General features: G+C 50.1%; 48 protein-coding genes (2 of these 48 running past the window's edge). 24 read left to right on the top strand and 24 right to left on the bottom strand.

What is annotated here, in order from left to right:
• Nucleotides 1-626, top strand: partial view of a glycoside hydrolase domain-containing protein gene (locus tag BOC67_RS04460; protein ID WP_291907797.1) — the 3' end only. Its footprint begins 1,126 nt before the window's first position; 626 of the gene's 1,752 nt are visible here — the last part of the coding sequence; the start codon falls outside the window, past its left edge; it ends in the stop codon at nt 624-626.
• 240 nt (nt 627-866) lie between these two features.
• Here the strand turns inward: BOC67_RS04460 and ftsZ are convergent, their stop codons facing one another.
• The 13 genes from ftsZ to mraZ all read right to left on the bottom strand — a co-directional run bounded on the left by ftsZ (nt 867) and on the right by mraZ (nt 17,566).
• On the bottom strand, nt 867-2,672 hold the full coding sequence (gene ftsZ, locus BOC67_RS04455; protein ID WP_291907795.1) for a cell division protein FtsZ: 1,806 nt from the start codon (nt 2,670-2,672) through the stop codon (nt 867-869).
• Between the two features lie 195 nt (nt 2,673-2,867).
• On the bottom strand, nt 2,868-4,271 hold the full coding sequence (ftsA, locus tag BOC67_RS04450) for a cell division protein FtsA (RefSeq protein ID WP_291907793.1): 1,404 nt from the start codon (nt 4,269-4,271) through the stop codon (nt 2,868-2,870).
• Nucleotides 4,268-5,371, bottom strand: coding sequence for a hypothetical protein (locus BOC67_RS04445; RefSeq protein ID WP_291907792.1), 1,104 nt, complete (start codon nt 5,369-5,371; stop codon nt 4,268-4,270). Before BOC67_RS04445 ends, ftsA begins: the two co-directional genes overlap by 4 nt.
• 7 nt (nt 5,372-5,378) lie before the next feature.
• A complete protein-coding gene (gene murC / locus BOC67_RS04440; protein WP_291907790.1) occupies nt 5,379-6,728 on the bottom strand; it encodes a UDP-N-acetylmuramate--L-alanine ligase in 1,350 nt (449 codons plus the stop codon).
• Between the two features lie 116 nt (nt 6,729-6,844).
• Nucleotides 6,845-7,945 (bottom strand): undecaprenyldiphospho-muramoylpentapeptide beta-N-acetylglucosaminyltransferase, encoded by a 1,101-nt coding sequence (gene murG, locus BOC67_RS04435; RefSeq protein ID WP_291907788.1) that lies wholly within the window; start codon nt 7,943-7,945, stop codon nt 6,845-6,847.
• Nucleotides 7,946-7,977: 32 nt separating this feature from the next.
• On the bottom strand, nt 7,978-9,174 hold the full coding sequence (locus BOC67_RS04430; RefSeq protein WP_291907787.1) for an FtsW/RodA/SpoVE family cell cycle protein: 1,197 nt from the start codon (nt 9,172-9,174) through the stop codon (nt 7,978-7,980).
• Between the two features lie 42 nt (nt 9,175-9,216).
• A complete protein-coding gene (gene murD / locus BOC67_RS04425; RefSeq protein ID WP_291907785.1) occupies nt 9,217-10,557 on the bottom strand; it encodes a UDP-N-acetylmuramoyl-L-alanine--D-glutamate ligase in 1,341 nt (446 codons plus the stop codon).
• Nucleotides 10,558-10,599: 42 nt separating this feature from the next.
• The gene (gene mraY / locus BOC67_RS04420) at nt 10,600-11,859 is read right to left on the bottom strand and encodes a phospho-N-acetylmuramoyl-pentapeptide-transferase (RefSeq protein WP_291907784.1); all 1,260 of its coding nucleotides are present in this window, start codon (nt 11,857-11,859) and stop codon (nt 10,600-10,602) included.
• A gap of 97 nt (nt 11,860-11,956) precedes the next feature.
• Complete coding sequence (locus tag BOC67_RS04415; protein ID WP_291907783.1) at nt 11,957-13,423, bottom strand: UDP-N-acetylmuramoyl-L-alanyl-D-glutamate--2,6-diaminopimelate ligase; 1,467 nt, start codon at nt 13,421-13,423, stop codon at nt 11,957-11,959.
• Nucleotides 13,423-15,528, bottom strand: coding sequence for a penicillin-binding protein (locus BOC67_RS04410; RefSeq protein WP_291907782.1), 2,106 nt, complete (start codon nt 15,526-15,528; stop codon nt 13,423-13,425). The genes BOC67_RS04415 and BOC67_RS04410 overlap by 1 nt, the downstream gene beginning before the upstream one ends.
• Nucleotides 15,529-15,680: 152 nt before the next feature.
• Nucleotides 15,681-16,064 carry an FtsL-like putative cell division protein gene (locus tag BOC67_RS04405; protein WP_291907781.1) on the bottom strand — a complete coding sequence of 128 codons (384 nt, stop codon included), beginning with the start codon at nt 16,062-16,064 and terminating at the stop codon, nt 15,681-15,683.
• A 111-nt stretch (nt 16,065-16,175) separates the two neighbouring features.
• Nucleotides 16,176-17,087, bottom strand: a complete 912-nt coding sequence (rsmH, locus tag BOC67_RS04400) for a 16S rRNA (cytosine(1402)-N(4))-methyltransferase RsmH (RefSeq protein ID WP_291907778.1) — start codon at nt 17,085-17,087, stop codon at nt 16,176-16,178.
• Nucleotides 17,088-17,098: 11 nt separating this feature from the next.
• Nucleotides 17,099-17,566 carry a division/cell wall cluster transcriptional repressor MraZ gene (gene mraZ / locus BOC67_RS04395; protein WP_291907776.1) on the bottom strand — a complete coding sequence of 156 codons (468 nt, stop codon included), beginning with the start codon at nt 17,564-17,566 and terminating at the stop codon, nt 17,099-17,101.
• Between the two features lie 490 nt (nt 17,567-18,056).
• Between mraZ and BOC67_RS04390 the strand changes: the two genes are divergently transcribed.
• The 10 genes from BOC67_RS04390 to BOC67_RS04345 all read left to right on the top strand — a co-directional run bounded on the left by BOC67_RS04390 (nt 18,057) and on the right by BOC67_RS04345 (nt 27,123).
• Nucleotides 18,057-18,893, top strand: coding sequence for an outer membrane protein assembly factor BamD (locus BOC67_RS04390; RefSeq protein ID WP_291907774.1), 837 nt, complete (start codon nt 18,057-18,059; stop codon nt 18,891-18,893).
• The gene (locus BOC67_RS04385; protein ID WP_073077665.1) at nt 18,862-19,203 is read left to right on the top strand and encodes a DNA-directed RNA polymerase subunit omega; all 342 of its coding nucleotides are present in this window, start codon (nt 18,862-18,864) and stop codon (nt 19,201-19,203) included. The genes BOC67_RS04390 and BOC67_RS04385 overlap by 32 nt, the downstream gene beginning before the upstream one ends.
• A 78-nt stretch (nt 19,204-19,281) precedes the next feature.
• On the top strand, nt 19,282-20,502 hold the full coding sequence (gene coaBC / locus BOC67_RS04380) for a bifunctional phosphopantothenoylcysteine decarboxylase/phosphopantothenate--cysteine ligase CoaBC (protein ID WP_291907770.1): 1,221 nt from the start codon (nt 19,282-19,284) through the stop codon (nt 20,500-20,502).
• Complete coding sequence (locus BOC67_RS04375; RefSeq protein WP_291907769.1) at nt 20,495-21,409, top strand: DUF4835 family protein; 915 nt, start codon at nt 20,495-20,497, stop codon at nt 21,407-21,409. Before coaBC ends, BOC67_RS04375 begins: the two co-directional genes overlap by 8 nt.
• Nucleotides 21,410-21,486: 77 nt before the next feature.
• Entirely contained in the window at nt 21,487-21,972 is a 486-nt protein-coding gene (locus tag BOC67_RS04370) for a DUF4296 domain-containing protein (RefSeq protein ID WP_291907768.1), read from the top strand.
• Nucleotides 21,973-21,988: 16 nt separating this feature from the next.
• Nucleotides 21,989-22,681: a CoA transferase subunit A gene (locus tag BOC67_RS04365; RefSeq protein ID WP_291907766.1), complete on the top strand. Its 693-nt coding sequence runs from the start codon at nt 21,989-21,991 to the stop codon at nt 22,679-22,681.
• 3 nt (nt 22,682-22,684) lie between these two features.
• Nucleotides 22,685-23,341 (top strand): 3-oxoacid CoA-transferase subunit B, encoded by a 657-nt coding sequence (locus BOC67_RS04360; RefSeq protein ID WP_291907765.1) that lies wholly within the window; start codon nt 22,685-22,687, stop codon nt 23,339-23,341.
• Between the two features lie 137 nt (nt 23,342-23,478).
• Complete coding sequence (locus BOC67_RS04355) at nt 23,479-24,852, top strand: DUF5723 family protein (RefSeq protein ID WP_291907764.1); 1,374 nt, start codon at nt 23,479-23,481, stop codon at nt 24,850-24,852.
• Between the two features lie 126 nt (nt 24,853-24,978).
• Entirely contained in the window at nt 24,979-25,818 is an 840-nt protein-coding gene (locus tag BOC67_RS04350; RefSeq protein ID WP_291907762.1) for an aminotransferase class IV, read from the top strand.
• Nucleotides 25,819-27,123 (top strand): deoxyribodipyrimidine photo-lyase, encoded by a 1,305-nt coding sequence (locus tag BOC67_RS04345; RefSeq protein WP_291907759.1) that lies wholly within the window; start codon nt 25,819-25,821, stop codon nt 27,121-27,123.
• A gap of 91 nt (nt 27,124-27,214) precedes the next feature.
• On the opposite strand, the gene BOC67_RS04340 is transcribed toward BOC67_RS04345, so the two are convergent.
• Both BOC67_RS04340 and mqnB read right to left on the bottom strand, forming a co-directional pair.
• Nucleotides 27,215-28,003 (bottom strand): 1,4-dihydroxy-6-naphthoate synthase, encoded by a 789-nt coding sequence (locus tag BOC67_RS04340; protein ID WP_291907756.1) that lies wholly within the window; start codon nt 28,001-28,003, stop codon nt 27,215-27,217.
• 1 nt (nt 28,004) lies between these two features.
• Nucleotides 28,005-28,712, bottom strand: a complete 708-nt coding sequence (gene mqnB / locus BOC67_RS04335; RefSeq protein ID WP_291907753.1) for a futalosine hydrolase — start codon at nt 28,710-28,712, stop codon at nt 28,005-28,007.
• A gap of 114 nt (nt 28,713-28,826) precedes the next feature.
• On the opposite strand from mqnB, the gene BOC67_RS04330 reads away from it, so the two are divergent.
• The 3 genes from BOC67_RS04330 to fabD all read left to right on the top strand — a co-directional run bounded on the left by BOC67_RS04330 (nt 28,827) and on the right by fabD (nt 30,964).
• Nucleotides 28,827-29,240, top strand: a complete 414-nt coding sequence (locus BOC67_RS04330; RefSeq protein ID WP_291907751.1) for a 6-carboxytetrahydropterin synthase — start codon at nt 28,827-28,829, stop codon at nt 29,238-29,240.
• A gap of 100 nt (nt 29,241-29,340) precedes the next feature.
• Nucleotides 29,341-29,877: a GTP cyclohydrolase I FolE gene (gene folE, locus BOC67_RS04325; protein ID WP_291908083.1), complete on the top strand. Its 537-nt coding sequence runs from the start codon at nt 29,341-29,343 to the stop codon at nt 29,875-29,877.
• Nucleotides 29,878-30,067: 190 nt separating this feature from the next.
• A complete protein-coding gene (gene fabD / locus BOC67_RS04320) occupies nt 30,068-30,964 on the top strand; it encodes an ACP S-malonyltransferase (protein WP_291907749.1) in 897 nt (298 codons plus the stop codon).
• 76 nt (nt 30,965-31,040) lie between these two features.
• Here the strand turns inward: fabD and BOC67_RS04315 are convergent, their stop codons facing one another.
• Both BOC67_RS04315 and BOC67_RS04310 read right to left on the bottom strand, forming a co-directional pair.
• Nucleotides 31,041-31,889, bottom strand: coding sequence for a GNAT family N-acetyltransferase (locus BOC67_RS04315; protein ID WP_291907747.1), 849 nt, complete (start codon nt 31,887-31,889; stop codon nt 31,041-31,043).
• 72 nt (nt 31,890-31,961) lie between these two features.
• Nucleotides 31,962-32,417 (bottom strand): GNAT family N-acetyltransferase, encoded by a 456-nt coding sequence (locus tag BOC67_RS04310; RefSeq protein ID WP_291907745.1) that lies wholly within the window; start codon nt 32,415-32,417, stop codon nt 31,962-31,964.
• 99 nt (nt 32,418-32,516) lie between these two features.
• Between BOC67_RS04310 and BOC67_RS04305 the strand changes: the two genes are divergently transcribed.
• The 5 genes from BOC67_RS04305 (at nt 32,517) to BOC67_RS04285 (ending at nt 37,384) form a co-directional block, all read left to right on the top strand.
• The gene (locus tag BOC67_RS04305) at nt 32,517-33,008 is read left to right on the top strand and encodes a DinB family protein (protein WP_291907743.1); all 492 of its coding nucleotides are present in this window, start codon (nt 32,517-32,519) and stop codon (nt 33,006-33,008) included.
• Between the two features lie 53 nt (nt 33,009-33,061).
• Nucleotides 33,062-33,757 (top strand): NUDIX domain-containing protein, encoded by a 696-nt coding sequence (locus BOC67_RS04300; protein ID WP_291907740.1) that lies wholly within the window; start codon nt 33,062-33,064, stop codon nt 33,755-33,757.
• 233 nt (nt 33,758-33,990) lie between these two features.
• Entirely contained in the window at nt 33,991-35,841 is a 1,851-nt protein-coding gene (locus BOC67_RS04295) for a HAMP domain-containing sensor histidine kinase (protein ID WP_291907738.1), read from the top strand.
• Nucleotides 35,819-36,892, top strand: a complete 1,074-nt coding sequence (locus BOC67_RS04290; protein WP_291907737.1) for a hypothetical protein — start codon at nt 35,819-35,821, stop codon at nt 36,890-36,892. The genes BOC67_RS04295 and BOC67_RS04290 overlap by 23 nt, the downstream gene beginning before the upstream one ends.
• Nucleotides 36,893-36,958: 66 nt before the next feature.
• On the top strand, nt 36,959-37,384 hold the full coding sequence (locus tag BOC67_RS04285; RefSeq protein ID WP_291907733.1) for a hypothetical protein: 426 nt from the start codon (nt 36,959-36,961) through the stop codon (nt 37,382-37,384).
• 83 nt (nt 37,385-37,467) lie between these two features.
• Here BOC67_RS04285 and BOC67_RS04280 read toward each other — a convergent pair whose 3' ends face one another.
• Entirely contained in the window at nt 37,468-38,475 is a 1,008-nt protein-coding gene (locus BOC67_RS04280) for a beta-ketoacyl-ACP synthase III (RefSeq protein ID WP_291907731.1), read from the bottom strand.
• Between the two features lie 192 nt (nt 38,476-38,667).
• Between BOC67_RS04280 and ruvA the strand changes: the two genes are divergently transcribed.
• The 5 genes from ruvA to BOC67_RS04255 all read left to right on the top strand — a co-directional run bounded on the left by ruvA (nt 38,668) and on the right by BOC67_RS04255 (nt 50,619).
• Complete coding sequence (gene ruvA, locus BOC67_RS04275) at nt 38,668-39,255, top strand: Holliday junction branch migration protein RuvA (RefSeq protein ID WP_291907728.1); 588 nt, start codon at nt 38,668-38,670, stop codon at nt 39,253-39,255.
• Nucleotides 39,256-39,287: 32 nt separating this feature from the next.
• Entirely contained in the window at nt 39,288-46,574 is a 7,287-nt protein-coding gene (gene sprA, locus BOC67_RS04270; protein ID WP_291907726.1) for a cell surface protein SprA, read from the top strand.
• Between the two features lie 112 nt (nt 46,575-46,686).
• Nucleotides 46,687-47,058: a hypothetical protein gene (locus BOC67_RS04265; protein ID WP_291907724.1), complete on the top strand. Its 372-nt coding sequence runs from the start codon at nt 46,687-46,689 to the stop codon at nt 47,056-47,058.
• A 77-nt stretch (nt 47,059-47,135) separates the two neighbouring features.
• Nucleotides 47,136-49,415 carry a TonB-dependent receptor gene (locus tag BOC67_RS04260; RefSeq protein WP_291907721.1) on the top strand — a complete coding sequence of 760 codons (2,280 nt, stop codon included), beginning with the start codon at nt 47,136-47,138 and terminating at the stop codon, nt 49,413-49,415.
• Nucleotides 49,416-49,419: 4 nt separating this feature from the next.
• Nucleotides 49,420-50,619, top strand: coding sequence for a sialidase family protein (locus BOC67_RS04255; RefSeq protein WP_291907719.1), 1,200 nt, complete (start codon nt 49,420-49,422; stop codon nt 50,617-50,619).
• Nucleotides 50,620-50,725: 106 nt separating this feature from the next.
• Here BOC67_RS04255 and BOC67_RS04250 read toward each other — a convergent pair whose 3' ends face one another.
• The 6 genes from BOC67_RS04250 to lnt form a co-directional block, all read right to left on the bottom strand.
• Nucleotides 50,726-50,887 (bottom strand): hypothetical protein, encoded by a 162-nt coding sequence (locus BOC67_RS04250; protein WP_291907717.1) that lies wholly within the window; start codon nt 50,885-50,887, stop codon nt 50,726-50,728.
• Between the two features lie 149 nt (nt 50,888-51,036).
• On the bottom strand, nt 51,037-51,792 hold the full coding sequence (locus BOC67_RS04245; RefSeq protein ID WP_291907714.1) for an SDR family NAD(P)-dependent oxidoreductase: 756 nt from the start codon (nt 51,790-51,792) through the stop codon (nt 51,037-51,039).
• Nucleotides 51,793-51,848: 56 nt separating this feature from the next.
• Nucleotides 51,849-53,774 (bottom strand): gliding motility-associated C-terminal domain-containing protein, encoded by a 1,926-nt coding sequence (locus BOC67_RS04240; protein ID WP_291907711.1) that lies wholly within the window; start codon nt 53,772-53,774, stop codon nt 51,849-51,851.
• A gap of 62 nt (nt 53,775-53,836) precedes the next feature.
• Nucleotides 53,837-56,473: a PKD domain-containing protein gene (locus tag BOC67_RS04235; protein WP_291907708.1), complete on the bottom strand. Its 2,637-nt coding sequence runs from the start codon at nt 56,471-56,473 to the stop codon at nt 53,837-53,839.
• A gap of 29 nt (nt 56,474-56,502) precedes the next feature.
• Entirely contained in the window at nt 56,503-57,294 is a 792-nt protein-coding gene (locus BOC67_RS04230; RefSeq protein WP_291907706.1) for an alpha/beta hydrolase, read from the bottom strand.
• Nucleotides 57,275-57,671 carry the end of an apolipoprotein N-acyltransferase gene (gene lnt, locus BOC67_RS04225; RefSeq protein WP_291907705.1) on the bottom strand. 1,217 nt of this gene lie beyond the right edge of the window, so 397 of the gene's 1,614 nt are visible here — the last part of the coding sequence; the start codon falls outside the window, past its right edge — the gene reads right to left on this strand; the stop codon is at nt 57,275-57,277. Before lnt ends, BOC67_RS04230 begins: the two co-directional genes overlap by 20 nt.

The raw sequence follows: 57,671 nt of genomic DNA, 5'->3' as shown, positions 1-57,671 counted from the left end.
CTACCATCGCTATGGACGAGCGCCCGATGAAGGACATGCAGGAGGCGCTGAAGATCATCCGCCAGGCCGATAAGGACCTGAAATTATCGCTTGCGGGCAGCCATCACGGGCCGCTTGTAAATGAAATTTATGATTATTGTATCGCTTCCGGGGAGTCGTTCACCAAAGAAGAAATGGCCGCCCGCCAGGCAAAAGGCTGGCCGACCACCTTCTACACCTGCTGTACGGAAGGTTATCCCAATACCTTTACTTTCTCCCCGCCGGCGGAATCCACCTTTATGGGCTGGTATGCAGCGGCAAAAGGTTATTCCGGTTATTTACGCTGGGCGTATAACTGCTGGGTGAAAGATCCGCTGACGGATAGCCGTTTCAGGGCATGGGCTGCCGGCGATACCTATTTCGTATATCCGGGACCGAGATCCTCCATTCGCTTTGAGAGATTGATAGAAGGTATCCAGGATTTTGAGAAAATCCGGACTTTAAGGGCAGAATTTGAAAAAAATGGGGATAAAGCTAAGCTGCAACAGTTGGAAGATATCCTGAAGACGATAGCAATTCCGGCTTTAAAAACCACCCCGGCGGCAGATGTGATTAATGCTGCCAAAGCCAAATTGAATACTTTATAAAGTAATAAAGACTTTTATTTTCGGGTGCTATCCAGGTTTTAGGCGTGGGTAGCACCCGCAATTTTTTAGGCCCTGTTGTACGTTTCCGGTGGCCTTTATGCATACATTTTTCGTGGCCCTTTATACATACATTTTCGGTGCCCCTTTATACATTAAAAAATCCTCCGGGGAACCGGAGGATTTTCTTAACACAACTAAAAAACAATCAAATATTTACCGGAAAAGACAAATGTTAATTTATCAATCTGGTTTTTTCCCATCTAAAAAAGTATTTATAGTATTTATTTCAGTTGGATTATTCTGTCCCGGTTCAACGCTAACGGTGTAATTGGAGTAGAATTGTTCCGCAGAACCTGCGCCATTGTCCAGAGATACGTTACGACGGAGGTAGGCAGGAACGTTTTCAATTTCAGCGTTGTTATCCATGTTTTTCACATTGAAGCTGATGCTGCGGAGTTTTGCAACTCTTTCGGCCTGTTTGCGTTTCTGCTCTTCCAGGTCTTCATAAGTGCTGTGCATAGGCACTTCCGGTGGCATTGGCGTATGGTTGTTATCTTCTTCCTTGTACACCATTTTCATTTCCTGTGAAGGAGTGGTGCCTGGTTCTACGTATATATGGGCTGGTCTGCTCGTATATGCGCCGGCGTTACCTGCTTGCGGCTGAATTACGTTGACGTTGTTCAGAGCAGCATTGGCGGCAGGCGCTTGCACAGGCTGCTGCATCTGCTGTACCGGTTGCTGCATTTGCTGTACCGGCTGTTGCGTTTGGGCAACCGGCTGCACCGGCTCAGCAACAGGCTGAACAGGCGTTTGCTGGATGTTCAGCACGTAGTTCTGACGGGAAGGAGCTATCGGCGCCTGCTGGCTGGCAGGTTGTACGGATGGCTGTGAATAGGGGCTTACCGGCTCAGGGTGATCCATGAGGCGGGGCGCCATGAGGTCCTGTGGTTCCTGGAACAACACGCCCTGGCTCTGCTGCATATTCATTTTTTTCTCGTCGCCGTCTTTACCCAGTTGCATTACGATCTTAGGCTCTACTCTTTCAGGGTTGGAGGGAGTCATTTTCTGTTGCTGGATGGGTTTCTGTTCGAAACCGGTAGCAATGATGGTAACGCCCAGGTTCCTGTCGAGCGACTGATCGTAGCCCACACCGAGGATAACGTCGCAATCCTCACCGGCCTGGCTTTGTACGTAAGCCTGGATGATATCCATTTCATCGAGGGTGTGTTCGAATTCACCTTCGGAAGAAGAGATATTGATAAGGATCCATTTAGCGCCGCGGATATCGTTATCGTTCAGCAATGGAGAGGTCAGCGCATCTTCGATAGCGCGCTGTGCACGGTTTTCACCTTCTGCCAATGCGGAGCCGAGTATCGCCACACCGCCGTTACGCATTACGGTACACACATCGGCGAAATCGACGTTGATCTGGCCGGTGGAGTTGATAACATCCGTAATACATTTTGCAGCGGTAGCGAGTACGTTATCTGCTTTTTCAAAAGCGGCCTTGAATTTCAGGTCGCCGAATTTCTGACGCAGTTTATCATTTGAAATGATCAGCAGGGTATCCACATACTCTTTCAAGCGGGAGATACCTTCGTCTGCCTGTGCCATTCTTTTCTTTCCTTCGTAAGAAAATGGGGTTGTAACAATACCAACGGTCAGGATACCCAGTTCTTTACAAATACGCGCGATAATCGGAGCGCCACCGGTACCGGTGCCACCTCCCATACCAGCGGTAATGAAAGCCATCTTGGTATTCACCTCCAGTATTTTTTTGATTTCTTCAAAGGACTCTTCTGTTGCCTGTTTGCCGATTTCGGGGTTAGCGCCGGCTCCAAGACCCTGCGTGAGATGGGGACCCAGCTGGATCTTGTTTGGGACAGGACTGTTTGCAATAGCCTGTGCATCGGTATTGCAGATAATAAAATTCACGCCATCAATGCGCTGGCTATACATATGATTCACCGCATTGCTTCCGCCACCACCAATACCGATCACCTTGATGATAGAAGATTTTTCCTTAGGAAGATCAAAATGTATCATGACTCTGTCTCTTTTATGGGTTAGTACGATTTGTTAATAATGAACTATTAAGAATTAAGTCTGCTTTTACTATGTTGTTACTATGGTTCATTTGCCTAATCATTATTAACGATCGTTCTTAATTCTTATTTGTTTTGTTTTAGTCAGCGCAATTGTTGCCGGAAGGCTTTTAATAACAACAATTGCGCCATCTCTTTATAGTTTAGCGTCTTCTTCTTCGGTGAACATGTCGATGATCTTTGTTTTCATCTTGTCGAGGAAATTTTTCAAAGATGCATTTCTTTCTTTGGCTTTCCTATCCTGGATTTCCTGGCTGCTCGGCGCACTTTCTTCCACCCAGGTATCCTGTTCTGCCATGGATTGAGCTGCCTGTTCTTTTGCGAGATAGCTCGTATTAATTTTTACGTAGTTTTCTTCCAGCGCCTTACGATCATTTTCATAATCGTTGTAGCCTTTGAGGATCAATCCTACGCAGGTAGCATACATCGGCTTGGTCAGCTCGTCTATATGTCCGCTGGCCAGGTGTTCGTTCGGGAAGCCAATGCGCGCGCTTACGCCGGTGGTATATTCCGTCAGCTGGATCAGGTGTTTCAGCTGGGAACCTCCTCCTGTCAGTATAATGCCGCCATTGAGCATTTTATTGTCCATACCGATTTGTTTGAGATGATATACTACGAAATCGAGTATTTCACTCATACGGGCCTGGATGATATGGGCCAGGTTTTTCACAGAGATCTCTTTCGGGCTCTGTCCGCGTAAACCGGGTATAGTAATGTATGCGTTACTTTTCGCTTCGTCTGCCAGGGCGTAGCCGAATTGCACTTTCATCTGTTCAGCCTGGGTTTTCAGTACACCCAAACCATTTTTGATGTCGTTGGTAATGTTTTCACCACCATAAGGGATCACTGCAGTGTGCTTCAGGATACCCTCATAGAATACGGCGAGGTCAGTGGTACCACCACCGATATCCACGATGGCTACCCCTGCTTCGAAGTCCATATCGCACATTACCGCGGCAGCGGAGGCCAGTGGCTGCAATACCAGGTCGCGTATTTTCAGACCTGATTTTTCCACGCTGCGGTTGATGTTGCGGATGGCGTTCTTATCGCCGGTGATGATATGGAAGTTTGCACCCACCTTCACCCCCGACATACCAATGGGGTAGGTGATGTTCTGCAGACTATCCACAATATATTGCTGCGGGATCACATCGATGATCTGATCGCTGGCAGGAATAACGGTTTTGTACTGATCATTGATTAACTGATCAATATCTTTCTGGGATATTTCCGCTTCCACATCATTGCGTACTATATCTCCGCGGGTTTGCAAACTTTTGATGTGATGTCCGGCAATGCCTACATACACTTCGTTAATCTCCAGGTTGGGGTTGGATGCATAACAATTTTCCAGGGCCTGCCTGATCGCCTTTATGGTTTGATCGATATTCAGCACCATACCATGCTGAACGCCGAACGATGTGGCTTTACCGAATCCCAGGATTTCCAGTTTCCCGAATTCATTCTTCCTTCCTGCTATGGCAGCAATCTTCGTAGTGCCTATGTCGAGACCTACAATGATAGGAGCTTCCTGATTCATGGCGTGTTTTGTTTTTTTGATGTGTTAACAGATTTATTCCCTGGCTTATACACTGCTTTAGGTTGTTGCTTGGGCTTTTCTGCCGGCGCCTTTTCTTTTTTCTTCACAGGTTCTTTTTTCACAGGCTCCTTTTTCTCCGCCTTAGCTTTTGATTCCGTTGAAGGTTTGGCGGCGGGTTTAGGTTTTACCGCTGCCGGCTCCTCCGTTTTTTTGCTGGTAACAGCTGATACTGAGTCATTGTTTTCATACACAGGCACTTCGTCTGCTCCGTTCAATTTCACACTGTCGGAAGTGATGACAGGTTGCAGGGGCGCAACGCCGTCTTTCCTTGTACACACCACCTGGTCTTCAAATGCTACGTTGATGCGTGAATAATTATTCCAGCCAACTTTATTCAGTCCTTCTTTATAAAAAGCCAGAAGTTTGGTGAATTTCTTGTCTATATCTGTGCCGTCGCCGATCGCAATCACGTGATCACCCAGCTGCGGGATGAATTCGAACTTGTGATCCGGCATAATCATCAGTTGTTCTACCTGGGCTGCCCAAAAAGGATTGCCATTGATATAGGTACCCAAATCTACGATCTGCGCTGTGAGCAGGCTGTCGGCCCGTTGCAGCTTTTCCGCATCTGTAGGGAAGCCAGTGAATACCGGTACTTTGGCGGCATACCGGGTGGACACGGGAATTCTTTCTCCCGTTTCGTCCAGGTAAAAACTGTTGCCGGAAAAAGTAAATACTCTTGCTACCGGTTCCCTTTGCTGGATCTTGATGTTCAGCTGCTGCTGGTTATCAAAATACAGTTCGGAGTTTTTCACCCAGGGATCCGTATCAATCAGCTTTTCCAGCTGCGCTACGTTGATGGATCCGATGGGCTTACCTACCGGGTTAATGCTTTTATCTTTCGTTATGAGGGCTTTGATGTCCTTGGATTCGATGAAAAAGTTGTCGTCTTTCCCTTCGAACTTCACAACGATTTTTTTGCACTTGCTTTCGTCTTTTACATTATTGGCAGCTACCAGCAAAATGACAAAGCCTGTCATCACTCCTATCCAGAGGATAGCAATGCCCAGTCTTTTCAGTATGTTGGTAGTTTTAGACATTCAAGAACTATTTTAAAATTTCTTTTATCGGTTCCTTCAGCTGATCAATATCGCCTGCGCCGGCGGTGATCAGTAATGGTACCGGGTTTGATTTCAGCCATTGCAATACTTCCTCTTTCTGCATGATGCTTACCGGTACGGTGATCATTGCGGCAATCATTTCGCTGCTGACCCCTTCTATCGGTAACTCCCGCGCTGGGTAGATGGGCAACAGGATCACCTCATCTGCCAGTGAAAGGCTGGCGGCAAAGCCTTCAGCCAGGTCGCGCGTGCGGCTAAACAGGTGCGGCTGGAAGATGACCGTTGTTTTTCGTCCGGGGAAAAGCGCTTTGGCACTGGTGATCAATGCTTTTAACTCTTCCGGGTGGTGTGCATAATCATCAATGTATATCTGATGATCATTTTTTACCACGTATTCAAACCTGCGTTTGATGCCTTTGAAAGAACTGAGCGCCGCACGGATCTTATCGGTTCCTATACCCAGCAGGTGCGCTACTGTTACTGCCACCACTGCGTTTTCCACGTTATGCATACCGCCGATGTGTAACTCCAGGTTGTCAATCATCCAATCCTTGTGCATCACATCGAATTCATAACCTCCGTTTTTCATCCGGATGTTTTGCGCATATGCATCGGCTGCATCGTTCTGTAAACTGTACAGCAACTTGTTGGTGGCGTTCAGTTCCTTGTCGCGATGAAGGCCGAAACGAGCAATCAGCGTGCCATTTGGTTTAATATTGTGCGTGTACTGAATAAAAGCATCTTCCATTGCTTCCGGTGTGCCATAAATATCGAGATGGTCTGCATCCATGGCAGTCAGCACGGCGATATCAGGACTTAATTTCAGGAAGGAGCGGTCATACTCATCTGCTTCAATAACGGCTACCTGCTTCCTGCTGCTCCAGAAATTTTTATCGTAGTTAACGCTGATGCCACCCAGGAAAGCGTTGCAACCGTATCCGCTGTCCCTCAGCAAGTGGGCGATCATGGTGGAAACGGTCGTTTTACCATGCGTGCCTGCTACGGTGATCGCAAACAGGGAGCGGGTGATTTCCTGCAATACGTCGCTGCGCTTTACGACCTCGTACTGGTGGTCGCGGTACCAGGTCAGTTCCGTATGGGCTGCGGGAATCGCCGGCGTATATACGACCAGGTTAGCGTCTTTATCCAGCAGGTTCACCTCGTCAGTGTAATGGATTTGCATACCTTCCGCTTCCAGCTGCCTGGTCAGCGCGGTGGGGGTACGGTCATAACCGCTCACCTTCACGCCTTTTTCATTAAAGTAGCGTGCAATGGCGCTCATACCGATCCCGCCGATTCCTATAAAATAAACCCTATGTATGTTGTTCAAATCCATAACCTCTCTATAACGAAAGATATACGCTGATATATCTCTTTAAGATTTTTATTTTCAATATTTTCTGAAGATTATTTGCATAATTTTCTTCAGCATGCGTTACTATTTGTTGATACTTACCTTTCATTGATGATGGCAAATACCTGTTGGGCGATGTCCATATCGGCATTCGGATGCGCCATGGCGCCGATGTTCTGCGCCATTTTCTCCATCAGCGCCTTATTCTGAAGGAGGCTGAAAAGCACGCTTTCCAGCTCTGTGCCTACCGCATCGTTTTTGATGATGAGGCCGGCGTCCTTGTTAACCAGGTTCATGGCATTGGACGTCTGGTGATCCTCCGCTGCGAATGGGTAAGGCACGAAGATGACCGGCTTTTTCACAATGCAGAGCTCTGCAATGGCGAGTGCGCCTGCCCTTGATAGTACTACATCTCCCGCCTTATAAGCAAAGTCCATTACATTGATAAACTCGTGGACTTTTACGTGAGATGCGTAAGGAGCGGCAGCTGCTTTAGCCGTTTCATAAAACGGTTTGCCCGTTTGCCAGAGCAACTGGATATTTTTCTGCACGAACAATGGCAGTAAGGGAACCAGTGCTTCATTGATGGCCTTTGCACCCAGGCTGCCGCCTACGGCAAACACGGTTTGCCTGCCGGGGACGAGGTCAAAGTGCTGCAGGGCATCCTCTTTCGTTACGGCCGACTGGGTGATATTATTCCTGACAGGATTGCCGGTTAATATCAGCTTGTCCGCCGGGAAGAAGCGTTCCATACCGTCGTACGCCACACATATTTTCTTTGCCTTCTTCCCCAAAATTTTATTGGACTTGCCGGCAAATGAATTCTGTTCCTGTATCAGCGAAGGGATCTGCATCCGCTGGGCCGCCCGCAGGATAGGGAAGCTGGCATAACCGCCAACGCCTATGACTGCATCCGGCTGGAAATCCCTGATGATGGCCTTTGCATGCCGCAGGCTTTTCCAGATTTTGAAAGGCAGCAGTATATTTTTGAAAAGGTTGCTCCTGTTGAATCCTGCTATTTCCAGTCCTTCGATGCGGTAGCCTGCCTGCGGCACTTTCTCCATCTCCATTTTGCCTTTGGCGCCCACAAAGAGGATCTCTGTATCCGGTTGAATCTTTTTCAACGCATTGGCAATGGCAATGGCCGGGAAGATATGTCCTCCTGTACCGCCGCCTGCTATGATAATTTTGCGTTGCATCTGTGCTATTGTTGCTGTTTTAATCTGTTTAATTATGCTACTGCTTCGTTTTCACGGGCTGCCATTACCCGTTCCAGTCTTTCTTTTTCCGCCTGTTTACCCTCCATCTCTTCCACATTCCGGGCTACGCTGAGGATAATACCGATGGCCAGGCTGGTAAAGATCACGGAGGAACCTCCCATACTTACCAGCGGCAGGGTTACCCCTGTTACCGGGAAGAGGTGAACGTTTACCGCCATGTTGGTCAGCGCCTGTATCACCAGGGTTACGCTAAGGCCTACCGCGAGGAAGGCGCCAAAAGCGTAGGGGCATCTCCGGTAGATGCGGATGCTCCTGAGCAACAGCAGCATGTAAGCTGCGAGGATCAGGAAGGCGCCCACCAGTCCGTATTCTTCAATGATCGTGGCGTAGATGTAATCGGAATAGGCATGCGGTAAAAAGTTACGTTGTGTACTGTTACCCGGGCCTTTTCCCATCATACCGCCGCCGGCGATCGCGATGTTTGCCTGTTGTACCTGGTAGGGCGTTTCGGTATGATCGTCATGCAAAAAGCTTTCGATACGCTTTTCCCATGTTTTCGTACGCATTTCCTTACCGGTGAATTTCGCTATCATGAACATCAGCACCACCAGCACAGCGCCGGCTGCCACCATGCCTGCCAGGAACCGGATGGGAACCCTTCCGATGAAGAAGAGGATCATACAACTGGCGCCCAACAGCAAAGCCGTACTCATATTGGCCGGCATGATCAGCAGGCAGATGATGCCTACCGGGATGATGATCGGAAGAAAACCCTTTCGGAAATCTTCAATGATATGTTGTCTTCTGGATAACTGCCTGCTTACATACATGAAGATGAAGAGCTTGGCTACATCCGATGTCTGGAAGGTCAGGTTGATAATGGGAAGACTGATCCATCTGCTGGCCTGGTTGATATTGGAACCGAATGCCAATGTGTATATCAGCAGCGGTATGGATATCAGGAAGCCTACCTGCGCTACCCGGGAGTAAATGGTGTAATTCACCCGGTGAGCGAAATAGATGATCAGGAGCCCCATGCCCAGTACGGAAAGCTGCTTCAGCAGATAGTATTCTGTATGTCCGCCTCTTTCCCGATAGGCCAGTGATCCTGTTGCGCTATATACCGACAGCAGGCTAACCAGCGACAGGAAAATCACTATCGTCCAGATAACTTTATCGCCTTTGGTTCTATAGAGCAGATTATTCATTTTCGTTTATTCGTTACAGTTACAATACCTCTTACCCATTAATTATAACTCCCTGACGGCGTCTTTGAACTGCCGGCCCCGGTCTTCATAATTCTTGAAGAGGTCGAAGCTGGCGCAGGCCGGGGAGAGCAGTACCACATCGCCTTTGGCTGCCAGTTTCAGCGCCGTGGTTACCGCTTCCTTCATGCTGGTGGTGTTGACCATCACCGGCGTGTCGTTGCGGAGCGCTTCTTCGATGGGTTTGTTATCCACACCGAGGCATACAATGGCCTTTACCTTTTCCTGTACGAGGGGACGGATGGCGCTGTAATCGTTCCCTTTATCCACACCGCCCATGATGAGTACAATGGGCTTTTCCATGCTTTCCAGCGCAAACCATACGGAATTGACGTTGGTAGCCTTGCTGTCGTTGATGAAATCCACCCCTTTGACAGTGGCCACATATTCCATCCTGTGCTCCAGGCTTTTGAAACTGGTGAGGCTTTCGCGGATCTTCTCCTTGCGGATGCCCATCGTTTTGCCGGCGATACCGGCTGCCATGGAGTTGTACAGGTTGTGTTTTCCTTTCAGCGCCAGGTCGTAGATACTGACTATGACCGGCTGTTCGTCTACCTTTATGTGCAACTGGTCGTTTTCGACGTAGCCGCCTGCTTTCAGTCGTTTCATGATGGTAAAAGGTATTGATGTTGAATTAATGGGTTGCTGCGGTAAATGCTGCATGATCTCGGGATCATCTTCACAGTAGATGAATGTATCATCCTTTGTCTGGTTCATGACAATCCTGAATTTGGACTTCACGTAGTTTTCCATCTTGTACTCATACCGGTCCAGGTGATCAGGCGTAATGTTCAGCAGGATGGCCACGTTGGGTTTGAACTCCTTAATGTCATCCAGCTGAAAGCTGCTAACTTCAATCACATAATACTCCGCTGGTGCGGTGGCCACCTGGCGGGCATAGCTCACTCCGATGTTGCCTACCATAGCCACGTCATAACCTGCGGTTTTGAAGAGGTGATAGGTAAGGGCGGTGGTGGTGCTTTTGCCGTTGCTGCCAGTGATGGCAATAATCTTTTTACCTTTCGAAAAACGGTAGGCCAGCTCAATCTCGGAAATCACCGGTACGCCTTTTTCGCGCACCTTTTTCATCAGTTCTGATTTTTCGGGGATACCCGGGCTTTTCACGATTTCGTCTGCGCCAAGTATTGTATCCCAGGAATGATGACCTTCTTCGAATGGTATCTGGTTAACCGCCAGTTCCTGCTTATAAATGTCTTTAATCGGGCTGCCGTCTGACACAAAAACTTCATATCCCTGCTGTTTACCCAGCAAGGCCGCACCAATTCCACTCTCTCCGGCTCCTAATATGATCAGTTTATGTGCCATTTCGTTTATTCTTCTACGTTATTTATGTTTTAATAAAATATCTTATCTCATTTTGAATGTAGCGATGGCAAATACCACGCACATGATGGTTACGATCCAGAAGCGTACGGAAATTTTGCTTTCGTGGTAACCTAGTTTCTGGTAATGGTGGTGGAGGGGCGACATTTTCAGCAGCCTTCTTCCTTCGCCATATTTCTTCTTGGTGTATTTGAAGTAGGATACCTGTACCATTACGGACACCAGTTCTACCAGGAATACGCCGCAGAAGATGGGGATGAGCAGCTCCTTGCGTACGATGAATGCCAGGGAGGCAATAATGCCGCCGATGGCGAGGCTGCCGGTATCTCCCATGAATACCTGCGCCGGATAAGCATTGTACCAGAGGAAGCCCACACAGGCCCCTACGAATGCCGCAATAAAAATGGACAATTCCCCGAGGTAGGGGATGTACATTACATTGAGGTATTCTGCAAACTGGATGTTACCGGAAACATAGGCGAAGATGCCGAGGCCTACCCCTATAATTGCCGAAACGCCCGTTGCCAGGCCGTCCAGTCCATCCGTTATGTTAGCGCCGTTGGATACGGCGGTGATCACAAAGATGACGATCAGGATATACAGCGCCCAGGTGTATTTTTCAGCGCCGGGAATCCAGGAGATCAGTTTGGAGTAATTGAACTCGTGGTTTTTCACGAACGGGATGGTAGTGATGGGCGTTTTCACATCCACGAACCGGTGCCCGTCGCGTGTCACTCTTTCCGGGTGGTTTTTTACCGGCCTTTCGTAGGCGGCAATCTTCTTGGGACCTACCACCTCGCGGGACACTACCACATCGTTATTAAAATAAAGGGTACAGCCTACGATCAGGCCCAGACCTACCTGACCCATGATTTTAAATCTGCCGGCCAGGCCCTCTTTATTTTTCTTGAAGACTTTAATATAATCGTCCAGGAAGCCGATCAGTCCGAGCCATACGGTACTCAGCAGCATGAGCCAGATGTACACATTCGCTACCTGTGCAAATAATAATGTAGGAATAACAATGGCAGACAGGATGATCAGGCCGCCCATAGTAGGGGTGCCTTTTTTGGAATTTTCTCCCTGGAGGCCGAGTTCGCGGATGGTTTCCCCGATCTGGCGGCGCTGCAGCAATCTGATAATACGTTTACCCAAAAGCAGGGAGATCACCAGCGACAATAGCAGTGCCATGGTAACCCGGAAGGTGATGAACTGGAACATTCCACCGCCGATTACGCTGATGTTGAATTCTGATTTCAGATAATTTAAAAAATAATATAACATATAGTTTTAGTCGTACCTGCAGCGCCCTGCCATAGCGGCGTTGCAGGCTATTAAGTCATTGAGTTATTCCAATTATTTACATCAACTGCACACTTCCTTATTTCTCGAGCATGGTCATCATCTCGCGCAATACCTGCTTGTCATCGAAGGGGTGCTTTACCCCATGGATCTCCTGGTATTTTTCGTGGCCTTTACCGGCTACGAGGATGATGTCATCTTTACCGGCCAGGGAAACCGCTGTTTTAATAGCTTCTTTCCTGTCTACGATAGCGATGTATTTTTTCCTGAGATGCACGGGCACGCCTGTTTCCATTTCCGCGATGATGGCGGCAGCGTCTTCGGAGCGGGGGTTATCGGATGTGAATATAACCCGGTCGCTGTTTTCCACTGCCACATCCGCCATGATTGGGCGTTTGGTGGTATCTCTGTCGCCCCCGCAGCCTACTACTGTAATCAGCTGCTCATTGCCTTTGCGGAGGTTTTGTATGGTAGCCAGTACATTTTTCAATGCATCCGGCGTGTGCGCGTAATCAACGATAGCGATGATCTGGTCTTTATCGGACACGAAGTAATCAAACCGGCCTTCGGCGCCGTGGATGTCACTCAGTGCCTGCAGTACTTTGGACTTCTCTTCGCCCAGCAGCCTGGCGGCGCCATATACGGCCAGCAGGTTATAGGCGTTGAACTCCCCGATGAGGCGGAAGTGTACTTCCGTATCGTCGATGGACATGATCAGTCCGGTCAGGTTGTTTTCAAGGATCTTTCCTTTGAAGTCGGCCAGCGTATGCAGACTATAACCTGCTTTGCGGGCTTTGGTGTTCTGCAGCATCACGTTGCCTCTTTTATCATCGAGGTTGGTGAGGGCAAACGCGCTTGCCGGCAGGTCGTCAAAGAATGATTTTTTCACGCGGATGTACTCATCAAAGGTTTTGTGGTAATCCAGGTGATCATGCGTGATATTGCTGAATATGCCGCCGGCAAACTGCAGCCCCGCGATGCGGTGCTGGTGGATGGCATGTGAGCTCACTTCGATGAATGCATACAGGCAGCCATCGTCTACCATGCGGGCCAGCAGCGCGTTCAGGCTGACGGGGTCCGGGGTGGTATGGGTAGATGGTATAACGGTATCGCCTATCTGGTTTTGCACAGTGGAGAGTAATCCACAGTGGTAGCCCATTTTGGTGAACAGGCGAAACAGCAGGGTGGCGATGGTCGTTTTACCATTGGTGCCGGTAACGCCCACCAGTTTGAGCTGGCGGGAGGGATTATCATAGAAGTTGCCAGCTATGATGCCGCTGGCGGCGGCGCTGTCTTTCACCTGCACATAGGTGACGTTGCCGTCCGTATTAGCCGGCATCTCCTCGCAGATAACAGCCGTAGCGCCCTGTGCTATAGCTTTACCAATATATTGATGACCGTCTGCGTGAACGCCTTTAACGGCGATGAAGGCATCGTTTTTACCAATGGCGCGGGAATCAATTGCAATGGCGTTCACGGTAATATCGGTATTACCCTGAACGGCGGTGATGCCTACGTTATATAATATGTCGCGCAGCGTCTTCATTAGCTGAGTTCTATTACAATAGTTTGTTCGTTTCCGATTTTAGTACCGCCTGGCAGTGATTGTGATTTCACTTTTCCGGCGCCTTTTACAACTACGCGGAGTCCTGCATTCTCCAGCAGGTACAGCGCGTCTTTGAGTCCCATTCCGGTAACGTCCGGCACGGCGCCTTTCGGTTGCGGTACCTGCTGGAAGTTGACTTTCTGGTTGGATACTTTGGCGCTCACCCAGGCGTTTGTGGCCGGGATGGCGGCGGCAGGGAGTTGCAGGGTACGGAGTATTTCGTTCCATTCCGCAGCTTTTCCTGTTTTCATGGCAAGCATCGTATCCAGTTTGACGTTTGCCTGCATGGGAGTTTGTTTTTCCACTGCCAGCGCATAGAGTTTATCTGCCACTTCTCTAAACACGGGACCCGCTACACTGGCGCCGTAGAAGCGGAGTGCATGCGGTTTGTTTTTTATTACTACCACGCAGGTGTACTGCGGGTCATTGGCAGGGAAGTAACCTGCAAATGATGCCTGGTAGATTTTATCGGCATACCCTCTGCTGCCGTTGGCAACGAGGGCGGTACCGGTTTTTCCGGCGAAGGTGTAGTATTGGTTCTGCAATTTTTTAGCTGTTCCGTTGGTGACTACCCCTTCCAGCATGGCTCGCACCTGGCGGAGGGTAGACTGGGAGCAGATGCTGTCCATTACTACCGTTGGTTCAAATTTTTTCACTACCTGGCCATATTCCATAATGGAGTTGACGAGGTAGGGTTTCATCATTTTCCCGTTGTTGGCCACTGCGTTGTACAGCATGGCTGTTTGCAGCGGGCTGACCAGCACTTCATATCCGAAGGCCATCCACGGGAGGGTGGTATTGGACCAGGTGCGGGCGGAGGTGTTTTTGATGATCGGGCGCCCTTCGCCTACCAGGTCAATACCGGTGATAGTATCGAGTTTCAGCCTTTTCAGGTTGTTGACGAAACTATTCGGTTTTTTGCTGTAGAACTGCACGGCAAGTTTGGCCATACCCACGTTGGAACTGAGTTCGAACGCGTGTTTGATGGTTACCTTCTGCGGACCGGGATGCGGTTCGGAGTCGTACACCGTTCTGCGGCCTACACGCCATTTACCGCCTTCCATGTCTACAATGGTATTCATGGTGGCGTATTTATCTTCCAGCACGGAGATCACGGTGGCCAGTTTGAATACGGAACCTGGTTCGCCGACCTGCAGTGCGTAGTTCATATTTTCCCAGTAGCTGCCATCGGGTTGGCGTCCGAGGTTAGCCATGGCTTTGATCTTGCCGGTTTTCACTTCCATGAGTATGCAGGTGCCGTGTTCGCATTCGTTTTGCACCATCATATTCATGAGCGCTGTTTCCACGATATCCTGCATGTTCACATCGATGGTGGTAACGATATCGCGGCCGTTTTCCGGTTCGATGTCGTATCCCTCCACGGGAACGTAGGTACCGCCGGCGATGCGGCGCATGAGGCGTTTGCCGGTAACGCCTTTGAGGTATTCGTCGTAGGTTCTTTCCAGTCCTACGCTTTGTGAATTCTCGCGGGCGAGCCCGATGGTTCTGTTGGCAAGCAGTTTAAAGGGATTGATGCGTTTACTTTTGGTTTCGGCGATCATGCCACCTTTATTTTTGCCGAGCCGGAACATCGGAAACGTTCTCAGTGCCTGGTATTGGTTGAACGGTATATCCCTTTTGAGGAGGAAATACCGGTCTTTGGATTTATAGCCTTCCCGCATCAGTGTTTTGTATTCCTCCTTGGAACGGTCGTTAAACAGCTGGGAGAGGCATAACGCGAGGGAGTCCAGGTTTTCCTTGAAGACTTTCCCCTGTTTATCCCTGAGTCCGTCGGCGGCAAAATCTATCCTGATATCGAAATAGGGAATGGAGGAAGAGAGCATTCTTCCTTCTTCAGAATAGATGGTACCTCTGTCGGCGTCGAGGGCTACATACCGGGTATGCAGGCTGTCTGCAATACTTCTCCAGTAGCTTCCCTGGACGTTCTGGATATAAAAGACTTTAGCGAGGATAGCGACGCCGAAGAGCGCCATGCCGATAACGCATAGATACACCCGCCATAATATGTCTTTCTTTACATCCACTTTTTTTTTGTTGTTGTGTTTCTCCCGGGGGAGATATAATAAAGTATGATACCTGACACTGGCGGTTTTATTGAGATGCTTGCCATTTGATATTTACCAGCATCCCCGCCTATACCGGTTGGTAAGGGCGGGCAGTATCAGGTATCAATGTGTTAATCATTTTTTTCTGTTTCATTTTTCAGCACAATTTTTCGAGGCGGGGAGTTCAGTTGTTTGAGTCCCAGTTGCTCTACTGACTTGCTGACTTCACTCATTTTGCTTTTGAACATAAGCTCGCTCTTCACATTGATATATTCCCACTTGAGCTCTTTAATTTCTTTGCTTAGCTGATTGATACGGCGTATTTTTTTTTCAGCGAGGTGGCTGTTGGCGATATAGATAAGCGCCAGGGCAGCTAGAAACAGGATACGGGGCATGTTCTGCACCAGCATTGAATAGTTGATGCGGAGCCGCCATTCCTTTTTGGGTTCCTGCAAAGGGATATGATCTTCAGCAGGTACCTCCTGGTTTTTATCGATAATTTCTTCCTCGGACACGCGCTATGCTTTTTTAAGAATTATGAAATGGATAGACGCCTAAGCCATCATCAGTTAAAGCCTTCACAGTGAATAGGAACGATAGGATTGGAGCTGCGTGGTAAGCGCCTGCTACAAATTTTTTTCGGCTACCCGTAGTTTTGCACTCCTGGATCTGCTATTGATCTTCAGTTCTGCATCGCTGGCGGTTACCGGTTTTTTTGTGATTAATTTGAACAATTTAGGGGGTGTTTCCAAGCCAAACGGATCGTCTTGTGCTTCCTCGAAACTGCCAGATTTCATAAAGTTTTTAACTATTCTGTCTTCCAGTGAATGGAAGGTGATGATAGCGAGTCTTCCGCCTGGTTTCAATACTTCGGCGGATTGTGACAGTAAGTCTTTCAAAGCTCCCAGTTCATCGTTGACGGCTATACGCAGCGCCTGGAAAACCTGGGCCAGGTATTTCTGCGGATTCCCTTTTACGATGGGTTGGATTACAGATTTGAATTCTGCAATGGTACGCATGGGGTGTGCTTTTCTGTTTTTGACGATGGTTTGGGCCAGTGTTTTGGAATTGGTTACCTCTCCGTATTCCTGGAACAGGAGGTGTAATTTCGCTTCGGACCAGGTTGCCAGCAGTTGCGCGGCGGTAAGGTCCGTCCTGGTGTCCATTCGCATGTCCAGATCCGCGTCGAAACGAATGCTGAATCCTCTTTCCGCAGTATCGAACTGATGGGAGGATACGCCAAGATCTGCCAGAATACCATCTACAGGTGTTGCTTTATGTAGTTTCAGGAAACGTTGCAGGTGCCTGAAATTCTGTTGTACAAAAGTTACGCGGTCGTCTAATATCCTGTTACGGTAGGCATCTTCGTCCTGATCAAACACAATCAGTCTGCCGTTTTCACCCAGTCTTTCCAGTATGGCTCTTGAATGTCCTCCGCCTCCGAACGTAGCGTCCACATATGTTCCGGATGGATGGATGTGAAGCAGCTCCGTTGTCTCCTGCAGCAGAACAGGTAAGTGATATTGCTGTTCGCCCATACGCTACAGATTTAAATTGTGTTGTTGTTATCTCCTCCGCCCATAACCTGCTGTGCCAAATCACTGAAGGCTGCTGGTGAGAAATTTTCAAAGAACTCCTGGTATTTAACACTATCCCAGATCTCGATTTTATTGGTGGCCGCAGCCAGAATAATATCTTTTTCCAGATTGGCGTAAGAGAGCAGGTTTTTCGGTACCAGCAACCTTCCCGCGCTATCCAGCTCCAGTATGGTAGCCCCGTTCAGAAAGTAACGCTTGAATTCCCGTACTTTTGGATCAAAGTCATTCAGCTTACTGATCTTCTCGAAAATGGGCTGCCATTCATTCATTGGATACAGGGACAAACATTTCTCAAACCCTCGGCAAATCACAAACTGACCACCCGCACTTTCCTGTACCTGCTTTTTAAATCCGGCAGGAAGGAGGAAACGCCCTTTAGCGTCCAGTGTGGCTTCGTATTCACCGAGAAAACCAGTCATACCATGGGGTAAAGTCCTTGAAATCCATTTTCTAACACAAAATAACACTTTTTCCCACTTTTTAACGAAAAAATGCTTTATAAATTTTTTCCACAGGAATAAAAGCCCTCTTGCGCTGGTTCTATATATAGTTAGGGGTGGGGAGATGTGAATTTCCCGGGGTGTAGTGTTAGTAAAGTGTTAATAAGTTTTCGCAAGGCATGAGCCTGAGCTAAATAGCGCCATGGACTTGCACTTGGCGCGACTCCCATTTTCCCGATTTTTTAAAGGCCGGCAAAAATTACACTTAGATTTTTATTCTAATCCGTTGCCAACACGTGTTAAAATTTTATCATCAAAAAAAATTTTTTGAATTTCTCGTTTCTTTTTTTAAATCAACCTGTAATTCCGCCGGTTTGCCGACTTATTCGCCTCTTTTGCAAAATTTTAACAGCAATGAAAATCTCCCTACCTTACATTTACATTTAATTCTTAATTTTGCCACTCTCTTATGCGGAAATTTTTATTGTACATTAGTGTCCTTTTGATTGGTGTAATTACTTTCTCTTCCTGTAACAATGAGTTACGTAGGATAGAAAAAAGTAATAACTTTGAAAAGAAGCTGGCATACGCCGATAAAATGTACCAGAAGAAAAAGTACAATACTGCCCTGACGCTCTATAGCGATCTCATGCAGGTGTATAAAGGTACCGACAAGTTCGAAGGACTCTATTACAATATGGCTTATTGTTCTTACTACCTGAAAGACTATGTGCAGGCCGGTTTTAACTTCAAAAACTACCTGGACCTCTTTCCAAACAGTCCGAGAGCCGTAGAAATAGACTATATGCAGGCCTACTGCTATTACAAGCAGTCCCCTAAGGTGTCGCTGGATCAAACCAACACCACCAAAGCCATCGCCGCCATGCAAACGTTCGTCAACAACTACCCGACCGCCCCTAAAGTAGCGGAAGCCAACCTGGTGATCGAACTTTGCCGCCGCAAACTGGAAAAGAAAGAATACAACGCAGCCGAATTATATTATAACCTCGGCTACTATAAAGCTGCTGGTATCGCCTTCAAAGGCCTCATGCGTAACTACCCTGATTCCGATAAATCAGACAGTTATAAAATGATGGCTATCAAAGCTTACTACGCCTACGCCAAAAACAGCGTAGTGGATAAACAAAAGGAAAGGTATGAAACCGTGGTATCCGAGTACCTCGACTTCACCGACCACTATCCAAACAGTAAACTGAAGGCTGATGCCGAAAAATTTTATACCTTAGCGCAATCAAACATTAAAACTCTGGAAAATGAGCAAAATAAAGCGAAGTCTAACCAGTAGCCTTAATCCATGGGTAGAAACCAGAAACACTACCGATATTAAGAACAGAACTGGTAATTTATATGAGTCTATTGCCGTGATCGCAAAACGCGCCAATCAGATCAATATTTCCGTGAAAGAGGAGCTCCATTCCAAACTGGAAGAGTTTGCCAGTCATACCGACAACCTCGAAGAAGTACACGAAAACAAAGAGCAGATCGAGATCAGCCGCTTCTACGAAAGACTGGCTAACCCTGCGATCCAGGCTACTCACGAATTTCTGGACAATAAGATCTATTTCCGCAAAAACGACGATGACCTGTTCAGCTAATCGTTACGGGAATAAATAAAAATATTAATTTCATGGCGGCAGATATTTTTCTGCCGCTTTTTCGTTTTATACACGTCCATGGACACTACTAAAATATTACACGGCAAAAAAATACTGCTCGGGGTTTCCGGCAGCATTGCCGCCTATAAGGCCGCTACTATTGTAAGACTCCTCGTAAAAGAAGGGGCCCAGGTAAAAGTTGTCATGACCCCGGCCGCCGCCGGCTTCATTACGCCGCTCACCCTGGCTACCCTCTCCAAAAACGCAGTACCCCTGCAGATCAGCGATCACGACAGCTGGAATAACCACGTGGAGCTGGGCCGCTGGGCCGATGTGATGCTCATAGCGCCCGCCTCCGCCAATACCATCGCCAAAATGGCCAATGGCCTCTGCGATAACCTCCTCCTCGCCACCTATCTCTCCGCCACCTGCCCCGTGATTTTTGCGCCGGCCATGGATGAGGACATGTGGCGCCACCCTGCCACCCGCAGCAACATCGAAAAACTCATTTCCTATAAAAATATCCTCATCCCCGTGGCCAACGGCGAATTAGCCTCCGGCCTCATAGGGGAAGGCAGGATGGCCGAGCCGGAAGAAATACTCGTATTCCTCCGCCGCCACTTCAGCAAATCCGGCGCTCCCAAACCGCTCGCCGGCAAGCTGGCCGTCGTAACCGCCGGCCCTACCATCGAGCATATCGACCCGGTGCGCTACATCAGCAACCACTCCAGCGGTAAAATGGGCATCGCCATCGCGGAAGCCCTCGCCGACGCCGGGGCCCAGGTGAAACTGATCCTCGGACCTACCCACCTCAGCACCACCCATGGCGGTATTGAAACCATCCGGGTACAGTCCGCCGAAGAGATGTTCCACGCCGTCATCGCCGCCTACCCCTTGTCGGACCTGGTGGTAGCCGCGGCCGCAGTAGCGGATTACCGCCCGGCGCAGGTGGCCGACAAGAAAATAAAGAAAGGAGAGGAGCAGCTCAACATCCCCCTGGAAAAAACGCATGACATCCTGCGCACCCTAGGCAACAACAAAGGGCCGCAGCAGATGCTCGTAGGCTTCTCCCTGGAAACAAACAACGAAAAAGAATATGCCCTTAAAAAGCTGCGGGAAAAACATCTCGATATGATCGTGATGAACTCCCTGGCCGACCAAGGCGCAGGTTTTAATTATGATACCAACAAGGTAACCCTGTTTGACCGCAAGGGGCGCGAAAAAAGCCTCCCGCTGAAATCAAAACAGGAAGTAGCCCAGGACATTGTTTCAGCTATAATTGAACTGCAAAATGCTTAAACGCTTTTCCGTATTCCTGCTCCTGTGCAGCGCAACCCTGTTTGCCAGCGCCCAGGAGTTCCGCGCCAATGTAACGGTAGTGGCCAGTCAGCTGACCGGTGTGGACAAAAAGATATTTACGACCCTGCAAAACTCCCTCAAAGAGTTTATCAACAATCGCCACTGGGCCAGCGAGGCCTACGCCCCGGCGGAACGCATCGAGTGCAATATCATGCTGAACCTCACCGGAGTGGTCAGTTCGGACGTATATCGCGGTACGCTGACCATCCAGGCCACCCGCCCCGTGTATAACTCCAGCTACATGACCAGCCTGCTCAACATCCAGGATAATAACGTACTGTTTCGCTATACGGAATTCCAGCCGCTGGAATTCAACGACAACCGCGTGGCCGGCAGCGATCCGCTGGCAGCCAACCTCACGGCGATTTTCGCGTATTATGCCTACGTGATGCTGGGCCTGGATGCAGATTCCTTCTCCCCGCGGGGAGGCGACGCCTTCTTCAAAAAAGCGCAGAACGTGGTCAACAACGCGCCGGACGGGAAGGACGTTTCAGGATGGAAAGCCTTTGAAAGTCAGCGTAACCGCTACTGGCTGACGGACAACCTGCTGAACGTGAAGTTCAACAACTTCCACGACGTAATGTACCAGTACCACCGCATGGGACTGGACCTGATGTATGAAGATGTGAACACCGGCCGCAGCGCCATCATGAACTGTATCAACCTGCTCTACGCCATCCACCAGGATATTCCCAATTCCATGCTGATGCAAACTTTTTACGCTGCAAAGGCGGATGAATTAATGAAGATATTTTCCAGGGCCATGCCGCAGGAGAAAGCCCGGGCCGCAGAAATGCTGGCAAAAATGGATATCCCCAATGCCGGTAAATACCAGCAGATGCGATAATCGCGCTCTGTTGCCACTTATATTATTTTCTCAGCAAATGTTGATAGCTTTACGCTTTCTACAACGCAGCCATTAACATGCATTATTTTAAGAAACTCAGTGCAGTCGCTTTCCTGGTAATACTGTTCGCCTGTGGCGATAAAGACCGTATTCCCCGGGATATCATGAAGCCGGAAGAAATGAGTGCCGTCCTCGCGGACCTGACCATTGCGGAAGCCTATGGCAATAACCTCGTGATGAACAGTAATCCCCAGCATTATGACTCCATGCGCCAGGAAAAGGTGAAAGTCTATTCCAAACAGGTACTGGACCTGCACCATGTATCTCCGAAGAATTTCTACAACAGCTATACCTGGTACGAGCAACATCCGGATAAACTGTCGGCCGTACTGAGCCAGGTCACTGCCAATCTCACCGAAAGAAAAAATAAAGCGCCGGATATGGGCGAGTTATCAGCCCCGGTAGCATACCGCCTGCGCGCTATTTTCCCGAATGCTGAAAAGGCCATCCTGCTATCGGCCAATAGCGATACCACCAAGCCATTTATCAAACGTCAGAAATAAAGAAAAACACCAAAACATGAACAAAGTATTCGCAAATGCAGACGAGGCCATTCATGACATAGGAGATGGAGCCGTGCTGATGCTGGGAGGGTTTGGTTTATGTGGTATTCCTGAAAACAGTATTGCTGCACTGGTGCGAAAAGGGATTAAGAACCTTACCTGTATATCCAACAACGCCGGTGTGGACGATTTTGGCCTGGGGCTGTTACTGAAAACCCGCCAGATCCGGAAGATGATGTCGTCCTACGTGGGTGAAAACGCAGAATTCGAAAGGCAGCTGCTGGCCGGAGAGCTGGAAGTAGACCTGATTCCCCAGGGTACCCTGGCCACCCGCATCCAGATGGCCGGCATGGGCATCCCCGCTTTTTTCACCCCTGCCGGCTACGGTACCGAAATCGCTGAAGGCAAGGAAGTACGCGTCTTTGACGGGAAGCACTACCTGATGGAAATGGCGCTCCATGCCGACTTCTCCATTGTGAAAGCCTGGAAGGGCGATACGATGGGCAACCTCGTTTTCCGTAAAACGACCCGTAACTACAGCGTGCCAATGGCAAAAGCCGGGAATGTGACTATCGTAGAGGTAGAACACCTGGTGCAGCCCGGCGAGCTGGATCCGGACCACATCCACGTGCCGGGAATCTATGTACACCGTATTTTCCAGGGCAGCAATTATGAAAAAAGGATTGAACGTAAAACGGTAAAAATCTAAACTATGGCGCTTGATAAATATGGCATCGCCAAACGAATTGCACAGGAACTGAAGGACGGGATGTATGTGAACCTCGGTATTGGTATCCCCACCCTCGTTTCCAACTACGTGCCTTCCGGTATCAGCATTATGCTGCAATCAGAAAACGGCATGCTGGGCATGGGCCCTTACCCGACAGAAGAAGAAATTGATGCTGACCTCATTAATGCCGGCAAGGAAACCGTTACCATCTTACCCGGCGGCAGCTTCTTTGACTCCGCAGAGAGCTTTGGTATGATCCGCGCCGGCAAGGTAGACCTCACCGTGCTGGGCGCCATGGAAGTTTCCGATAAAGGCGATATCGCCAACTGGAAAATCCCCGGCAAAATGGTAAAAGGGATGGGCGGCGCTATGGACCTGGTAGCCTCCGCAAGAAATATCATCGTAGCCATGATGCATACCAACCCTAAAGGCGAAAGCAAGCTGCTGCCCGCCTGCACGCTGCCGCTGACGGGCGTCAGCTGCGTGAGGAAGATCGTTACGGACCTGGCTGTGCTGGAAGTAACCCCTGACGGCTTCCTGCTCCTGGAAAGAGCGCCCGGCGTTAGCGCAGAAGAAATAAAGGCTAAAACCGCAGGCCGGCTGGTCATCAGCGGTGAAGTGCCTGAAATGAAAATATAAATGCCCCCCTCATCCCGCACTTACCAGTGCGGGATTACTTTTTCAACCCCGCCCCCATTTTTGATATAGTGTGATTTTGTTTAATGCGATAATTATTCTATCCTTGCTCCCGATTTATCCTAAACCTAACACGACCTATGAAGAGAATTGTTCCATTTCTTTTCCTGGCCTGCACCACCGCTGCTGTGCAAGCCCAGGACCTCCCCGGTTTCCGTTCCAGTAATTACGCAGGCGTTTATGGAGTGTATGGCAATCCTGCCAACATTGCCGATAGCCGGTATAACTGGGATGTGAGCATCTTTGGCATCAACGCCCACGTGGGCAACAACCAGGTAAAGTACAAACTGAGCAACATTGGCAGCGCCTTTGGCGAAGACACCCTGAAAAGTCAGCTCTTTGGCGCCAACAGCGGCAATACCCGCGCGCTGGTAAATGCGCAGGTGTACCTACCTTCTTTTATGTTCAAAGTGAAACAATTCACATTTGCCTTTACCAGCAGGGCCAGGGTAATGGCCAATATTTCCGACCTGAATGGGAAGCTGGCCGATAAGGTAACCTCGGATTTTACCAACGATCCGGACCTGCCTTATACCATCGCTTCGGACGATAAGATGCGCGTAAGCATGAACGGCTGGGTGGAGTATAACCTCAGCGCAGCCAGGGAAATTATTCACCTGGGGCCGCACTATGTAAAAGGCGGCGTTACCGTCAAATACATGACCGGCGTAGGTAACGGCAGTCTGCAAATCGATAACCTCCATGGCACCATCATAGCAGATGAAGCAGCCCGGGATGCGGCGCTGACGAATACCACCGGTAAGATCGGCACCAACTTCGCCGGCATCAGCTTCAATGATTTTGAAGCCGGTGACCTGACCCGCTTCGTCGGCCATGGTATTGGCTTTGAGCTGGGCGCTGTGTATGAATACCGCCCGGGCGACAGTAAAGATTACAAACTCCGTGTAGGCGTGTCCCTATCCGACATCGGCCGTATTAAATACGAAAGAGATGTACAACGCAGCGGTACTTTCAACATCAACATTCCCGCTAACCAAAACTTCTACCTCAGCAGCCTGGATGGCGTAAGCATTGACAACTATAAAACGGAGCTGAACAAATACCCGCAATACTTTACGCCGGATGGCAATAATGAAAGCAGCACCTATAGCGTAAGCTTACCGGGCCGCTTGCAACTGGATGCGGATTATCATATCAAGCGCCATTTCTTCGTGAATGCAAACGGACAGTTTTCGCTGGCTACGCTGAAGAAAAAAGCCTTCAACAGCCAATATTTCGGCGGGTTGACGGTTACCCCGCGATATGACGGCCGGATCTTCGGATTCTTCCTGCCATTGAGCTATAATACCCTGACTAAGTTCAATGCGGGAGCGAGCTTCCGCGTAGGCCCGGTATTCCTGGGCAGCGGCAGTGTGCTGACAGCCCTGGCAGGCAGTGCGCACCAGGCCGATTTCTTTATCGGCGTTCGTTTCGGCGGATTACAACGCAAGTAATTTTTTGTTGAGATGCAGCGGATTTGTTACAAAAATTAGACATTTGTCTTTAACAAAAAAGCTGCATCTCAACTTATCTAAATCGGAAATTATTGGGTAACTTACAACTTGCTAAAAGTGTTTGAAGTGCAAGTTGGATTCCTTTGTTATAACGGCAAATACATACCTGCCGGAGAGCCTATCTTTACAGCAGATAACCGTAGCTTCAGGTATGGAGACGGTTTTTTTGAAACGCTGAAAGTGTATCAGGGAACTGTGCTGCTGGCCGATTTCCACTATGAGCGACTCATGGCCAGTTTACATCTCCTGCATTTCGATATTCCTCCTGCTTTTACCAAAACTTTTTTCATCAATGCTATCCTGGAATTATGCACCAGGAATAAATTTGAAGGGCTGGCGCGCGTACGCTTTGCCATATTCCGTTCCGATGGCGGTTTATATGATCCTGTTAACAATCTCCCCAACTATGTCATACAGGCCTGGGAACTCAGCAAATCAGTATTGGAACTCAATGAAACGGGGCTGGTAACGGATATATTCCCGGATGTGAAGAAAAGTGCGGACAAGCTCTCGTCCATTAAATCCAACAACTGCCTCTCTTACGTAATGGCAGCGATGTACGCCCGCCAGCACCGGCTCAACGAGGCGATCCTGCTGAATCCATATGGCCGCATTGCAGACAGTACCATAGCCAATGTTTTCATCGTTAAGGGCAAGGAGATATTCACGCCGCCGCTCACGGAAGGTCCCGTTTGTGGCGTAATGCGCAAGTATTTGCTACAGGCCGGATTACCCTATAAGTTCCAGGAAAAGCCACTGGAAATAGAAGACCTTGAAACTGCAGATGAGATATTCCTTACCAACGCGATCTACGGCATCCGTTGGGTGGGCACTTTCAGGGATAGTAGCTATGGCAACGCTACTGCCGCCGTTTTGCACGAACTCCTCCACGAAAACCTCCTTTAAATGGTAGCTCCTGTTGTTAACTTATGCTGGTTCCGCCGCGATCTCCGGCTGGACGATCATGCCGCGTTGTATCATGCGCTGAAGTCGGACCGGCCCGTATTACCGGTGTTTATTTTTGATACCAACATCCTGGCGGACCTGGAGGATAAAACTGATGCGCGGGTGGGTTTCATCCGCCAAACCCTGGTGCAGCTACAGCGCCGGCTGCGGGATTACGGGGCAAATATCGAGGTCTTTACCGGCACGCCGGAGCAGGCATTCCGCTATTGGACCGGCAAATACCAGGTGGGCGCCGTATATACCAACCACGATTACGAGCCTTATGCAAGGCAGCGGGATGCCGCTGTGGCAAAGCAACTGGCGCTGGAAGGCATTGGTTTCTTTACCTTCAAGGACCAGGTGATCCTGGATAAGAACGAAGTGTTGAAAGATAACGGTGAACCCTATACGATATTTACGCCTTACAGCCGGAAGTGGCAGCAAACGTTGACGCCATTTCACCTGAAACCCTACCCGGTACAGCGTTATATGTCGCGCTTGTTCAAAGCCGCCGCTACTGACATTCCCACGCTGGCCTCCATTGGTTTTCAGCCGTCTTCCATTCCTTTGCCATCCGCGGAGCTGGATGAGAACATCGTAGCGCACTACGATAAGACCCGTGATTACCCGGCATTGCACGGCACGTCAAGAATGGGCCTGCACCTGCGTTTCGGCACGGTGAGCATCCGCCGGCTGATGAAAGCGGCGATGGAGTTGAATGCTACCTATGTGAAGGAGTTAATATGGAGGGAGTTTTACCAGATGATTCTCTGGCATTTCCCGCATGTGTTAGGTCATTCCTTTAAAAAGGAATATGATAGGATTATGTGGAGAAACGATGAGGCCGAGTTTCAGCGATGGCGCGTAGGGCAGACGGGCTATCCTATTGTGGATGCCGGAATGAGGGAACTCAATGCTACGGGATATATGCACAATAGGATCCGGATGGTAACAGCCAGCTTCCTTACCAAACACCTGCTGATTGACTGGCGTTGGGGAGAGGCTTATTTTGCAGCCAGGCTGCTGGATTATGACCTGGCGGCCAACAACGGCGGATGGCAGTGGGCCGCGGGGTGTGGTTGCGATGCCGCGCCTTACTTCCGGGTGTTCAATCCAACGCTGCAAGCGCAGAAATTTGATAAGGACCTGCAGTATATCCGTAAGTGGGTGCCGGAGTTTGAGGGCCTGGATTACGTAACGCCCGTGGTATCGCATGAGGCGGCACGGAAGCGGGCGTTGGAAGTATATGCGAAAGCGTTGAAGTAATGAAGGTTTATTGATAAAAGCATGCCCCCGGAAGAGGAACTCCTCCGGGGGCATTTATGTTGAATGGCATGGAGCCATCGTGCAGCGTGCATTATCGTTTAGCCGCTTCCATGAGGGCGTTCACCGCAGCATGCCCTTCCTCTCCCAGGTCCAGGCTGAACTGGTTTACATACAGGTCAATGTGCTGGCGCATCACCTGTTCGTCCATTTCCTGTGCATGCGATTTCACGTAATCAGAAAGTACCGGGTACTGGCTGTATGCGTGCTGGAGGCTTTGGTGGATGAGTTTATCCAGTGCGGCGCGTTTTTCAGGCGCAATATCTTTTTTGATGAAGATGCCACCGAGCGGGATAGGGTTGCCGGTTGTTTGTTCCCAGTACTCTCCCATGTCCATTACTTTTTTCAGCCCTTTCAGCTGGTAGGTAAAGCGGTTTTCGTGGATGATCACACCAGCGTCAGCTTCCCCGTTCAGCACCGCGTTTTCGATGTCTGAAAACACCATGATTTTTTTGTTTTTAGCTTCCGGGAAGGCGATGGAGAAGAGGAGGTTTGCGGTGGTGTTTTCACCGGGGATGGCGATGACTTTGTCTTTCACTTCTTCCGGGGCCAGTTCTTCCCTGGAGATGAGGAGCGGGCCGCAGCCGCGGCCGAGGGCGCTGCCGCTGTTGAGCAGATCGTACTGATCCCTGACTTTCAGGTACACGGCAAAAGATAGTTTGGTAACATCCAGTTTGCCCTGTATTGCCCAGTTGTTGAGCGTTTCAACGTCTTCGAGGTGGGTGTCAAAGCTAAAGCCGTTCGTGTCGATCTTGTTGTTCACCAATGCGTCGAAGATGAAGGTATCATTCGGGCAGGGTGAAAATCCGAGCGTTAAGTTCATATCAAAAGTTTTTTATTACAGAAGCGTAGTGGGAGCAGAGTTGCTCTACGGTGCGTACGAGTTCATCGTTCAGGTTTTTAACGGCGGTTGGTATTTGCCATTTAGATTTATCCCTGATTTCTACGTAGTTAGATATGCTCCTTATTTGAAGGAAAGGAATATTTTCCTGCAGGCAGGCATAGTGAAAGGCGGCGCCTTCCATGCTTTCCGTATCCGGTTTGTATTTGGCTTCCAGCTGGGCGATGGTGGGAGCGCTGCCGCTCACCCTGTTGACGGATATGCCCGAGGCGGTGGGCAGCTCCTGCGCGAGTGGCCATGCCCGGAAGGTGTTGACCAGGCTGGCGCCGGTGAATGGGTGCTGGGATTGCTGCCAGAGGTTTATATCAAATAAATCTTTAAACTGATCATTGTCTTCTGCGCCGAGGTCCGCCAGGTGTTCCCGTTCCACGGCCACCACGGCGCCCAGGTGCCAATCCTTCCGGAAAGTGCCGCAAATGCCGGCCTGTATCGCCACATGCGGCGTATGCAGGGTGAAATACTTCCCGAGGCTGAAAGCGGTGTGCATCATGCCTATGCCGGCAATGAGCACATCTACTTCGCATCCGGCGAGCCTGAACCGGTGATCGGACACCTGCTGGCTGTGTTGCTCCAGGTATTGCAGAAAGGGCTTAATTTCCAGTGTAGTAGCCGCTGTAACCAATATTTTCATGCGATAAAAGTACGGCAAAATCAGGTTTTTTAAGTGTAAAACAATTGACAGGAATAAGGATAATTGGATTCCCTCGCGGAATAGTGGTATTTTTGCGAAAATTTTGTTGCAATAATGATTTATTTAACGCGAGTAGAGAACTTTAATGCAGCGCATAAGTTATCTAACCCGAACTGGAGTGCAGAAAAGAACGAAGAGGTATTTGGAAAATGCGCCAACGCAAATTGGCATGGACATAATTACGAACTGCATGTGACGATAAAAGGCAATCCGGACCCTGAAACCGGGTTTGTTTTCAATGCCAAAACTTTGGGAGTACTCATCAAGGATGTGATCATTGAGAAGATTGACCACCGTAACCTGAACCTGGACGTAGATTTCATGGCAGGTAAGTTCACCTCTGCCGAAAACCTGGCTATCGCCATCTGGGACCAGCTGGCACAGCACCTGCCTGCCGAAGTACAGCTGCATTGCATTAAGTTGTACGAAACCCCGCGCATTTACGTGGAGTACTACGGAGGTAAATAATGCGCCTGGCCTGCGCAGGCAAGCAATTTTCGAACTAAAACATATAAGGATGGCGTATAATAAGATTGAAAGCTATGACGAAAAGATCACGGCCGATCTGATGGATAACTACAAGCGATGCCTGGAACTGTTGGGGGAAGACTCGGAAAGGGAAGGTCTTGAAAAAACGCCGGAACGTATGGCCAAAGCCATGCAGTTTTTAACGCAGGGCTATCAGCAGGACGCAAGGGAAATACTGCTGGGCGCCCGGTTTACCGAAGCTTACAGCGAAATGGTGATAGTGAAGGATATTGAACTGTATTCGATGTGTGAACACCATATGCTGCCTTTCTTCGGCAAAGCGCATGTTGCCTATATTCCTAACGGTTATATCACCGGCTTGAGCAAAATTGCCCGCGTAGTGGATGTATTTGCCCGCCGCCTCCAGGTGCAGGAACGCCTTACCCACCAGATCCTGGACGCTATCCAGGAAGCGCTGGAACCACAGGGCGTAGCCGTTGTGATCGAAGCGCAACACCTCTGCATGATGATGCGCGGTGTACAAAAGCAAAACTCGATCACTACCACCTCCGCTTTCAGCGGCCAGTTTGCAGACGGTACCACCAGGGCCGAATTCCTCAAACTGATTGGCAAATAGTATTTGCTCCCCGTTGCACCTCTTTTTAAATGAACGCTGCCCGCCGGTAGCGTTCATTTCATTTTTATGCCCGGTTTTTCTTTTATTTGCAAACTGAAAAATCAAGGCAGTCCGTGATTTTGTTATAAATTAATAGATTGTATATTTGATATAATTTTAATTCGACTTTAAACTTATAACATAACCAAACATGAAGCATGCTTACGTATTCCCCGGACAAGGTTCCCAGTTTCCGGGTATGGGCAAAAACCTGTATGACACCAACGAAAAAGCAAAAGAGTTGTTCGAGCGCGCCAACGAAATTCTCGGCTTCCGCATTTCCGACATCATGTTCAGCGGTACGGAAGAAGACCTGAAACAAACCAAAGTAACCCAGCCGGCAGTATTCCTGCATGCGGTCATCGCATTCCTCTGCACGGAGCATGGCCAGCCGGATATGGTGGCAGGTCACTCCCTGGGCGAATTTTCCGCACTGGTAGCCAACGGTACGCTGTCGTTCGAAGAAGCGCTGAAACTGGTCGCCATCCGCGCCAATGCCATGCAGAAAGCATGCGAGCTGCAACCATCTACCATGGCCGCCATCCTGGCACTGGACGATGCTAAAGTAGAAGAGATCTGCGCTGCGGTTACCGCCGAAACTGGTGAAGTAGTAGTAGCGGCTAACTATAACTGCCCTGGCCAGCTGGTGATTTCCGGCACGGTGAAAGGCGTGGAAATTGCCTGCGAAAGAATGAAGGCCGCCGGCGCCAAACGTGCGCTGGTACTGCCGGTAGGCGGCGCTTTCCACTCTCCGCTGATGGCCCCTGCCAAAGAAGAGCTGAAAGCGGCGATCGAAACCGCTACCTTCAACACGCCATCCTGCCCTGTTTACCAGAACGTGGTGGCTAAAGCGGTGACCAACCCTGCTGAGATCAAACAAAACCTCATTGATCAGCTCACAGGCGCTGTAAGATGGACACAGTCCGTACAGGCTATGGTGGCTGACGGCGCAGGCGAATTTACGGAAGTAGGCCCTGGTAAAGTGTTACAGGGACTCGTGCAGAAAATCCATAAAGACGCTGTGGTGAACGGTATTGAGAATAAATAATACGAGCGATATTTTGCAAAAAGAGCGGAACCTCAGGTTCCGCTCTTTGCGTTTATGCGTACAGGATAGCCGGTATTTAAATGGCCGCTACCATCTCGTATTGCGAAAGGTAATTATTGAGTCCTGCCTGCTCCAGAAAGCGGCAGATGCCGGGAAAGCGGTCGTCGATATTAATCACGGTGAGCGTGCCTGGCAGGGCGGATGCGGTATGTTTCAGCAGGGCATTACCTACGCCGCTGCGCCTGTATGAAGGACTAACCCCAATGCTCCTGACCCGGCGGGTCAATGCATTTACCGCAATAAAACCAATGACTTGCCCGTCCTGCACGGCTTCCCAAACGGTGGTCGTCTTTTCCCGCCGGGCGCTGGACAATAAATTGCACCAACTGGGTTCCATGTCCAGGAAGGTATGGTATAAAGCCCAGGCAGGCTGCGATTGCTCGCGTATCATCACGGGAGCGGCCGGCAGTCCGGCCCTGATATCTCCCTTAAAACATTCCAACACCCTGTTTTTTTCAAACCCGCTGTTCTTATATGCCTTAATCGCTGGCAGGTTCGTGGAAATTACTTCCAGCACGATCCTGCGTATGCCGGCATCCTGGTAGCGGGGAATAAAGGTTTTGTACATCTTTTGCACAAGGTGCTGCCCGCGGAAGGCCGGTATTACGCCGGTGCCGCCGTTATAGAGCACCGTGGGCGCAGCTTTAACGTCCACCCCGTGGAGGATGAATGCGCCCAGTTCCGGCCCGTTAAAGGCGCCTATGGACCATTCCAGGCTGGTGTTCTCCCCCTGGAATTTTTCCTCCATTACGGGAGGCGTAAGGTTAACCGGAACTATGTAGTCGCTGAAGGCCAGGTTAAACGTTTGGCAGAGGCCTGCAACCGGCTGCCCCTGCAGGTCATGGAAGTCGCTCAGGTATATCATAACAACAAGGATATAGCCAATATTAACAAGTAAGCGCCATATACAGGTGATGAATTATACGAACGGAAAAAATTACTTCATTTCTATGCTGACGTTGATCCACTCCGGATCAAACTTAGCCTGGAACTTTTTGTAGAAGTTGATGGCCGGTTCATTCCATTCCAGTACCTGGAATACAATACCGCTGAATTGTTTCTCTTTCGCTTCCTGAAACAGTTGCTCAAACAGCATCTGCCCGATCTTCTTCCCTCTCCATTTTTCGGTAACGATGATATCTTCCAGGTAGAGGCGACTACCCTTCCAGGTGGAATAGCGGACGTAGTAAAGGGCAAAGCCCACGATCTGCCCGTCCACTTCGGCGACAAATGCTTTCCAAACGGGGTTGGAGCCGAATCCGGCCTGTTCAAAATGTTCCAGCGTCACCGTTACTTCCTGCGGGGCTTTTTCATATTCCGCCAGTTCGCGGATCAGTTCCAGCAGGCGCGGACAATCTTCTTTACGGGCTACTCTCAGAGATATATTCTCCATAATAGTCGTTATTTGTACCAGGCAAATATCGGTGCTGGCAAATTGAATAACAATATTGTAAATTGAAGGATTTTTCGGGAGATATTAATCCTGCTGTTTATGAAACCAATCTTACAGCGTTACGCTTCCTATCATCTCTGGGCCAATAAGGAACTGGTCAGCGTTTTGGCAAAACTTACTCCGGAACAGGCGACACTCAACCTGGGCGGCAGTTTTGAAAATATGCGTGCCCTGGTATGGCACGCCTGGGACGCGGAAAGTACCTGGTACCAGCGGCTGCAGCTGGAAGAGAAAGTGATCAGGCCATCGGAGCAATTTACCGGCAGCTTTGCGGAAGGCTGCGCCGCCTGGCTGCGGCAGTCGGCCCTGCTGGCGGAGTGGGTTGCCGCCGCTACGCCGGCCCGCATCGATCACATCGTTGCCTTTACCCGGCAAAAGAACCAGCATTTTAAAATGCCGGTAGCGGATATTATCATGCACGCCTGCAACCATGCCACCTTTCACCGGGGGCAAATGGTGTTTATGCTCCGTCAGTTGGGGATCACCCGGATACCTTCTACAGATTTCAGCACGTTTAGTCTGAAGAAATAGCGGGTTTTAATAAGCATTATATTATTTTTGAACTTACATTATCACATATAAGTATGAACGCGGCTTCTTTTTATGCGAAGGCCCCAAGGCACCTGGTGGCTGTGGACTGTATCATCTTCGGGTTCGATGAGGGTAAGCTCAAATTGTTGGTCATTAAACGTAAAGTGGCGCCTATGGCCGGGGAATGGTCGCTCGTAGGAGGCTTCGTACAGCCGGACGAAAGCACGGACGATGCTGCCGCCCGGGTGTTGAAGCTGACCACCGGTTTGGATGATATCTACATGGACCAGCTCCATTGCTACGGGGATGTGAACCGCGATTCAGGCGCAAGGGTTATCTCTGTTGCCTATTACGCACTCATCCGCATCAAGGATCATGATAAGCCGCTGGCCCAGGAGCACGGCGCCCACTGGCTGGAGCTGGAAAATATGCCGGAACTCATTTTCGACCATAAGAAGATGATCGAGGACGCGCTGGTTAAACTGCGGGACAATGCGCAGTTTCACCCCATCGGCTTCGAGCTGCTGCCGCAAAAGTTCACCCTGTCCCAACTCCGCAGCCTATACGAAGAGATTTACGGCCGGACGCTGGACAAGCGCAACTTCCGCAAGAAAATCCTTTCCCTGGATGTGATGGAGAAGCTGGACGAAAAGGATAAAACCTCTTCCAAAAAAGGCGCGCACCTGTACCGCTTCGATCCGGAGAAGTACGAACAGCTCAAGAAGAAAGGGCTGGTATTCGAAATCTAAGGCCAACATTCATTTTTTATTCCTGTTCATTTTGTTCATTTTGCCGATCAGGCGAAGCAAACCCTGATTTTCATCCATTTTCGCATTTTTTTGATTATTTTGAGTCATGCAATAAACCATGCATGTTCGAGTTGGTTCCATATCTAAAGAAAACTCCGTTAGTACTTTTATTTCTGTTGTTTTTTTTCCAGGACTCGAATGCGCAACAAGCGGAGATAGTCCGTGCTAAAACATTGCTGCAACAGGTTCGGGACAGTACTTCCTATGTGGATGTGCTGAACAGGCTGACTATGCTTTACCAGGCCTGCCAGCTGGACAGTTGCGGGCGTTATGCGAACGAGGCCATGCAGGTAGCCAGCAGGCAGCATTACACCACCGGCCTTACGGTGGCGTTGAAAAACCTTGGTAGCTATTACGCGTTTAAACCTAACCGTTATCTCTCCTATCTTTTTTATAATGAATGCCTGGCGAGCGCCAGGGAATCGGGCGACCTGGCCAACGAAGCCATGGCGCTTATGAACATCAGCATTTACCACCAGTACCTGGGCCAGCGCGCCGACGCCGTGAAGATGGCGGATACGGCCATGGCTATACTGAATAAAACAGGCAACGACTCCATCCGCACGCTGGTACTGGCCAATTATTACTCCATCCATTACAGTGATACTTCCCTGGCAGCACGCACGGCAGCGGTCGACGCGCTGGAGGAAGCCGCCGTACTGGCCGTCAAATACAATGATTACCGGCAGATACTGTACACCCGCCTGTTTAAGGCCAACGAACTGCAACGCAACGGGCAGCTCAACGATGCCATGCAGCTGATACAGCAGGTGGTGGACTCTTCCAAAACCTCCGGCCTTAACTACCTCGTTGTATATGGAGATTTGATGCTGGCAGGTTATAAAACAGCGCTCAAACAGCCGGATAGTTTGCAGTACAGCCGGGAAGCGCTGGAATATGCCCTCAAAGGCGGCTACCTGGGCCTGATGCGCCCCACGGTAATGCAGTTGTACGCCAACAGTATGGCGGTAGGGGATACCGGGTGGGCCGACTATTACGCGGGCTTGCTGTGGCGGATTTTGGAGCAGGAACGTGCCGTAAAAAAGGACGGAGCCACGATCTACATGAATTTTGCATCTGCCGACAGGCAAATAGATAGTATGCGTATGCAACATGCGCACCAGCACCGGCTCCTGCACAAAAAGAACCTGGAAAATATTTACTGGCGCTACCTGCTGATATTTTTGCTGGCAGTGCTGATCCTGCTGACGTCCCTGCTGATACACGTGTTCCAGATCTACCGGATGTCGCGCTCCAACAGCCGCAAGCTGGCCTTTATGCAGCGGGAGCTGGAACAGAGCACGGCCCAGATGCGCGTAAACGATGATTTCAAAAACAAGCTCATCTCCCTGATAGCGCATGATTTCAGGAGTCCGCTCAACAACATCATCAGCATCAGCACCTTTGTAAAAGACGATACCATATCCCCGGAAGACGCCCGGGATATGATTCTACAGGTGGACGCCCGGGCCCGCAATACCCTGCAGGTATTTGACGGTATCCTGCGGTGGATGAAGACGCAGCTCACCGGGTTTAGCTACCAGCCCAAACCCTACCTGGTGAAGGACCTGATTACCACCACTGCCAATAACATCCAACACCTGCTGACTGATAAACACCTGCAGCTGGTAATAGACGAATCCACCAACGTGGCCGTGTACGCTGATTTTGAGATGATACAGTTTGTGAACAGGAACCTCCTGCACAATGCCACCAAGTTCTCCGCTTCCGGGAAGAAGATAACAGTAACGGCTACACGTAAAGGCGAGATGGTGACAGTGGCTGTCAGCGATGAGGGCAGCGGTATTGATCCTGCCGTGCTGCCGGGATTGTTTTCCGTGGAGCAAACTGCTGCAGCCAAAGGGCGCAAGGGGAAAGGCGCGGGAATTGCGCTGATCATCTGTAAAGATTTTATTGAAAAAATGAACGGCGTCATCGGGGCGGAAAATAACGCTGGCAGCGGCGCCACCTTTTTTTACACTTTACCTTTAGCCACCGTGAATGATGATGCGGACAACCGGTAAAATATATCGCCCGGCGTTGCTGCTGCTGTTGATGACAGCGGCCCTGCAGGCGTTTGCCCGCCCTTATCCTGACTCGCTTACCCGGGAAAAAATCTACCAGATGGCGCTGGCGGCCGATACCATTACTGATAGTATCGATTACCTGCAATACCTCGTTAAAGAGCGGGCGGCCGAGGCATTGGCGCGGAAGAATACCCTGCAGCAGGAACAGTTGCAACAGCGCATACAGGATAAGAAAAATACCCAGCTGCTCACCATAGGCGTGATTTCAGTGGCTATCCTGTTGCTGGTGCTGATCCTGACCCGTTATTACCATTTCCGCAATTCGCGCAGGCAGGAGCAGCAACTGGCGAGAGGCTATGCGGAAATTTCGGAAAAGAATGCTGAACTAAAGGCCACGGATGAATTTAAAAATAAGCTGATCACCATTATAGCCAATGATTTCAGGGAACCCTTGCTGCATATCACCACGGTGGCTAAAAAGCTGGAACAGGGCGGTATGGGCAGGGAGGAGATGCTGGCGGAAATGGAGCAGATTGGCGTATCGTCCCACAAGACACTGGATGTATTTGATTATGTGCTGCGCTGGATACAATTGCAGCTGGCAGGGTACACCTATACCCCGGTTACCTGCAGGTTAAGGGAGATGATGAACTACCTGTCCGACAACCTGAATTATATGGCCGGCGATGCTGCGCCGCGGGTCGTAGACAGGATACCTGATGATACTACCGTGCTGGCAGATACGGAGATGTTACAGTTTGTGCTGAGGCAGATATTACTGGCGGCCAACCGGCATGGGCTGCCCGGCAGCCTCGTAATTGCGGACGCCTGGCCGGACGATACCAGGGTGCGCATTACGGTAGCCCTTGATGCCGGGGACCAGGCCAGGGACGTGGCGGAGAGCCTGTTTGCCTGGCAGCGGGATACCGCGGCGCTGGGATTGGCCGTAAGTAAGGACTTTGCGGTCAGGATGAAAGGGGATATCCTGGTAGAAGTAAGTGGCAACAGGTACATTACCCTCACCCTGCTGCTCCCGGCTTCCGGATAATTTATGGCCGGCGCAACTATTTCACGTGTCCGGACGTATTCTATTAAACGCCTAATACTCCACTGTATGCATATACGAAAGCTTTTCCCCGCCTTGTTTATGACGGTATTTTTAGCCGCCTGCAGTAAAAACGATGACGATGTGGTGGCTCCGCCGGTAGACCCGAATGCGCCATCGTCCGGGACCTGGAAAGTAGCCTTGTTCTCCGAGCGGAATGAAGACAAGACCAGTGACTTCAACGGCTATACGTTTACGTTCAGCAGCACGGCAGTAGCGTCCGCTGTGAAAGGAAGCGTAACCACCAACGGCAGCTGGAGCATAACGAATAACAGCTCCCGGTTCAATATTGATTTCGGCGCGAAGTCGGACGCCAATAAGCCGTTGGGCGAGCTGACGGACGACTGGCGTATCATCAGCGTGACCAGCACCAGGATACAGCTGGCGGATGACAATACATCCAGCGCGGAGGTACTGACGTTTACGCGGATTTAACCGGTTATAAAAATAAAGGGGCTGATCAAAGCGTGTGCTTTGGTCAGCCCCTGTTTTATTCAAACATTTTTTCAGCTCAGTACTTACTGCACCTTATCGCCGTCGTATGCCCATTTGATATAGCTGGAACCCCAGGTGAAACCACCGCCGAATGCAGCGAGGATGATGTTGTCACCTTTTTTGAGTTGTTTTTCGTAGTCCCAGAGGCAGAGCGGAATAGTACCTGCGGTGGTGTTGCCATAACGATGAATGTTCATCATCACTTTTTCGTCCGGCAGGTTGATGTATTGTGAAGTAGCGTTGATAATGCGTTTGTTGGCCTGGTGCGGTACTAACCACGCGATGTTATCCGCGGTGAGGTTATTGCGTTTCATCACATCCCCGGCTGCTTCCGCCATGTTGGAAACGGCGTATTTAAACACCATTTTACCTTCCTGGTACACGAAATGTTCGCGGTTTTGCACGGTTTCGAGGGAAGCAGGTTTTACGGAGCCGCCAGCTTTCATGTGCAGGTATTCGCGACCATGACCATCGCTTTTCAGGATGCTGTCGATCAGTCCGTAGCCTTCTTCATTTGGTTCGAGCAGTACGCCACCGGCGCCATCACCGAAGATGATGCAGGTAGTTCTGTCCGTATAGTCAATGATGGAACTCATTTTGTCGGCGCCGATCACCATTACTTTTTTATAACGGCCGCTTTCGACAAAGCGTGCACCTGTGTCCAGCGCATAGAGGAAACCGGAACAGGCAGCGCTAATATCAAAACCGAATGCGTTTACAGCCCCAATTTTATCAGTAACTACGTTGGCAGTAGCCGGGAAGGTCATATCTGGTGTAACAGTTGCAACTATCAGCAGATCAATTTCCTCAGGGGAGATGCCTCTTTTCTTGCAAATTTCTAAAGCTACAGGCACACACAGATCGGATGTGCCTTTACCTTCACCCTTCAGGATCCTTCTCTCAGAAATTCCAGTGCGGGTAAGAATCCACTCGTCTGTTGTGTCGACTAATTTCTCCAGTTCCTTATTGGTAAGAACATAATCCGGAACATAGCCACCCACCGCTGTAATTGCGGCTGTAATTTTATTCATATGAACTAAATGTGTGTTTAAATCGAGGCGTAAAAATACGACATAAAGCAATATTTCCTAAAAAAGTCGCATATGATGCAATCCTGAAGGTTGACAATCCGTTAAAAGTTAGCATCTTTGCCGGTATTTCGGGAGATCTGAAATGCATATTTTTCCGTAAGTTTTTACTAAATTACTGAACCTTTACCTTCTATGATCGCTTATTTGAATGGCAGACTGGCTTACAAATCGCCCGCAATGGTGCATATTGACATCAACGGAGTGGGGTACGAAGTCCAGATAAGTTTGAATACCTATTCCCGTATTCAGGATCTGGAAGCCTGCAAGCTGTTAACCTGGTTACACGTAAAGGAAGATGGCCATACGCTGTACGGCTTTTTTGACGAATCTGAAAGAAGCCTTTTCCTGTTGTTGATCAGTGTTTCCGGAATAGGCGCCAGCACGGCCAGAATGATGTTGTCTTCTCTTCAACCGGAAGACATTACCCGGGCTATCATGATGGAAAACGAGAAAATGCTCGAAAGTGTAAAGGGGATCGGCGCCAAAACAGCCAAACGCGTCATCCTTGAGCTGAAAGACAAAGTGAAGAAAGGGAAGGAAAATCCTATACATTTATCTTTACCTGTAAACAATACAATCCAGGAAGATGCGTTAAATGCACTGGTGACATTGGGAATTGCCCGTAACATGGCAGAAACGGCAATCACGAGAGTTATGAAAAGCGATCCACTATTGCAAAACTTGGAAGAGTTGATCAAAAAAGCTCTGAAAAGCCTATAATTACGATTATACCTCTATAAAAACCTATTTTTTTGGCTATAAAGACATATTACGGTGTTTTTGCAGTAATAGGAATAGTATCTTTTATCATTGTTGACACTGCCGCCAGGGACCGTTCAGGAGGAATGCACTTGTCCACTGCTGTGAACGAAGCCCGGGTTTGGGAACAGGATACCACTGTTCCGGCAAAAACTACCCCGGACTCAACCAAATCGAAAAAAGATACCTTGAAATATCCCTTGCAGGACAGACGAGGCCCCAGCATCACCGATCCGGCCCCGTCCAAAACTGCTTTGGACCTCAAAGACCCTGCAAATATCAACAAGACCGTTGAATACGACCCTGTAACAAAACAATACACCATTACCGAGAAAATCGGTAACCAGTACTATCGCAACCCTACTTATATGAGTTTTGACGAATTCTATAAGATGCAGGCAAGGCAAAGCGAGCAAAACTACTGGCAAAAAAGAGCTTCTACCCTCGGCAACCTTAACCAGAAAGGGAACGGCCCCACCATGTACAGCGGCAACAACCTGTTTGACAGGCTGTTTGGCGGCAGCAAAGTGGATATTAAGCCACAGGGAAGCCTGGACCTCACCTTCGGCTACCAGGGGCAGAATATCAAAAACCCCGTACTCGTTGAGCAGGCCCGCAGAAACGGCGGTTTCAACTTCGACATGGGGATCAACATGAACGTAACGGGTAAGATCGGGGAGAAACTCAAGATACTTACCAACTACAATACCCAATCCGCCTTCGATTTCGAAAACCAGATCAAGCTGGAATACACCGGCTACCCCGACGAAATTATCAAGAAGATCGAAGCCGGTAACGTGAGCTTCCCCCTCCGCAGCTCCCTCATCTCAGGGGTGCAATCCCTGTTTGGGGTGAAAACGCAGCTGCAGTTTGGCCGCCTCACCGTTACCAGCGTGCTCTCCAACCAAAAGTCCCAGAAACAGAACCTCCAGCTTAAAGGAGGTACCATGGTGCAGGACTTCAACGTCAGGGCGGATGAGTACGAGGATAACCGGCACTTCCTCCTGGCGCAGTTCTTCCGGGATACCTTCAACTACGCCATGCGTAAACTCCCCATTATCCAATCCCTGGCCAATATCACGAGGATTGAGGTGTGGGTGACGAATAAAACAGGGGTGACCACCCAAACGCGCGACATCGTGGGCCTGATGGACCTGGCCGAGCATTCACCCTTTAATAAGGACCTCGCAGTGCTGACCACCAACCGCCTGCCGGACAATAACGTCAACGACCTTTACCAGAAACTGATCAGCGATCCCAGCAGCCGCGCCACAGGAACGGCCGTCAGCCGGCTTCTGGCCCTGGGGCTATCCCCGGTTTCCGAATTTGAAAAAACATTCGCCCGCAAGCTCGACTCCACGGAGTACACCGTTAACAAGCAGCTGGGCTTCATCTCCCTGAATCAGCAACTGCAGCCGGACGAAGTCCTGGCTGTCGCGTTTCAGTACACCTACAACGGGAAGGTGTATAAAGTGGGGGAATTTTCACAGGACGTACCCCCGGATCAGAACAATTCCGCCAACCAGCCGGTACTCTTCCTCAAACTCCTGAAAGCTACTTCCGCCCGTCCGGTGCTCCCTATCTGGGACCTGATGATGAAGAACGTGTATAACACCGGCGGCTACGCGCTCAACAAGGAGGACTTCAAACTCGATATCTACTATAAGGATCCCGGTGCGGAAGGACGCCCGCCGAGCGATAAACGCTATATTCCTGATGCGCAGGGCAGCCTCGCAGGCGCGCCTATCATCACCATCCTCAACCTCGACCGCCTCAACAACCAGCTGGACCCTCAGCCGGATGGCGTGTTCGACTACGTGGAAGGCTATACGATCAACTCCCTGAACGGCCGCGTGATGTTCCCGATGCTGGAACCTTTCGGCAGTGGCCTGAAGCCGGCCTTCAACGGGGATGTGGCGCTGGAAAAGCAATACCTCTATAACGTACTCTACGATTCCATCAAAGTAGTGGCGCAACAATTCCCGCAGCTGAACAGGTACGTACTGCGCGGGTCCTACAAATCCGCCAGCTCCTCTGAAATCAGCCTGGCGCCTAACATTCCGCCGGGGTCTGTAACCGTAACCGCGGGCGGACAGCTGCTGCGTGAAAACGTGGATTATATCATTGACTATAACATGGGCCGCCTGAAAGTGATCAACGGCGGAGTACTCAATGCCGGCGTGCCTATCAACGTACAGTATGAAAACAACTCCCTCTTTGGCCAGCAGGTAAGGAACTACTTCGGTACCCGGTTCGATTACCTGGTGAATGATAAGCTCAGCCTGGGAGGTACCATCGTACGTATGAGCGAGCGCCCTTACTACCAGAAGGTGAACTACGGGGACGACCCGATTAAAAACACCATGGTAGGCCTGGACGTGAACTATAACTCCGAATGGAAAGGACTCACCAAATTCCTGAACAAACTCCCGAACTATAATTCCACCGCGCCATCCAGCGTGATTTTCACCGGTGAGGTGGCAAGGTTGTTCCCCGGCCACAGTAAGCTGATTAACCAGCCTGGCAGCAAGGAAGGAACTACCTATATCGATGACTTTGAAGGGGTGAAAAGCGGGTATGACCTGAAGTTCCCGGCTACCAACTGGGCGCTGGCCTCCACGCCAAAAGGCGCTACCAATGCGGCCGGACAGGTAATGTTCCCGGAAGCGGAATACAATAACATCCTTGACTATGGTAAAAACAGGGCTAAGCTGGCCTGGTATATCATTGAGCCTACCCTGCAGCTGCCCAGATCGCCCAACCTGCCGGCAGGTATTGATGTACAGCAGCAATCCGACCCGCGCGTACGCCTGGTGTACCAAAGCGAGGTATTCAAAAATAAATCCACCGACTTCGGACAAAGCCAGTTGAGTACACTCGACCTTGCGTATTATCCGAAAGATCGTGGTCCGTATAACTTTACTGCCAACCAGATGTCCGTTGACCGCAACGGTAAACTGACGCAGCCGCAGACCCGTTGGGCGGGTATTATGCGCGCGCTGGATAACAGCGACTTCGAAACCGCAAACATTGAATACATCGAGTTCTGGATCCAGGATCCGTTCAACCACATGACCAACCCGGCCGGTGGCCAGTTGTACATCAACCTCGGTAACGTGTCCGAGGATATCCTCAAGGATTCCAAGAAATTCTTCGAGAACGGGTTGCCTAACCCGTCTGAAACCAATAAACTGGATTCCTCCAAATGGGGCCGCATTCCTAAGTTCCAGCAGCAGATCACCCAGGCGTTCGACAACGACCCGGCTATCCGCGCCTTCCAGGACGTAGGATATGATGGTTTGCAATCTGCGGATGAACAGCAGTTCTTCAAAAGTTATCTCGACACGATTGATATGGTCTTTGGAGCCAACTCGCCTATCGGGCAACAGGCTCACGTGGACCCCTCCAACGATAACTATAAGCATTACCGGGACGCTGCCTATAACGGTACCTCTATTCTCTACCGTTATAAAAACTATAGTAACCCGGAAGGTAACTCACCCGCTTCCAGTGGCAACTCCACTTACTCTTCCGCCGCAACGAATATTCCGGAGTCGGAAGACCTGAACAGGGATAACACCCTCAACGAAACGGAGGAATACTTCCAGTACCGGGTGGACCTGAAGCCGGATATGGTGGTAGGGCAGAACTACCTGGTGGATAAGATCCCGGCCAACGTGAAACTGGCCAGCGGTAAAGACACCGTGGAGTACTGGTACCAGTTTAAAGTGCCTATCCGCCAGTATGACAGCAAGGTGGGTAACATCCCTGACTTCAAATCCATCCGCTTCATGCGTATGTTCCTTACCAACTGGCAGGACTCTGTGGTACTGCGTTTCGGTAAACTGGAACTGGTGCGCAGCCAGTGGCGTAAATACGATTATGAACTGAGAGCAGGCGATCCTGTGCCTTTGGATAACAGCGTTACTTTTAACCAGACCGCTGTTAACATTGAAGAGAACTCCAGCCGCCTGCCCATCAACTACGTACTGCCCAACGGCGTGGTACGTCAGAACACGATCAGTACAAACAATACTACACTACAACTCAATGAGCAGTCGCTCTCCTTACAGGTTTGTAACCTGAAAGACGGGGACATCCGGGCGGTGTATAAAACCCTGAATATGGATATGCGTCAGTACAAAAAGATGCAGATGTATATCCACGCGGAAGGTTCAGGAACTTCCATGGACCTGAAGGATGGGGACCTGCAGGCGGTGATCCGCATCGGTAGCGACTTTGTAAGCAACTATTACGAATACCGCATTCCGCTGAAGGTGACCAACCCGAATACCGGTAAGAGCGATCCGAACCAGATATGGCCGGAGCAGAATAATATGGAACTGGTGCTGGCTAACCTCAGTAAGCTGAAGCAGCTGCGTAATATGTGCGACTCCTGCTCGCCATTGCTGCCATACCCGGCCGTTCCTGTGAAGGATGAATATGGCGGCTATATGTCGATCGTTGGTAACCCGAGTTTGGGTGATTCCCGGACGATGATGATCGGTATCCTCAATACGAAAGACGATGGTTTACCGAAATGCGGGGAAGTCTGGCTCAATGAACTCCGCCTGTCCGACTTTGATGAAAAAGGAGGGTATGCGGCTTTAGGTAGGGTAGACGTTCAACTCTCCGACCTCGGTACCGTATCGGTATCAGGAAATATGCACACGGCGGGCTTCGGAAATATAGACCAGCGCGTAAATGAACGTTTCCGCGATAATTTCCTCCAATACGATGCCGCTGCCAACCTGGATTTAGGGAAGCTGTTGCCAAAAACAGCCGCCATCTCCATTCCGGTATATGCCGGCTACTCGCAATCGGCCAGCAACCCGGAATATGATCCATACGACCTTGACATCAAGCTGAAAGATAAACTTAGCCTGGCGCGGAGTAAGCATGAGCGGGACTCTATCCGCAAAAATGCGCAGGACTTTACTTCCATTACGAGCCTGAACTTTACCAACGTCAGGAAGATGAGTACCAAAAAAGGGAAACGCCAGTTGTGGGATATCGAGAACTTCGATGTGAGCTATTCGTTCTCACAAATCAACCGGCATAACCCGATCATTCAAAACGACGTGCTGACGAAGCACCGTGGAGGACTGGGCTATAACTTCTCCGGCGAACAAAAGTATATAGAGCCTTTCAAACGGTTGATCAAAACCAAAACGCACTGGCTGGACCTGGTGAAGGATTTCAACTTCAACTATGTGCCGAGCATCCTCAGCTTCCGGGCGGACATCTCCCGGCAGTTTGGCGCTACGCGGGTGCGTAACGTAGGCGGCGATACCAAATACCAGTTGCCGGAAACCTATAACAAGTACTTTACTTTCGACAGGTATTACAGCGTGAAGTGGGACCTGAGCCGCAGCATCAACTTCGAGTTCAACGCGGTGAACCGCGCCCGTGTTGATGAACCGGATGGCAGGATTAATACTTCCGAAAAGAAGGATACCCTTTGGAAAAACTTCTTCAGGGGAGGCCGTACCACTAACTATTCGCAAAACGCGAATATCCTGTATGTACTGCCTACTGCTAAGTTCCCGGCCCTGAGCTGGACCAGCGCCACTATTTCCTATGGTACGGAATACTACTGGAACGGGGCTTCCAGGCTGGCGCTGTATCTCGGTAACGCGATTGAAAATTCACAGACGAAGCGATTTACTACAGAGCTGCGCTTTACAGACCTCTATAATAAATCGAAATTCCTGCGCGCTATCAACAGCACACGCAGGCCATCCAACAACAATAACAACAAACAGCAAAACAATAAGGATCCGAAAGCGGCCAATAACAACAATAACAATAGCCAGAACAACGCGGATGAAATTTCCGGCTTCGTGAAAGCAGGGTTTAAAGCGTTGACCATGGTGAAAATGGTGACCTTCAACTACGATGAAAATGCCGCTACGCGCATTCCGGGTTACCTGGATAGCACCAAGCTCCTGGGTATGAACTGGCAGTCTATGGCGCCGGGGCTGGACTTCGTATTCGGTTACCAGCCTGATAAAGCCTGGATGGACCGCTTTGCGGCCAAAGGCCTTATAACGCCGGATCCGTTGCTGAACATCCAGTTCCAGCAGCAGTACACCCAACGCTGGAATGTGCAGGCGCAATTGGAACCTATCAGCGATTTGCGTATTGACCTGAACATGAGTAAGTCGTTCAGCAAAACGCATTCTGAGCTGTTTAAACGCGTGGATGATACCTCCGGCTTTGCGCACCTCAGCCCTTATGATGCGGGCGGATTTGAGATTACCTACATCGCCGTTAAAACGATGTTTGGCGATATTCAGACGGCAGAGGGCGTGTCCCAGACATTCCGCCAATTTGAGAACTACCGTAACATAATATCCCAGCGTTTAGGGGCGTCCAACCCCTATAACTCCGATGCAGGGGTGCCTTATTACGATCCGAAGGATCCTACCTACCGCTATGGTTATACCAGGTATGCGCAGGATGTATTGATCCCGGCGTTTATGGCGGCCTATACGAACAAGAGCCCGGAAAATATTCCGCTCCTGAAACAGGGTAATGACAATGTGAAGAGCAATCCGTTCAGCAAGTATTTCCCTAAGCCGAACTGGAATATCACGTATAACGGTCTGACGAAGATTGAACCGTTCAAGAGCATACTGACAAACTTCACGCTGTCCCATAAATACACCGGTACGCTGAGCATGAGTTCCTTCAATACCTCCATGTATTACGAGGATCCGCGCATTGCAGGCTACCCGGCGTTCAGGGATACGATCAGCGGTAACTACTATCCGTATTTCATGGTGCCTAACCTGACGATGACAGAAGCCTTTGTACCGTTGCTGGGTATGGATATGACCTTTACCAACACGCTGAACCTGCGGTTGGAATTCAAAAAGTCCCGCAGTCTGAGTTTGAGCCTGATCGACTACCAGCTCACCGAGCTTCGTTCTACGGAAGTGGCAGTGGGCGGCGGTTACCGCATCCGTGGCGTTACCTTGCCGTTTGCGGTGAACAGGGAAGGCAGCAAGCGTTTGCAGAATGACCTGAACATCAGGCTGGATTTGAGTTTGAGAGATGATAAAACGGTGAATAACAGGCTGGATGCGGACCAGGTTATCCCCACCAGCGGTCAGAAGGTATTGCGTATTGCGCCGTCTATTGACTATGTGGTCAACAACCGGCTGAACCTGCGTTTCTTCTACGACAGGGCGCAGACGATCCCGGCTATCTCTTCCGCCTACCCGATCACGAATACGAGAGGTGGTTTGACCTTACGGTTTGTATTATCACAATAAAATATTTCTTTCGAATGGAAGAGGAGAGGGCCGGATGGTCCTCTCTTTTTTTGCGACAAAAAAAATCGGCGGTTTCCATTTTTAAAGTTTTCCATCCTATCTTTGCCCGGATTTGAAATACCTTGTAATCATATTAGTGTTCGCAGGATTATTGCTGGAAAACGCCAGCAAGGGCCTGATTGTGCTGCAATACTGGGCTAACCGGCAGTACATTGCGCAGAACCTTTGTGAGAACAGGGATAAGCCTCAAATGCACTGTAATGGCCGCTGCCACCTGAAGAAGGAATTAGAGAAGGACGCGCAGCAGGAGAAAAACAGCAACAATAACAAAGAACACAACGAGGTCATGTTTGTAAACGAGCTGCAAAGCTTTTTGCAAGCGCCTCAGCCAAGCGAGATAATACATTCCGGATATTATAAGGATCCCGTACTTCCGACGCCTGTATTTGCTATATTCCATCCTCCTCAGTGGTACAACTGTTGATACCAGATTTCCAGACTTTTCAGATTTAAAAACCCCGGGAGTGGCCACTGGCCTGTCCCAGCTGTTTATTGTACCACATGAAACAATGTTGTTTACTCATCATTGCGTGTTTGGCTGCAATGCAGACGCATGCCCAGCTGTTGCGGGGGCGTGTGGCTGACGTGCAAACACGCGAAGCATTACCAGGCGCGGTAATAAGTACGCCCGATCATCATAAAGGATGTGCTGCGGATGCACAGGGATCATTCGGATTGGATGCCGGAAACGCTGATTCAATAAGGGTTTCCAGCGTAGGATATATAACAAGGGTATTGCCGGTTAAAGCGGTTAGCCAGGGGATCATTTACCTGCAACCTGTAGCCGCCAACCTCAACGAAGTGATCGTATCCTCCTCGAGGGATAAGCAATACAGGACCGATGCACCGGTTGCCATCAGCACGATTTCGCCCCAGACCTTACAGGACACGAAGGCTACCACACTCGACAAAGTGTTGAATAAAGTAAGCGGTGTGTACATGGTAGACCTGGGTAACGAGCAGCATACCATGGCTATACGCCAGCCCATTGGCTACAAGAGCTTGTTCCTGTATATGGAAGACGGGATTCCTATCCGTACCGTAGGAGATTTTAACCACAATGCGCTCATAGAAATTAACATGGCCGCCTTGCGGAATATAGAAGTGATCCGCGGCCCGGCTTCTTCCTTATACGGCAGTGAAGCGGTAGGCGGCGCCGTGAATTTTATTACATTATCCCCCACGCTGGCGCCTACTGCCAAAGTGCAGGCGGAGATGAGCAACTGGGGCTATAGGCGGACAGACTTCAGCGCCAGCGGCAGCAGCGGCAAATGGGGCGCTGTGGTATCCGGCTATTACGCCAATCAATCCAACGGTTACATGGATCACAGCGATTTTCACAAGCTGGGCCTGAGTCTGAAAACCGTGTATCAGCCGAATGCCAGTACCCGGTGGACCAATGCCGCCACGCTAATTAATTATAATACCGATCAGATCGGCGGGCTCGACAGCGCTCACTTTTACAGTAAGGATTACCGTAATTTTCAAACTTTTACTTACAGAGATGTAAAGGCCTTGCGGGTCAGGAGTACGCTCGAAAAGCAATGGAGCGCGGACAATGCCACCAGCTTTACGGCTTTTTTCCGGCACAGTACTATCGGACAGAATCCTTTCTATGCCATAAAGAACACCAGCGATCCACTGAAATCCACCGGGCAGATTAACAGTGATGCATTTCATAGCTACGGCATTATCGTGCAGCACAAAAAACGATTCAACTGGAAGGACGCTGCCCTGATAGCCGGCGTGAGTGCGGATTACAGTCCGGCTACCTACAATGCCGGTTTTATAACCGTGGACAGAAATGCCGCCGGTTACTACACCGGTTATCAAACCACAGATTCCGTGCTGACGGATTATAAGGTAGGACTCCTGAATACTGCGGCGTACACGCAGTTTGAATTATCGCCCTTTCACCGGATGAAAGTGGTAGCGGCTTTGCGGTACGACCGGATGGATTACGATTTTGTGAATCATCTCACGCCATCCGCCTATACCGGCGCGCCCAGTGAAAGGAATAATTTCAACGCTCTCACGCCTAAGCTGGGATTGATTTACAGCCTGGATAAACAGGTAGGGTTTTATGCCAACTACAGCAGGGGTTTTGCGCCGCCTAACATCTCTGAATTATACCAGGGCGTGAAGGTGCCGGTATTGAAACAGGCTACCTACAATAATTATGAAATAGGGGGTTGGTTTGGCTTTGCCGGCAACAAGGGGTATGCGGACATCAGTGTGTACCGTATGAACGGCACAAACGAAATTGTAAGCGTACGCCTGCAGGATGGCAGTTATGAAAACCGGAATACAGGCGCTACCACGCACCAGGGCATTGAGTGGAATGTGAAATATAACCTGTGTAACAGCATCCTGCTGCGTACCAGCGGCACCTATGCACGTCATAACTTCGACGCCTATACGGAGAATGGAAAAGTTTATAATGATAACCGCATGAATGGCGCCCCGCAATGGATCACCAACAGCGAGGTTACGTGGAAGCCGTTGTTCCTGAAGGGTTTCAGGCTGGGGGGCGAATGGCAGCACATCGGCAGTTATTATATGGACCCGGCGAATACGGCCATGTATGGCGGTTACGACCTGTTTAACCTCCGGGCAGGTTATACGTATAAAAGTATTGATTGCTGGGTGAACTGCATGAACGTTGGGGACAAGCTGTATGCGACCACTGCGGAGAAATCCGCCTATGGCGTTACATACCGCGTGGGCCCGCGACAAACGTTTAACGCAGGCATCGGATATACATTCAAGGGAAAAAAGTAAAGCGATGAGATTAATTTGGATAGCAGCTATCATAATAGTTGCGGCTTGTAATAATGGGGAGAAGCCGGTGACGCAGTTTTTGTCGCACGCGGGTGTGGAGGCAGCCTGCCCCTACATTACGCGCGATGCGGCCGGGCGCCCTGCCGTTAGCTGGATAGAGACGGACAGTGCGCATAATAGCCATATTTATTTCACGGTATCCTCCGACGAGGGGAAATCGTTTGCCACGCCGGTACAGGTAACGGCTTCCGCGGGTGTGTATCCTCATGACGAGAACCTGCCCAAGTTGTTGTTTAAGCCGGATGGCAGCATCATCGTGATGTTTGGCACGGAGGCCAATGACCCGCGGAACAAGTACGCCGGTAAGGTGCTGTACACGCAATCTTTTGATGGCGGGCGCACCTGGCAGCCGGCCAGGCCGTTGGTAACGGATACGGCCGGCTACGACCAGCGGTATTTTGATATGACGCTGCTGCCCAACGGGGAGGCGGCGGCCATCTGGCTGGATAACCGGAAAACGGCTACAGCGGAAGGCTCTACCCTTTACTTTGCTACTACCCATGGCCGCAATGGTTTCAACAATGGCCAGCCGGTAGTGGAAACCGTTTGCCAGTGTTGCCGTACCAAATTGCTGGTAGATGATGACGGCGCTATTCACATCGTGTACCGGGATATTATTAACGACAGTATCCGTGATATGGTACACCAGGTTTCAGTGGATAATGGGCAGCATTTTTCCCCGGCGGTGCGCATCAGCGCGGATAACTGGGTGGTGAACGGGTGCCCGCATACCGGGCCTGCTTTGGGCGCTAATAAAGCGGGGCTGCATTTTGCCTGGTTTACCATGGGGCATGGCAAAGGCGTTTTCTATTGCAGGTCGGCGGATAACGGGAATACCTATACGCAGAAGGAATCCCTCAGCGCGGCGCCTATGGCCAAGCATCCGCAGCTGGCAATAGGTAATGGAGGAGAGGTGTATATCGCCTGGGATGAACCGGTGAAGGCGGGCGATGACTTTAACAGCCGCATTGGCTTTGTGCATAAGTCGGCCGATGGGAAGACTTTGGAAAGTAGCTTCCTGACCGGTGACAGTACCTACGCGAATTTCCCCGTGGTGGGCACTGTGGATAACAAGGTGCTGGTAGCGTATAAGCAGCGGGTAGGGAAAGGTACGGCGGTGGTTTGCCAGGTGTTGCGGCCGTGATGGGATGAAAAAACGTGGGATACTTCCCAGCTAGATATAATAGCATAAAAAAACGCGGGGCACTTCCATGCTCCGCGTTCCAAATCATTGAGTACAACAATACATCTCAGCTGTAACCAAAAGAGAATCCTTTTTGTCCAGCCCAATCTTTTGCAGTAACCCAGCGGCCGTAATTGCCTTTGGAGGTGTTACCGAAATAGTAGCGCCACTGCTCTTTCCACCTGGGATAGTACAGGCGCAGCAAGTACATTGTTAGAAATGTAAGCATAGGGATATGGTTTTCATTAAATTAACGGATAGTCAAGTTCAGTCTGGCATTGGCTCGGGTCCTATATTTTTCAGGCATGTTTTGCCCTTAAGATATAGGTATTTTCAAATATACTTGCTTTTACTAAATCGTAATATCACACGTATGTGTTAATTTTTATCTATGTAATAGGCGTTTGCCTGCTGCAGTGGCGTCAACACCAGGTCGTTGATGCATACATGCGCGGGTAACGTAGTAACGTAGAAAACCACGTCTGCTACATCCTGGGCACTCAGCGGAATGAAACCCTGGTAAACCGCTTTGGCTTTTTCCTCGTCGCCTTTAAATCTCACCATAGAAAACTCCGTTTCAGCAGCACCCGGATGAATGGCTGTCACTTTGATACGGTAGGGCAGCAAATCGATCCGCATACCCTGGGAAATAGCATCCACCGCGGCTTTGGTAGCGCAGTAAACATTTCCTTTGGCATATACATGTTTGGCGGCGGTAGAGCCTATATTGATGATATGGCCGGTAGTGCGGGCGCGCATCCAGGGCATCACCACCCGGGAAACATAGAGGAGGCCTTTCACATTGGTGTCTATCATTGCGTTCCAGTCGTCCAGACTGCCTTCTTCAATGCTGCTGAGCCCTGCGGCCAGTCCGGCGTTATTGACCAGGATATCGATGGCTTTCCATTCCTCCGGGATGCCTCCCAGTACGCTGGCCACTTCCTGTTCGTTCCTTACATCAAAATTGAGGGCCAGTACGTTGGTACCATATTCCTGTGCGAGCTGAGTGGAAAGCGCTTCCAGCCTTTCTTTACGGCGGCCGGTAATAATAACATCGTAACCTTTGGAAGCGAAAGTAATAGCGCAGGCCTCACCAAATCCAGCCGTAGCGCCTGTAACAAGAACAATACCCATGTGAACAAATTTTTAAGATAAGCTGAGGATGCAAAAGTAATGCAATTTGCAGCGAATCACCGGATGAGTGTTACGGTTCCTTTGCGCTGTATTTCCTGGCCGCTGATATCCGTAGCGCTGAGTATCCAGATGTAAGTATCCACCGGAGCGGGTTTGCCCAGGACGGTACCGTCCCAGCCGTTGCGGAAATCAGTGGACGCATAGAGTTCCTGGCCCCAACGGTTGTAGATACGGAAGTATTTATAACTCACCATGCCTACGGGTATAAAGCGGAACCGGTCGTTGATCCCGTCTCCGTTCGGGGAAAACGCATTGGGGATATACATTTCAGGGCCGGCAAAGAACTTCACGCTAACGGTATCATATCCCACGCAGCCCTGCTGGCTGGCCACTTTCAGGATGTAGGTCGTATCCGTTACAGATTGCAGCACCGGGTTAGCGATGTTGGGATTGCTCAACCCAAAGGAGGGCGTCCATTGATAGATATCCCCGCCGCTGCCCTGCATCGTAAACGGCAGGCCTTTCACCAGGATGGTATCATTGCCGGCAAAGGGATTGACGGCATATATGCGCACGTCTTTGGTGACGGTTTTTTCACATTGGGTATTGGTATTAATGGTCAGCGTAATGCTGTATAAACTGGCGCTGGGGAAGGTATAGGTCAGGAAGCGGGAAGGCTGATCCGATATGGAGCTGTCCGCATCGATTTCCCACCGCCGGCTGGTGATAGCGCCGTATTGATAGGTGGAAAGGTCTTCAAACTGGATTGGATCGCCTTTGCAGAAGCCTGTGTTCTTAAAATCAGCTTTTAAGCCCGGATAATTCGCCACCTGGCCGGTAGTGCTGTCCGTACAGGCGAGGCCGGGATTTACCACCAGCTTGATCTTATATACACCGGTATCCGGAAATACGTGCTGGAAGAGGTTACGGCTGGTGGTCACCGTGTCGGTGCCATCTCCAAAATTCCAGTAATAGGTAGACGTAAAGCCCGCGTTGCTGTAATTGGGCATCGGCACGGCCATAGTAGGCTCATCCGCACAATTCCGTAATACGGAGGGTATCGTAGCGGTGATCTTCGTGGTACAATCGAATACGGTCATCAGGATATCCTTGCTGTGGGTGCCGAGCAATTTTTTGGTAGCCCGGTCATATTCGTTTACGCATACTGTTACTACGTATTTGCCCGGCCTGTCCGGCGTGCAGGTGATCATGCCGCGGTGGTTGATACTGATTTGCGGGCTCCCGCCCATGGGGTTATTGCCGGAATAGGGCGGAATGTACCTTACGGTGGTATTATAAGGCGGCGGCGTGGTGGAGCTGCGGTCGTTATTGAGCGTACCATCCGTCAGGGCGCTGCAAAGGCTGTAGGTCAGGCTATCCCCGTCCTCGTCAAAGGCGGCATAGTCCATGGAAAACCCGATGGCGTTGCAGATGACGACGGTGGTATCCTTGTTGAAATAAGCGCTGTTGTTGTTTGGCCTGGATTCCGTGCCGGGGATGACGGTGTAGTAAGTGGAGCCTTCATGTTCCGAATCGTAGATGTTGGTGAGTTTTTCCCCGCGGCAGCAACGCTGGGAGGATACGTAGTATCCGCCGGCAATGGGCGGCAGTTCAATCGTTGCTTCATAGAAGGCTACTTCCAGGTGCTGGGCCTGGGGGGCCAGGCAGGGGTTTTTAAGCGTGTCTATCAGCGGTTTTACCGCGGTGATGTAGAGATATACAGAGGATAATATACGGGCGCCATTGGAAGAGTAAACATTTGCTACGGAGGGATTTTCAAACCGGTCGATACAACCTTGCCGGTCGCCGCAGGTAAAATCTGCGTCGCGGTACAGTTTGAGTGTGATAAGATAGCGGTAGCGGAGGCTATCTGCACTCATACCAATCGTCTTGTAATAAATCTCGCCACCAATAATATGATAGCCAGCTGCATTAAGGAATAACAAACAGCAGCCAAGTACCAGGAAAATGACTCTCTTCATAATGGGGGTACTGCTCTATTAATTTAACAAAAAATGAGCAGTTCCGGTTCACTGAAGTGTCATTATCGTACGATCGTTACCGTTCCTTTTAAACTGATAGTTTTTTGATTAATATCCACGCCTTCCACCATCCAAACATAGGTGCCTACTGGCGCGGGCTTACCGTTCACGGTGCCATCCCATCCCTTCATATACGCTGTGGATGAATACATTAGCTTGCCCCAGCGATCATACACGCGGAAGTAATTCATTTGTACAATGCCAACAGGCAGCGGGCGGAAAATATCATTTTTTCCATCGCCGTTAGGAGAGAACGCATTAGGTATATAGATTTCCGGCCCTGCGATGAATCTCACGAAAATATCATCGGTGCCACTGCAGCCTTCCTGCGTATAGGCGGTAACGGTATAGGTGATGTCCTTATCGTAGGCGGCATAGGGCGTCGCGGAGGTGGTAGTACTGAGTCCGCTCGGGGGCGACCATGTGTACCTCACGCCACCGGTGGCATGCAGCTGGAAAGGCGTGCCCAGCATCACAATGGTATCATTACCGGCAAAGGCTTTCACCGGCGGTACCACCTTCACCAATGCCGTTGCTGTTACTGCTTTGGGGCATCCCAGTGTATCCGTCACCGTTACTGTGAATAAGGTAGTGTCAACCGGTTTGGCGTAGGTGATCGCTTTGCGGGGATTTTCCACGTAGTAGCTGGGGGACCAGGTATAATACGCGCCGCCGCTGGCGCGCAACAATACTTTGCTGCCGCTGCAGATGGTTGAATCCGGCAGGGCTGCCGCGCGTGGCGGATCTACGACTTTTAACTGCACAGTGTCGCGCGCATGGCACTTACCCAGCTGGGCATGTATCTCGTAATGTTGTTGGGGCGGTTGTGGTAAGATGGCCGCCTGTAAGGCGTTGCCTACCACGGCGTTGCTGCCCAGCTCCGTCCAGGTATAACCATAAGCTCCGTCGGAAGTGGCATGTAGCTTCACTTCGTCCCCCGTGCAAACAGTGCTGTCACTCATGGCATTCACGTGTATTTCCTCTCTAACATCAATGGCTACACGCTTTTCAGAAGTGCATTGTTCCTGGTCTGTGAAATACACGGTATAAGCCGTATCTACCAACGGGTACACCGTTGGCGTGGCTGTATTTTCATCGAAGATCCGGTAGCTGGCAGGCTGCCAGGTGAAGGTGCCGGGCACATCGCTGGAAGCGGAAAGCTTCAGGGAATCCTTGATACAGATCACGGTATCTGCCGTGGTGTACAGCGGCGGATGATCGTACACGGATAACTGCGTGGTGTCAAACTGCTCGCAGCCAAAGCTGGTGCGGGCATACATGATCACCTGGTAAGTGCCGGTTTTGGTATAGGTGAACTGCGGGTTGGGGAGGTTGGAGGTGTCCGCTGCCACACCGGTGCCGAAGTCCCATTTATAATAAGCCATGGTACCCATATCCGTTCTGCTCCTGTCCGTGAATTGCACCGGTTTATCCACACATCTGCCGGCAGTGGTAAAATCGGTATTAAAGACCGGGAAGACATATACTTTGGCCGTAGCGCTGTCCCCGCAATTGCTGTTTTTATCTACATACAACTTAACGGTATAAATCCCCGGAGTGGTATAGGTATGGGGCAGGGGGGCCGGATCATCGGTGTCAAGGGTAGCGCCATCTCCAAAGTCCCAGTGATAGGGCTTACCGAGGGTACTGTTATTGAGGAAGGTCACCGTCATGCTGCGGCATTCCGCATATTTTTCCGGCATGGCTGCCACCACCTGTTTGACGCAGGTAGTCACATTGATGTGGAAATCTTTTCTGAGGGTGCCTACCAGTTTACCATTGCGTCTTTCTTCCACGCAAACGGTTACTACATATTTTCCCGGGTCGGGCGCGATACCGCTGATGATACCGGTTTTAGCATCGATCGTCACGTTCGGGCCCAGGGGGGAGCTGCCGGAGTAGGGCGGAACATAACTGACATAGCTATATGGCGGCGCCACGGCTGGATCGGGGATGCCGGTATTATTCGTTGCCCGGCCGCCTTTATAGGCGGAGCAGAAGGAGTAGGTCAGTTCATCATTATCCTGATCGCTGGCGGAAAAATCATAGGTGAATTTTTTTCCTGCGCATACGAGGGTAGCTTCTTCCTTATTGAATTGCGGGCTGGAGTTTTCGGGGATACCGTTTGTTCTTCCGGGCAGTTCTGTAAAGTAAGTAGCGCCGGTGCCCTGGTTGCCGGCGGGGCCGTTCATATTTTCCGCCACGATATTGACCATGAAGTTATCCCGGCAGCAGCTCTGGAAGGCCACCGTATAGCCGAGGTCGTTAGGAGCTACCGTGATGTTGGTGGTATAATAAGCCACCTGGAAGCACACGCGTGGCGGGTTTACGATACAGGGGTCTACCTGCGCCAGTTCCTTTTGTTCAAAGGAGGAGCGGCCTACTGAAATGGTGCTGACGGCCACGCCGGTATTGGGCGGGTCGTTATTGAAAACAGTCAGGTACACGGAAGGAGGCATTTCGGCAATATTCTGCCCGCTCTCACAGGTGCGGTACAGGCGCATGGTTACACGATAAGTATATTTTCCATCGGTTTCCTGTCGCAGGAAAGTGTAATACACTTGCCCTCCTATGATATGTTTGGCGTGCACGGCGAGCGTGCCCATCATACATATGAGGATGAACAGTAGTTTTTTCACAACCAGAAAAGTGTTTGTCTGCCTTTGTTTTACAGCTGGCAGAATGAAATAAATTGTTTCAGTAAATGATTACTGGCTTCAATTTTTTCCCACATTCCCATGTGTCCTACCTCTTCAAAAATGAAAACGTTGCTGGTTTTTGGCAGCATCACCTGTTGTATTACGCTGGCAGGCGCTACGGCGTTATCATCTTTCCCTATCACAAACAGCACAGGCGTTGTAACGGAAGTCAGTAATCCGGTTAGATCGGGTCGTTGCATCATTGCATTGGTATAGGCAATGAGTGATTCGTCGGGACATTGTACGCACATGTCGATACAAGCCTCCACCAGTTCGGGCTTTTTAGTTTTGGTTGCCGGGCTAAACAGATTAGGGATCGTTTGCCGGGTAAATAGTTCGCCACCATGTTGCTGGATAAAGGCCATGGATTTTCTACGTGTATCCTTTTTCTCTTCCGTATCGGCGGCTGCCGTGGAGTGAAAAAGGCCGAGTCCTTTGATTACTTCCGGGTGTTGCTGCAGCAGCGCGAGCGCTACATAGCCTCCCATGGAGTGACCGATTACTACCGCTTCTTTTATATTTTCTGCTAACAGTATGGAATATACGTAGTCTGCCATGGCGGCAATGGTAAGCCCCTCTGTAAGTTGCGATTTTCCTGTACCGGGAAGGTTGGGCAGTATCAACCGGCAATCCCCGCTAAGGGCTTCCTGTTGTGGTTTCCACACTTCGTTGTTCTCTGAAAATCCGTGAATGAGTACTACCGCCGGGCCCTGTCCAATGTCCTGATAGGTGCCATTTCCATTATTGATTGTTTTCCACATTGCTGATACCTGGAATAAACCGTGAAAAAATAGCATGTATCAGTAACAAGATACAAAATATTATCGCTCCCTTCGAAATAAGATCTCCATATTTTACGTAGAACGTAGTATCGTACCGCGGTGTTACAGGCGCTTTAAAAACAGCCGGTTCCCAATAGGGCTGCGGTTGATAGATGTTGCCATATGGGTCCACCACTGCGGAAATACCGGTATTGGCGCTGCGGGCAATCCACTTCCTCGTTTCAATGGCGCGCAGGCGGGCGTATTGCATATGCTGCCGGTGCCCGTCCGTATTGCCCCACCAGCCATCGTTGGTGATGATAACCAGCATGTTGGCGCCGGCCCTTGCACGGTTGGCTACATAGTTACTGAAAACG

The sequence above is a fragment of the Chitinophaga sp. CB10 genome (assembly GCA_001870995.2).
In the GTDB taxonomy this organism is placed as follows: Bacteria; Bacteroidota; Bacteroidia; order Chitinophagales; family Chitinophagaceae; genus Chitinophaga.
This window is presented reverse-complemented; position numbering and strand designations above follow the sequence as displayed.

What these genes read in the sequence shown, in the direction of transcription:
- ftsZ (WP_291907795.1), bottom strand. Translation starts at nt 2,672, where the DNA reads ATGATACATTTTGATCTTCCTAAGGAAAAATCTTCTATCATCAAGGTG.
- ftsA (WP_291907793.1), bottom strand. Translation starts at nt 4,271, where the DNA reads ATGAATCAGGAAGCTCCTATCATTGTAGGTCTCGACATAGGCACTACG.
- BOC67_RS04445 (WP_291907792.1), bottom strand. Translation starts at nt 5,371, where the DNA reads ATGTCTAAAACTACCAACATACTGAAAAGACTGGGCATTGCTATCCTC.
- murC (WP_291907790.1), bottom strand. Translation starts at nt 6,728, where the DNA reads ATGGATTTGAACAACATACATAGGGTTTATTTTATAGGAATCGGCGGG.
- murG (WP_291907788.1), bottom strand. Translation starts at nt 7,945, where the DNA reads ATGCAACGCAAAATTATCATAGCAGGCGGCGGTACAGGAGGACATATC.
- BOC67_RS04430 (WP_291907787.1), bottom strand. Translation starts at nt 9,174, where the DNA reads ATGAATAATCTGCTCTATAGAACCAAAGGCGATAAAGTTATCTGGACG.
- murD (WP_291907785.1), bottom strand. Translation starts at nt 10,557, where the DNA reads ATGGCACATAAACTGATCATATTAGGAGCCGGAGAGAGTGGAATTGGT.
- mraY (WP_291907784.1), bottom strand. Translation starts at nt 11,859, where the DNA reads ATGTTATATTATTTTTTAAATTATCTGAAATCAGAATTCAACATCAGC.
- BOC67_RS04415 (WP_291907783.1), bottom strand. Translation starts at nt 13,423, where the DNA reads ATGAAGACGCTGCGCGACATATTATATAACGTAGGCATCACCGCCGTT.
- rsmH (WP_291907778.1), bottom strand. Translation starts at nt 17,087, where the DNA reads ATGGGCGAACAGCAATATCACTTACCTGTTCTGCTGCAGGAGACAACG.
- mraZ (WP_291907776.1), bottom strand. Translation starts at nt 17,566, where the DNA reads ATGACTGGTTTTCTCGGTGAATACGAAGCCACACTGGACGCTAAAGGG.
- BOC67_RS04390 (WP_291907774.1), top strand. Translation starts at nt 18,057, where the DNA reads ATGCGGAAATTTTTATTGTACATTAGTGTCCTTTTGATTGGTGTAATT.
- BOC67_RS04385 (WP_073077665.1), top strand. Translation starts at nt 18,862, where the DNA reads ATGAGCAAAATAAAGCGAAGTCTAACCAGTAGCCTTAATCCATGGGTA.
- coaBC (WP_291907770.1), top strand. Translation starts at nt 19,282, where the DNA reads ATGGACACTACTAAAATATTACACGGCAAAAAAATACTGCTCGGGGTT.
- BOC67_RS04375 (WP_291907769.1), top strand. Translation starts at nt 20,495, where the DNA reads ATGCTTAAACGCTTTTCCGTATTCCTGCTCCTGTGCAGCGCAACCCTG.
- BOC67_RS04370 (WP_291907768.1), top strand. Translation starts at nt 21,487, where the DNA reads ATGCATTATTTTAAGAAACTCAGTGCAGTCGCTTTCCTGGTAATACTG.
- BOC67_RS04365 (WP_291907766.1), top strand. Translation starts at nt 21,989, where the DNA reads ATGAACAAAGTATTCGCAAATGCAGACGAGGCCATTCATGACATAGGA.
- BOC67_RS04360 (WP_291907765.1), top strand. Translation starts at nt 22,685, where the DNA reads ATGGCGCTTGATAAATATGGCATCGCCAAACGAATTGCACAGGAACTG.
- BOC67_RS04355 (WP_291907764.1), top strand. Translation starts at nt 23,479, where the DNA reads ATGAAGAGAATTGTTCCATTTCTTTTCCTGGCCTGCACCACCGCTGCT.
- BOC67_RS04345 (WP_291907759.1), top strand. Translation starts at nt 25,819, where the DNA reads ATGGTAGCTCCTGTTGTTAACTTATGCTGGTTCCGCCGCGATCTCCGG.
- BOC67_RS04340 (WP_291907756.1), bottom strand. Translation starts at nt 28,003, where the DNA reads ATGAACTTAACGCTCGGATTTTCACCCTGCCCGAATGATACCTTCATC.
- mqnB (WP_291907753.1), bottom strand. Translation starts at nt 28,712, where the DNA reads ATGAAAATATTGGTTACAGCGGCTACTACACTGGAAATTAAGCCCTTT.
- BOC67_RS04330 (WP_291907751.1), top strand. Translation starts at nt 28,827, where the DNA reads ATGATTTATTTAACGCGAGTAGAGAACTTTAATGCAGCGCATAAGTTA.
- folE (WP_291908083.1), top strand. Translation starts at nt 29,341, where the DNA reads ATGGATAACTACAAGCGATGCCTGGAACTGTTGGGGGAAGACTCGGAA.
- fabD (WP_291907749.1), top strand. Translation starts at nt 30,068, where the DNA reads ATGAAGCATGCTTACGTATTCCCCGGACAAGGTTCCCAGTTTCCGGGT.
- BOC67_RS04315 (WP_291907747.1), bottom strand. Translation starts at nt 31,889, where the DNA reads ATGATATACCTGAGCGACTTCCATGACCTGCAGGGGCAGCCGGTTGCA.
- BOC67_RS04310 (WP_291907745.1), bottom strand. Translation starts at nt 32,417, where the DNA reads ATGGAGAATATATCTCTGAGAGTAGCCCGTAAAGAAGATTGTCCGCGC.
- BOC67_RS04305 (WP_291907743.1), top strand. Translation starts at nt 32,517, where the DNA reads ATGAAACCAATCTTACAGCGTTACGCTTCCTATCATCTCTGGGCCAAT.
- BOC67_RS04300 (WP_291907740.1), top strand. Translation starts at nt 33,062, where the DNA reads ATGAACGCGGCTTCTTTTTATGCGAAGGCCCCAAGGCACCTGGTGGCT.
- BOC67_RS04290 (WP_291907737.1), top strand. Translation starts at nt 35,819, where the DNA reads ATGATGATGCGGACAACCGGTAAAATATATCGCCCGGCGTTGCTGCTG.
- BOC67_RS04285 (WP_291907733.1), top strand. Translation starts at nt 36,959, where the DNA reads ATGCATATACGAAAGCTTTTCCCCGCCTTGTTTATGACGGTATTTTTA.
- BOC67_RS04280 (WP_291907731.1), bottom strand. Translation starts at nt 38,475, where the DNA reads ATGAATAAAATTACAGCCGCAATTACAGCGGTGGGTGGCTATGTTCCG.
- ruvA (WP_291907728.1), top strand. Translation starts at nt 38,668, where the DNA reads ATGATCGCTTATTTGAATGGCAGACTGGCTTACAAATCGCCCGCAATG.
- BOC67_RS04260 (WP_291907721.1), top strand. Translation starts at nt 47,136, where the DNA reads ATGAAACAATGTTGTTTACTCATCATTGCGTGTTTGGCTGCAATGCAG.
- BOC67_RS04255 (WP_291907719.1), top strand. Translation starts at nt 49,420, where the DNA reads ATGAGATTAATTTGGATAGCAGCTATCATAATAGTTGCGGCTTGTAAT.
- BOC67_RS04250 (WP_291907717.1), bottom strand. Translation starts at nt 50,887, where the DNA reads ATGCTTACATTTCTAACAATGTACTTGCTGCGCCTGTACTATCCCAGG.
- BOC67_RS04245 (WP_291907714.1), bottom strand. Translation starts at nt 51,792, where the DNA reads ATGGGTATTGTTCTTGTTACAGGCGCTACGGCTGGATTTGGTGAGGCC.
- BOC67_RS04240 (WP_291907711.1), bottom strand. Translation starts at nt 53,774, where the DNA reads ATGAAGAGAGTCATTTTCCTGGTACTTGGCTGCTGTTTGTTATTCCTT.
- BOC67_RS04230 (WP_291907706.1), bottom strand. Translation starts at nt 57,294, where the DNA reads ATGTGGAAAACAATCAATAATGGAAATGGCACCTATCAGGACATTGGA.